The sequence below is a fragment of the Pseudomonas saudiphocaensis genome (assembly GCF_000756775.1).
Classification (GTDB): Bacteria; Pseudomonadota; Gammaproteobacteria; order Pseudomonadales; family Pseudomonadaceae; genus Stutzerimonas; species Stutzerimonas saudiphocaensis.
Genome location: NZ_CCSF01000001.1, coordinates 1 through 56382, shown reverse-complemented (window position 1 = coordinate 56382; position 56382 = coordinate 1). Strand labels below are relative to the sequence as shown.

General features: G+C 60.3%; 55 protein-coding genes and 2 tRNA genes (1 of these 57 only partly in view). 26 read left to right on the top strand and 31 right to left on the bottom strand.

The genetic code is table 11. The features are described 5' to 3' along the window. The 6 genes in view from BN1079_RS00290 to ispF are tightly spaced (at most 52 nt apart) and all read right to left on the bottom strand, a layout consistent with a single transcriptional unit that may run on beyond the window. A protein-coding gene (locus BN1079_RS00290; RefSeq protein WP_037026522.1) for a peptidoglycan DD-metalloendopeptidase family protein crosses the window boundary here: on the bottom strand, positions 1 to 335 show its 5' end (the start). Its footprint begins 472 nt before the window's first position; only the first 335 of its 807 coding nucleotides appear in the window; the start codon lies at positions 333 to 335; its stop codon lies beyond the left edge, outside the window. Between the two features lie 52 nt (positions 336 to 387). Further along, positions 388 to 1323: a polyprenyl-phosphate transporter gene (locus BN1079_RS00285; protein ID WP_037021505.1), complete on the bottom strand. Its 936-nt coding sequence runs from the start codon at positions 1321 to 1323 to the stop codon at positions 388 to 390. Positions 1324 to 1340: 17 nt separating this feature from the next. Continuing rightward, complete coding sequence (locus tag BN1079_RS00280; RefSeq protein WP_037026521.1) at positions 1341 to 1976, bottom strand: protein-L-isoaspartate(D-aspartate) O-methyltransferase; 636 nt, start codon at positions 1974 to 1976, stop codon at positions 1341 to 1343. 41 nt (positions 1977 to 2017) lie between these two features. Continuing rightward, positions 2018 to 2767 (bottom strand): 5'/3'-nucleotidase SurE, encoded by a 750-nt coding sequence (surE, locus tag BN1079_RS00275; protein ID WP_037021504.1) that lies wholly within the window; start codon positions 2765 to 2767, stop codon positions 2018 to 2020. Further along, entirely contained in the window at positions 2767 to 3807 is a 1041-nt protein-coding gene (gene truD / locus BN1079_RS00270) for a tRNA pseudouridine(13) synthase TruD (protein ID WP_037021503.1), read from the bottom strand. The genes surE and truD overlap by 1 nt, the downstream gene beginning before the upstream one ends. Next, on the bottom strand, positions 3804 to 4277 hold the full coding sequence (ispF, locus tag BN1079_RS00265; protein WP_037021501.1) for a 2-C-methyl-D-erythritol 2,4-cyclodiphosphate synthase: 474 nt from the start codon (positions 4275 to 4277) through the stop codon (positions 3804 to 3806). The genes truD and ispF overlap by 4 nt, the downstream gene beginning before the upstream one ends. A gap of 177 nt (positions 4278 to 4454) precedes the next feature. Here ispF and BN1079_RS00260 point away from each other — a divergent pair, with 177 nt between their 5' ends. Further along, positions 4455 to 4757, top strand: coding sequence for an ArsR/SmtB family transcription factor (locus tag BN1079_RS00260; RefSeq protein ID WP_037021500.1), 303 nt, complete (start codon positions 4455 to 4457; stop codon positions 4755 to 4757). Between the two features lie 35 nt (positions 4758 to 4792). Beyond that, the gene (locus BN1079_RS00255) at positions 4793 to 5842 is read left to right on the top strand and encodes an alkene reductase (RefSeq protein ID WP_037021499.1); all 1050 of its coding nucleotides are present in this window, start codon (positions 4793 to 4795) and stop codon (positions 5840 to 5842) included. 299 nt (positions 5843 to 6141) lie between these two features. Here the strand turns inward: BN1079_RS00255 and groL are convergent, their stop codons facing one another. The 4 genes from groL to BN1079_RS00235 all read right to left on the bottom strand — a co-directional run bounded on the left by groL (position 6142) and on the right by BN1079_RS00235 (position 9676). Beyond that, positions 6142 to 7788, bottom strand: coding sequence for a chaperonin GroEL (gene groL / locus BN1079_RS00250; RefSeq protein ID WP_037021498.1), 1647 nt, complete (start codon positions 7786 to 7788; stop codon positions 6142 to 6144). 46 nt (positions 7789 to 7834) lie between these two features. After that, positions 7835 to 8128 (bottom strand): co-chaperone GroES, encoded by a 294-nt coding sequence (locus tag BN1079_RS00245; protein ID WP_037021497.1) that lies wholly within the window; start codon positions 8126 to 8128, stop codon positions 7835 to 7837. A 237-nt stretch (positions 8129 to 8365) separates the two neighbouring features. Further along, positions 8366 to 8830, bottom strand: coding sequence for an FxsA family protein (locus tag BN1079_RS00240; RefSeq protein ID WP_037021496.1), 465 nt, complete (start codon positions 8828 to 8830; stop codon positions 8366 to 8368). Between the two features lie 141 nt (positions 8831 to 8971). Then, positions 8972 to 9676: a HugZ family pyridoxamine 5'-phosphate oxidase gene (locus tag BN1079_RS00235; RefSeq protein WP_037021495.1), complete on the bottom strand. Its 705-nt coding sequence runs from the start codon at positions 9674 to 9676 to the stop codon at positions 8972 to 8974. A 179-nt stretch (positions 9677 to 9855) separates the two neighbouring features. Between BN1079_RS00235 and BN1079_RS00230 the strand changes: the two genes are divergently transcribed. Next, complete coding sequence (locus tag BN1079_RS00230; protein WP_037021493.1) at positions 9856 to 10614, top strand: SDR family oxidoreductase; 759 nt, start codon at positions 9856 to 9858, stop codon at positions 10612 to 10614. Between the two features lie 61 nt (positions 10615 to 10675). Here the strand turns inward: BN1079_RS00230 and BN1079_RS00225 are convergent, their stop codons facing one another. Next, complete coding sequence (locus BN1079_RS00225; RefSeq protein WP_037021492.1) at positions 10676 to 11680, bottom strand: DUF481 domain-containing protein; 1005 nt, start codon at positions 11678 to 11680, stop codon at positions 10676 to 10678. A 124-nt stretch (positions 11681 to 11804) separates the two neighbouring features. Between BN1079_RS00225 and BN1079_RS00220 the strand changes: the two genes are divergently transcribed. Continuing rightward, the gene (locus BN1079_RS00220) at positions 11805 to 12161 is read left to right on the top strand and encodes an MGMT family protein (RefSeq protein ID WP_037021491.1); all 357 of its coding nucleotides are present in this window, start codon (positions 11805 to 11807) and stop codon (positions 12159 to 12161) included. A gap of 41 nt (positions 12162 to 12202) precedes the next feature. Then, positions 12203 to 13903, top strand: a complete 1701-nt coding sequence (locus BN1079_RS00215; protein WP_037021490.1) for an AmpG family muropeptide MFS transporter — start codon at positions 12203 to 12205, stop codon at positions 13901 to 13903. Between the two features lie 46 nt (positions 13904 to 13949). Here the strand turns inward: BN1079_RS00215 and BN1079_RS00210 are convergent, their stop codons facing one another. Both BN1079_RS00210 and BN1079_RS00205 read right to left on the bottom strand, forming a co-directional pair. After that, positions 13950 to 14774: a mechanosensitive ion channel family protein gene (locus tag BN1079_RS00210; RefSeq protein ID WP_037021489.1), complete on the bottom strand. Its 825-nt coding sequence runs from the start codon at positions 14772 to 14774 to the stop codon at positions 13950 to 13952. Between the two features lie 91 nt (positions 14775 to 14865). Further along, the gene (locus BN1079_RS00205; RefSeq protein WP_037021488.1) at positions 14866 to 15345 is read right to left on the bottom strand and encodes a YajQ family cyclic di-GMP-binding protein; all 480 of its coding nucleotides are present in this window, start codon (positions 15343 to 15345) and stop codon (positions 14866 to 14868) included. Positions 15346 to 15501: 156 nt separating this feature from the next. On the opposite strand from BN1079_RS00205, the gene BN1079_RS00200 reads away from it, so the two are divergent. Genes BN1079_RS00200 through BN1079_RS00185 form a run of 4 tightly spaced genes read left to right on the top strand, consistent with a single transcriptional unit; the run spans position 15502 to position 20035 of the window. Next, positions 15502 to 16470 carry a GGDEF domain-containing response regulator gene (locus BN1079_RS00200; RefSeq protein WP_037021487.1) on the top strand — a complete coding sequence of 323 codons (969 nt, stop codon included), beginning with the start codon at positions 15502 to 15504 and terminating at the stop codon, positions 16468 to 16470. After that, positions 16467 to 17384 (top strand): putative 2-dehydropantoate 2-reductase, encoded by a 918-nt coding sequence (locus tag BN1079_RS00195; RefSeq protein WP_037021486.1) that lies wholly within the window; start codon positions 16467 to 16469, stop codon positions 17382 to 17384. The genes BN1079_RS00200 and BN1079_RS00195 overlap by 4 nt, the downstream gene beginning before the upstream one ends. Positions 17385 to 17427: 43 nt before the next feature. Further along, on the top strand, positions 17428 to 19443 hold the full coding sequence (locus BN1079_RS00190; RefSeq protein WP_037021485.1) for a HAMP domain-containing sensor histidine kinase: 2016 nt from the start codon (positions 17428 to 17430) through the stop codon (positions 19441 to 19443). A gap of 13 nt (positions 19444 to 19456) precedes the next feature. After that, a complete protein-coding gene (locus tag BN1079_RS00185) occupies positions 19457 to 20035 on the top strand; it encodes a cob(I)yrinic acid a,c-diamide adenosyltransferase (protein ID WP_037021484.1) in 579 nt (192 codons plus the stop codon). Positions 20036 to 20041: 6 nt separating this feature from the next. Here the strand turns inward: BN1079_RS00185 and BN1079_RS00180 are convergent, their stop codons facing one another. The 7 genes from BN1079_RS00180 to secA form a co-directional block, all read right to left on the bottom strand. Next, positions 20042 to 20803: an alpha/beta hydrolase family protein gene (locus tag BN1079_RS00180; protein ID WP_037021483.1), complete on the bottom strand. Its 762-nt coding sequence runs from the start codon at positions 20801 to 20803 to the stop codon at positions 20042 to 20044. Further along, positions 20790 to 21917: a DUF3182 family protein gene (locus BN1079_RS00175; protein ID WP_037021482.1), complete on the bottom strand. Its 1128-nt coding sequence runs from the start codon at positions 21915 to 21917 to the stop codon at positions 20790 to 20792. Before BN1079_RS00175 ends, BN1079_RS00180 begins: the two co-directional genes overlap by 14 nt. 247 nt (positions 21918 to 22164) lie before the next feature. Continuing rightward, the gene (gene ahpF, locus BN1079_RS00170; protein WP_037021481.1) at positions 22165 to 23730 is read right to left on the bottom strand and encodes an alkyl hydroperoxide reductase subunit F; all 1566 of its coding nucleotides are present in this window, start codon (positions 23728 to 23730) and stop codon (positions 22165 to 22167) included. 123 nt (positions 23731 to 23853) lie between these two features. Beyond that, positions 23854 to 24417 (bottom strand): alkyl hydroperoxide reductase subunit C, encoded by a 564-nt coding sequence (ahpC, locus tag BN1079_RS00165; RefSeq protein WP_037021480.1) that lies wholly within the window; start codon positions 24415 to 24417, stop codon positions 23854 to 23856. A gap of 201 nt (positions 24418 to 24618) precedes the next feature. After that, positions 24619 to 25560, bottom strand: coding sequence for a Nudix family hydrolase (locus BN1079_RS00160; RefSeq protein ID WP_037021479.1), 942 nt, complete (start codon positions 25558 to 25560; stop codon positions 24619 to 24621). 2 nt (positions 25561 to 25562) lie between these two features. Then, positions 25563 to 26780, bottom strand: a complete 1218-nt coding sequence (gene argJ / locus BN1079_RS00155) for a bifunctional glutamate N-acetyltransferase/amino-acid acetyltransferase ArgJ (RefSeq protein ID WP_037021478.1) — start codon at positions 26778 to 26780, stop codon at positions 25563 to 25565. A 111-nt stretch (positions 26781 to 26891) separates the two neighbouring features. Next, on the bottom strand, positions 26892 to 29630 hold the full coding sequence (secA, locus tag BN1079_RS00150; RefSeq protein ID WP_037021477.1) for a preprotein translocase subunit SecA: 2739 nt from the start codon (positions 29628 to 29630) through the stop codon (positions 26892 to 26894). A 213-nt stretch (positions 29631 to 29843) separates the two neighbouring features. Here secA and BN1079_RS00145 point away from each other — a divergent pair, with 213 nt between their 5' ends. The 4 genes from BN1079_RS00145 (at position 29844) to BN1079_RS00130 (ending at position 31635) form a co-directional block, all read left to right on the top strand. Beyond that, entirely contained in the window at positions 29844 to 30308 is a 465-nt protein-coding gene (locus BN1079_RS00145) for a DUF721 domain-containing protein (protein WP_037021476.1), read from the top strand. A gap of 111 nt (positions 30309 to 30419) precedes the next feature. Beyond that, the gene (locus tag BN1079_RS00140) at positions 30420 to 30884 is read left to right on the top strand and encodes a hypothetical protein (protein ID WP_037021475.1); all 465 of its coding nucleotides are present in this window, start codon (positions 30420 to 30422) and stop codon (positions 30882 to 30884) included. A gap of 108 nt (positions 30885 to 30992) precedes the next feature. After that, entirely contained in the window at positions 30993 to 31259 is a 267-nt protein-coding gene (locus BN1079_RS00135; protein WP_037021474.1) for a YebG family protein, read from the top strand. A gap of 127 nt (positions 31260 to 31386) precedes the next feature. Further along, positions 31387 to 31635 carry a DUF3509 domain-containing protein gene (locus BN1079_RS00130; protein ID WP_037021473.1) on the top strand — a complete coding sequence of 83 codons (249 nt, stop codon included), beginning with the start codon at positions 31387 to 31389 and terminating at the stop codon, positions 31633 to 31635. Between the two features lie 15 nt (positions 31636 to 31650). Here BN1079_RS00130 and BN1079_RS00125 read toward each other — a convergent pair whose 3' ends face one another. The 4 genes from BN1079_RS00125 to BN1079_RS00105 form a co-directional block, all read right to left on the bottom strand. Then, positions 31651 to 34272 (bottom strand): LuxR C-terminal-related transcriptional regulator, encoded by a 2622-nt coding sequence (locus tag BN1079_RS00125; protein WP_037021472.1) that lies wholly within the window; start codon positions 34270 to 34272, stop codon positions 31651 to 31653. A 242-nt stretch (positions 34273 to 34514) separates the two neighbouring features. Continuing rightward, the gene (locus BN1079_RS00115; protein WP_037021470.1) at positions 34515 to 35876 is read right to left on the bottom strand and encodes a DUF1329 domain-containing protein; all 1362 of its coding nucleotides are present in this window, start codon (positions 35874 to 35876) and stop codon (positions 34515 to 34517) included. Positions 35877 to 35977: 101 nt separating this feature from the next. Then, positions 35978 to 37933 (bottom strand): DUF1302 domain-containing protein, encoded by a 1956-nt coding sequence (locus BN1079_RS00110; RefSeq protein WP_037021469.1) that lies wholly within the window; start codon positions 37931 to 37933, stop codon positions 35978 to 35980. Positions 37934 to 38488: 555 nt separating this feature from the next. Next, positions 38489 to 39046, bottom strand: coding sequence for a hypoxanthine-guanine phosphoribosyltransferase (locus BN1079_RS00105; RefSeq protein WP_037021468.1), 558 nt, complete (start codon positions 39044 to 39046; stop codon positions 38489 to 38491). A gap of 172 nt (positions 39047 to 39218) precedes the next feature. On the opposite strand from BN1079_RS00105, the gene upp reads away from it, so the two are divergent. From upp to BN1079_RS00090, 3 genes are read left to right on the top strand one after another with little or no spacing between them, the layout of a single operon-like run. Next, positions 39219 to 39857, top strand: a complete 639-nt coding sequence (gene upp, locus BN1079_RS00100) for a uracil phosphoribosyltransferase (RefSeq protein WP_037021467.1) — start codon at positions 39219 to 39221, stop codon at positions 39855 to 39857. 2 nt (positions 39858 to 39859) lie between these two features. Next, complete coding sequence (locus tag BN1079_RS00095; protein WP_037021466.1) at positions 39860 to 41122, top strand: uracil-xanthine permease family protein; 1263 nt, start codon at positions 39860 to 39862, stop codon at positions 41120 to 41122. A gap of 41 nt (positions 41123 to 41163) precedes the next feature. Then, a complete protein-coding gene (locus BN1079_RS00090) occupies positions 41164 to 41472 on the top strand; it encodes a YkgJ family cysteine cluster protein (RefSeq protein ID WP_037021465.1) in 309 nt (102 codons plus the stop codon). Between the two features lie 47 nt (positions 41473 to 41519). On the opposite strand, the gene BN1079_RS00085 is transcribed toward BN1079_RS00090, so the two are convergent. The 6 genes from BN1079_RS00085 to hemA form a co-directional block, all read right to left on the bottom strand. Then, positions 41520 to 42038 (bottom strand): acyloxyacyl hydrolase, encoded by a 519-nt coding sequence (locus BN1079_RS00085; RefSeq protein ID WP_037021464.1) that lies wholly within the window; start codon positions 42036 to 42038, stop codon positions 41520 to 41522. An 86-nt stretch (positions 42039 to 42124) separates the two neighbouring features. Next, positions 42125 to 42916, bottom strand: coding sequence for a glutamate racemase (gene murI / locus BN1079_RS00080; RefSeq protein ID WP_037026520.1), 792 nt, complete (start codon positions 42914 to 42916; stop codon positions 42125 to 42127). Next, a complete protein-coding gene (locus BN1079_RS00075) occupies positions 42909 to 43664 on the bottom strand; it encodes a molybdopterin-synthase adenylyltransferase MoeB (RefSeq protein WP_037021463.1) in 756 nt (251 codons plus the stop codon). The genes murI and BN1079_RS00075 overlap by 8 nt, the downstream gene beginning before the upstream one ends. After that, positions 43658 to 44503, bottom strand: a complete 846-nt coding sequence (prmC, locus tag BN1079_RS00070; RefSeq protein ID WP_037021461.1) for a peptide chain release factor N(5)-glutamine methyltransferase — start codon at positions 44501 to 44503, stop codon at positions 43658 to 43660. Before prmC ends, BN1079_RS00075 begins: the two co-directional genes overlap by 7 nt. 81 nt (positions 44504 to 44584) lie before the next feature. Next, positions 44585 to 45667, bottom strand: a complete 1083-nt coding sequence (prfA, locus tag BN1079_RS00065) for a peptide chain release factor 1 (RefSeq protein ID WP_037021459.1) — start codon at positions 45665 to 45667, stop codon at positions 44585 to 44587. Continuing rightward, positions 45664 to 46932, bottom strand: coding sequence for a glutamyl-tRNA reductase (gene hemA, locus BN1079_RS00060; protein WP_037021457.1), 1269 nt, complete (start codon positions 46930 to 46932; stop codon positions 45664 to 45666). Before hemA ends, prfA begins: the two co-directional genes overlap by 4 nt. 184 nt (positions 46933 to 47116) lie before the next feature. Between hemA and BN1079_RS00055 the strand changes: the two genes are divergently transcribed. The 10 genes from BN1079_RS00055 to BN1079_RS00010 all read left to right on the top strand — a co-directional run bounded on the left by BN1079_RS00055 (position 47117) and on the right by BN1079_RS00010 (position 54971). Further along, complete coding sequence (locus tag BN1079_RS00055; RefSeq protein ID WP_037026519.1) at positions 47117 to 48844, top strand: tetratricopeptide repeat protein; 1728 nt, start codon at positions 47117 to 47119, stop codon at positions 48842 to 48844. A 3-nt stretch (positions 48845 to 48847) separates the two neighbouring features. Continuing rightward, complete coding sequence (gene lolB / locus BN1079_RS00050; protein ID WP_037021455.1) at positions 48848 to 49468, top strand: lipoprotein insertase outer membrane protein LolB; 621 nt, start codon at positions 48848 to 48850, stop codon at positions 49466 to 49468. Then, on the top strand, positions 49468 to 50328 hold the full coding sequence (gene ispE / locus BN1079_RS00045; protein ID WP_037021453.1) for a 4-(cytidine 5'-diphospho)-2-C-methyl-D-erythritol kinase: 861 nt from the start codon (positions 49468 to 49470) through the stop codon (positions 50326 to 50328). Before lolB ends, ispE begins: the two co-directional genes overlap by 1 nt. Before the next feature lie 18 nt (positions 50329 to 50346). Next, a tRNA-Gln gene (locus BN1079_RS00040) sits at positions 50347 to 50421 on the top strand. A 46-nt stretch (positions 50422 to 50467) separates the two neighbouring features. Further along, positions 50468 to 50542, top strand: a tRNA-Gln gene (locus BN1079_RS00035). Positions 50543 to 50624: 82 nt separating this feature from the next. After that, the gene (locus BN1079_RS00030; protein ID WP_037021451.1) at positions 50625 to 51566 is read left to right on the top strand and encodes a ribose-phosphate pyrophosphokinase; all 942 of its coding nucleotides are present in this window, start codon (positions 50625 to 50627) and stop codon (positions 51564 to 51566) included. A gap of 122 nt (positions 51567 to 51688) precedes the next feature. After that, a complete protein-coding gene (locus tag BN1079_RS00025; RefSeq protein WP_037021449.1) occupies positions 51689 to 52309 on the top strand; it encodes a 50S ribosomal protein L25/general stress protein Ctc in 621 nt (206 codons plus the stop codon). Between the two features lie 37 nt (positions 52310 to 52346). Next, positions 52347 to 52931, top strand: coding sequence for an aminoacyl-tRNA hydrolase (pth, locus tag BN1079_RS00020; protein ID WP_037021447.1), 585 nt, complete (start codon positions 52347 to 52349; stop codon positions 52929 to 52931). A 46-nt stretch (positions 52932 to 52977) separates the two neighbouring features. Beyond that, positions 52978 to 54078, top strand: a complete 1101-nt coding sequence (gene ychF, locus BN1079_RS00015) for a redox-regulated ATPase YchF (RefSeq protein ID WP_037021445.1) — start codon at positions 52978 to 52980, stop codon at positions 54076 to 54078. A gap of 167 nt (positions 54079 to 54245) precedes the next feature. Then, entirely contained in the window at positions 54246 to 54971 is a 726-nt protein-coding gene (locus BN1079_RS00010) for a DNA-3-methyladenine glycosylase (protein ID WP_037021443.1), read from the top strand. Between the two features lie 195 nt (positions 54972 to 55166). Here BN1079_RS00010 and BN1079_RS00005 read toward each other — a convergent pair whose 3' ends face one another. Next, positions 55167 to 56177, bottom strand: a complete 1011-nt coding sequence (locus tag BN1079_RS00005; RefSeq protein ID WP_037021442.1) for a zinc-dependent alcohol dehydrogenase family protein — start codon at positions 56175 to 56177, stop codon at positions 55167 to 55169. Positions 56178 to 56382 lie beyond the last annotated feature (205 nt).

Sequence of the window (56382 nt, the reverse complement as noted above, 5' to 3'; positions counted from 1 at the left end):
GTCGCAGGGCGCGGAGCCGGCGGCGGGCTTGCAGGCCGTGTGCTGACGACCGTACGTGGCGCACTGCCGTCGAAGCGGATGCGCTGACCTGGGTAAATCACATGAGGCGGGCCGATGCCATTGCGTTGGGCAAGCTCTTTCCAGTCCCAGCCGAAGCGAAAGGCAATGGACCAGAGCGTGTCGCCACGCTGGACGATGTAGTGGCCGCTGGTCACACGATCACGATTGTTGCGATCCACGACCTGTACACCACCCGTCGGTGAGGAAGCACAGCCGGCCAGAAAAGCACTGGCCAACACCGTGATCAGGACGCTACGGATCGAAGGGTTACGAATCCACCGCACAACTGCTGTGAGCCTCAACGGGCACTCCCTGGGCCGATTCTGTTCAGAGGTTCTGTGCCATAGGCTGACGCCGTCCGGCAAACCATTCAAGCCCCAGCACCAGCACGATGCCCGCCAGGGCCATCAGCACAGCCAGCAGGAGTTGAGGGTCCTGCCCGGTGAGGCTAGCAAAACTGTCTGGCGAAATGTTGCGCTCCAGCAAAGGGATCTGCTCCCCCTGGGAGTTGGTACGCCAGGTGAGCGTTTCCTTCCATGGCCAGACCTTATTCAACGAACCCAGCATCAATCCGGTAAGAAAAGACAGGGTCAGGTCACGCCAGCGGTCGAGCATCCAGCTGAGCACCCTCGCGAAGCTCAGGAGGCCCACCAGACATCCGGCGGCAAAGACGGCCAACACACCGATGTCGAGGCTTTTCACCGCTGCCAGCACAACCGGATAAAGCCCGAGCAGGACCAGAATGAAGCTGCCGGAAATACCGGGGAGAATCATCGCGCAGATAGCGATGGCGCCAGCAAAAAACAAACTCAAACCACTGCTGCTCCACTGCACCGGAGCGGCCACGGTGATCAGGTAAGCGAAGGCGATACCAAGGATCAAGGCAACGATGCGCTGCAGATCCCAGCGCTGGATTTCCTTGCCGATCAGATGCACCGACACCAGAATCAGGCCGAAGAAGAACGACCAGATCAGGATCGGATGAGCCTCCAATAGGTAGCTGATCAGCTTCGCCAGACTGAGCACGCTGGTGAGGATGCCGCCCAGCAGAATCAGCAGGAAATTCGCATTGGCCGCCCTCCATGCATCTCGAACACGCCCGCGCAGCAACAGCAGCGCCGCGCCAGGTATCGCGCCGATAGAGCGAAGCAGCTCGTCGTAGATGCCGGTAATAAAGGCAATAGTGCCGCCGGAAACGCCCGGCACCACATCCGCGGCCCCCATGGCAGCACCCTTGATGTACAACATTAACGCGCTTTTCATGCTTGCATCCGCTGAGTTCAAACCACAGGTCCATTGAGCAGCGGCACGAAGCGCACGGTGTCCAGCAGATGCCGGGAAAAACCGTCTTCCTCACGAATGATCAGCATCAGTTGCTGAACCTCACCCACCCCGACCGGAATCACCAGACGCCCGCCGGGTGCCAGCTGATCGAGCAAGGCTTGCGGCACGTCCGCTGCAGCCGCAGTGACGATGATGCCGTTGTAAGGCGCCAATGCCGGCCAGCCTTCCCAACCATCGCCCCAGCGAAAGACCACATTGCGCAACTTCAGTTCGGCAAGACGCTCCTTGGCACGTTCCTGCAGCGCCTGGATTCGCTCGACCGAGAACACCCGCTCCACCAGCTGCGACAGTATGGCGGTCTGGTAACCGGAGCCGGTGCCGATCTCCAGCACCTTGTCCAACGGGCCCGCGGCCAGCAGCAACTCACTCATGCGCGCGACCATGAATGGCTGCGAGATGGTCTGGTTGTGGCCAATGGGCAGCGCGGTATCTTCATAGGCACGATGCGACAGCGCCTCATCGACGAACAGGTGACGCGGCGTGCGACGGATGACTTCCAGCACATGCGCGTTCGACAGCCCCTCCTCGTAGAGACGCTGAATCAAGCGATCACGGGTGCGTTGCGAGGTCATCCCGGTTCCGTGGCGCATCAGACTCTCCTGTACAAGATGGTTCACAGCACTCCCTCAACCCAGTCGCCCAGGGACTCGAACGCCTCATGGAAGCTTCGGTCGAGCTGCAGCGGGGTGATCGAGACATAGCCCTGCACCACCGCATGGAAATCGGTTCCCGGTCCGCCATCCTCGACATCACCAGCCACGGAAAGCCAATAGCCTTCCTTGCCGCGCGGGTTGGCCTGCTTCACCGGCGGTTTTGCCCGGCTGCGATGTCCAAGGCGGGTCAGCTGAATACCACGGATATGATCCAGCGGCAGGTTGGGCACATTGATGCTGAGTACGGTACGTGGCGGCAGATCGAGCCGGTCGTGCTGCTCCACCAGTTTGCGGGCGATGAACGCGGCCGTGGGCAAGTTATCCGGCAAGCGAGAAACCAGGGAAAAGGCGAACGCCGGCCTGCCGGTGAAGCGCCCCTCGATGGCCGCGGCAACGGTGCCGGAATAAAGCACGTCATCACCCAGGTTGGCACCCAGGTTGATACCCGAAACCACCATATCGGGTGTTTCTTCGAGCAAGCCGTTGATACCCAGATGCACGCAATCGGTGGGCGTCCCATTCACCCCGATAAAGCCGTTAGGCATAGTCGTCGGATGCAGCGGGCGATCCAGCGTCAGCGCACTGCTCGCACCGCTCATATCCTGGATGGGGGCGACCACTCGGCACTCGGCATAATCCGCCAGCGCGTCATAAAGCGCGGCGAGCCCTGGGGCATACACCCCGTCGTCGTTGGCGATTAGAATACGCATCAGATATCCGTCTGCCCTGCCAGGCTGACCAGTTCGCGTACCACTGCTGTGGCAAAGCATCCGGTCGGCAGGACGAATTCAAGTTGCAGAATGTCAGGCCCCGGATAATGCCACGACAAGCCGCCAATGGGGAGGCGAAGAATACGCCGTTCATGCTTCATTCCGGCTTCTGCGAGCCACTTGGCGATTGCCGGCTCGGCTGCCGCCACATCGCCCTCCAGCACTTGCGTCGCCTCGCCCGCAGGCGATGGGCCAGCACCCCACAAGGGGCCGGTAGGATGCAGGTCCAGAATCGCCAGACGGGGGTCGGCGCATTCGTTTTCGCCAGCGATAAAGAAGCTGCGGCTGTCGGTAAATGCCAGCAGATCGCCCGGCAGCGCCCGATCCCAAGTCCCGGCGGCGACCCGCTCGGCCAGCACTCGGTTGAACAGGTAGCTACGCCCCGCCGATAACAGTCGCGAACGCAGGTTGCGCTGTACGGGGAGCTCCTGACGCTCGGCATATTCCCGCGCACCGTGAACATTGCCGCCGTCGAAGCCAAAGCGCTGCAGGCCGAAATAGTTGGGCACGCCGAGTGACTTGATGCGCTCCAGGCGCTTGTCGAGTTCGCTGTGATCGGCTTCCAGCTGGGTCAGGCGCAAGGTAAAACCGTTGGCTGAATGGGCACCGCGCTGCAACTTGCGCTGGTGGCGACTGCGTTTGAGGATGCGCAGCGTTTCGTCTTCAGCCTTGCCCAGCTCAGGGTCCGCCTTGCCTGGCAGATGCAGGCTGAACCATTGGCGGGTAAGCGCCTGGCGATCCTTGAGACCGGCGTAGCTGATGGCCCTTATCGGCACGCCAGCGGCGCGGGCAATACGCCGTGCCGCTTCCTCGGTGTTGAGGTTGCGTTTCTCGATCCAGAGCCAGAGATGTTCGCCCTCCCCCGAGAGCGGAATATCCAGCACCTCATCGACCTGAAAATCGTCGGCCACAGCCTTGAGCATTGCACTGCCGCATGCTCCGCCATGGGCGCGCGGCCCGAGCAGCTGGTCTTCGGTCATGCGCGGACCAGCAGCGCGACCGCATGCACCGCGATGCCCTCTTCGCGCCCGGTAAAGCCCAGTTTTTCGCTGGTGGTGGCCTTGACATTGACCTGGTCCAGGTCGACCTGAAGATCCTCGGCGATAAGCCCGCGCATGGACTCGATGTGCGGTGCCATCTTTGGCGCCTGAGCGATGATGGTGGCGTCGACATTCCCCACCTTCCAGCCCTTGGCCTGAACCAGCTTGAGCACATGGCGCAGCAGCACCCGGCTATCGGCGCCCTTGAACTGCGGATCGGTGTCGGGAAAGTGCTTGCCGATATCGCCCAGCGCCACCGCGCCGAGCAGTGCATCGCTGAGCGCATGCAGCAGCACGTCGCCATCGGAATGCGCCAGCAAGCCGAACTTATGTGGAATCCGCACGCCGCCGAGCGTGATGAAGTCGCCCTCGCCGAAGCGATGCACGTCGTAACCGTGGCCGATACGCATAGTCAAAACACCCTGAAAAGACCAGCAGCGGATTCTACAGGACCCGTCACGGCTTGGCTCATCGGCACCATGCGACATCGACATAGGCAATAGTCACCATCGATCGAATCGATCCTGCATCGGAATGGATCGATATATAGTTCGGCTCAACACGATATGCATGACGAACGAAAGCCCATGACCGACGGCCTCGACGAGATCATCAAAGCGATCGCCCACCCGTTACGACGGGACATTCTGCGGTGGCTGAAGGAACCGCAACGGCACTTCCCAGACCAGTTTCACTCGCTGGAAAACGGCGTCTGCGCCGGGCAGATAGACCAACGGGCCGGGCTTTCGCAATCAACGGTTTCAGCCCACTTGGCCACATTGCAACGCGCCGGCCTGATTACCAGTCAGAAGGTCGGTCAATGGCATTTCTTCAAGCGCAATGAGCCGGCCATCCAGGCATTTATCCAGCGCATCAGTCAGCAACTCTGATTTTTCGCATACACCCATAGAGGAGCGGTATCGCTATGCCTACACTGTTCGACCCCATCAAGATCGGCGACCTTGAGCTGCCCAACCGCATCATCATGGCGCCTCTGACCCGCTGCCGCGCAGAGCCGGGCCGTGTGCCTGGCGAGCTGATGCTGGAGTACTACACCCAGCGCGCCGGCGCCGGTCTGATCATCAGCGAAGCGACTTCCGTGACACCAATGGGCGTCGGCTACCCTGACACTCCCGGCATCTGGTCTGCTGAGCAGGTACAGGGCTGGAAGAAAATCACCGAAGCGGTACACGCCAAAGGCGGCAAGATCGTGCTGCAGCTCTGGCACGTCGGGCGTATCTCCGACCCGCTCTACCTCGATGGCCAGCTACCGGTTGCGCCCAGCGCCATTCAGCCCGCCGGTCATGTCAGCCTGGTGCGCCCAAAGAAAAGCTACGAGATCCCGCGCGCTCTGGAGACCAGCGAAATTGCTGGCATCGTCGAGGCCTACCGCAAGGGCGCCGAGAATGCCAAGGAGGCCGGCTTCGACGGCGTGGAGATCCACGGCGCCAACGGCTACCTGCTCGATCAGTTCCTGCAGGACAGCACCAACCAGCGTACCGACCAGTACGGCGGCTCGCTGGAAAACCGCGCACGGCTGATGCTTGAAGTCACCGATGCGGTTGTTGGTGTCTGGGGTGCAGGACGGGTCGGCATGCACCTGGCACCACGCGCCGACAGCCATGACATGGGTGACTCCAACCGCGCCGAAACCTTCGGCCATATCGCCCGTGAATTGGGCAAGCGTGGCATTGCCTTCATCTGCACCCGCGAAAAAGCCGGCGAAGACAGCCTTGGCCCACAGCTGAAGCAGATTTTCGGCGGTGTCTATATCGCCAACGAAGGCTTCGACAAGGCACAGGGCAATGCCTGGCTGGCCGAAGGCAAGGCCGATGCAGTGGCCTTTGGTGTGCCTTACATTGCCAACCCGGATCTGGTCGAACGACTGCGCCAGGACGCCCCGCTTAACGAACCACGCCCGCAACTGTTCTACTCGCCGGGCCCTGAGGGTTACACCGACTATCCCTCGCTCTAAGCTCTGACGAAGAAGGCCCGACCGGGAGTTCCGGTCGGGCCTTTTATCGTTTGTATTTCCCTAGGAGCTGTCGCAGAAACCTGAGGCTTGAGCCGGCCTTCTATGGGGCCTATGAAACGCATTCGGCGCGAGGGCGCACCTCCCACAAGGCCGCGCAAGGCCTGCAACACCTCGTTGGAACCACCTTCGGCGCGAAGCTCTTGGACGGTGGCTGAGGAACAGCACTCACTTCCGTTTTATCGCCACGCATAAAAAAACCCCGAGCAAGCTCGGGGTTTTTTTTTGTAGCAAGGGGCTGCTTACATCATGCCGCCCATGCCACCCATACCGCCCATGCCACCCATATCAGGCATTGCCGGAGCCTTGTCGTCAGCGCTCTCAGCAACCATGGCTTCGGTGGTAACCATCAGACCGCCGATGGAGGCCGCAGCCTGCAGCGCGGAACGGGTCACCTTGGCCGGGTCGAGAATACCCATCTCGATCATGTCGCCATAGGTATCGGTCGCAGCGTTGAAGCCGAAGTTGCCTTCGCCCTGCTTGACCTTGTCGACCACTACGCTCGGCTCGCCGCCAGCGTTGGAGACGATCTGGCGCAGCGGAGCTTCGACGGCGCGACGCAGCAGAGCGATACCGACGTTCTGGTCTTCGTTGTCGCCCTTGAGCTCGGAGATGGCCTGCAGAGCGCGTACCAGAGCAACACCACCGCCAGGTACCACGCCTTCTTCAACGGCTGCACGAGTGGCGTGCAGGGCGTCTTCGACGCGGGCCTTCTTCTCCTTCATCTCGACTTCGGTACCAGCACCGACCTTGATCACGGCAACACCGCCGGCCAGCTTGGCCAGACGCTCTTGCAGCTTCTCTTTGTCGTAGTCGGAAGTGGTGTCTTCGACCTGCTTGCGGATCTGCGCAACGCGGGCTTCGATGTCGGCCTGCTGACCAGCACCGTCGATGATGGTAGTGTTTTCCTTGTTCAGCACAACGCGCTTGGCGTTACCCAGGTGCTCCAGGGTAGCGGTTTCCAGGCTCAGGCCGACTTCTTCGGAAATTACGGTAGCGCCGGTCAGGATAGCGATGTCCTGCAGCATGGCCTTGCGACGATCGCCGAAGCCCGGAGCCTTAACGGCAGCAACCTTGACGATGCCACGCATGTTGTTCACGACCAGAGTCGCCAGGGCTTCGCCCTCGACGTCTTCAGCGACGATCAGCAGCGGACGACCAGCCTTGGCAACGGCTTCCAGAACCGGCAGCAATTCGCGGATGTTGCTGATCTTCTTGTCAACCAGCAGCAGCAGCGGGCTGTCCAGCTCGGCCACCATGGTGTCCGGCTTGTTGATGAAGTAAGGGGACAGGTAACCACGGTCGAACTGCATGCCTTCCACGACCGACAGTTCGTTTTCCAGGCCCGAGCCTTCCTCAACGGTGATCACGCCTTCCTTGCCCACGCGCTCCATGGCTTCGGCGATGATGTCACCGATGGAGGAGTCGGAGTTGGCGGAGATGGTACCCACCTGAGCGATGGCCTTGGAGTCGGCGCACGGCTTGGCCAGGTTCTTCAGCTCGGAAACGATGGCGATGGTGGCCTTGTCGATGCCGCGCTTGAGGTCCATCGGGTTCATGCCGGCGGCAACGGCCTTCAGGCCTTCGTTGACGATGGCCTGAGCCAGAACGGTAGCGGTGGTGGTGCCGTCACCGGCTTCGTCGTTGGCCTTGGACGCTACGTCCTTGACCAGCTGGGCGCCCATGTTCTCGAACTTGTCCTTCAGCTCGATTTCCTTGGCGACGGAAACGCCGTCCTTGGTGATCAGCGGAGCACCGAAGCTCTTTTCCAGAACCACGTTGCGGCCTTTCGGGCCGAGGGTCGCTTTTACTGCGTCAGCCAGGACGTTTACGCCTGTCAGCATCTTCTTGCGTGCGGAATCGCCGAACTTGACTTCTTTAGCAGCCATTGTGATTGATCCTCAATTCTTGAATGGGTTGGAGATTTGCGCAGGATTAGGCTTCGACGATGGCGAGGATTTCGTTCTCGCTCATCACCAGCAGGTCTTCGCCGTCAACCTTGACGGTGTTGCTGCCGGAGTACGGACCGAATACAACCTTGTCACCGACCTTGACGGTGAGCGCGCGCACTTCGCCGTTGTCCAGCACTCGGCCGGTGCCCACGGCAACGATTTCGCCCTGATTCGGCTTCTCGGCGGCGGAACCCGGCAGCACGATGCCGCCTGCAGTCTTGGTTTCTTCTTCGCTGCGGCGGATTACGACGCGGTCATGCAGAGGACGAAGCTTCATTGTCGATATCTCCTAACAGATTGATTCCATGCCGATGAATGCCATCGGCGGGTTGGCAAATTCCGGCGTTGCCGGTTGCGCCCCGCAATGCGGAGCGCAGAAAAACGGACTGTCAAAATGCGACAGCGACCTTGCGGTGTCGGCTACATGTGGGCGGCGAAAATTGATTTCAAGGGCCAGCCTGCATTTTTTTGCAGCTGAAAATGCAGGGCATCTGCTCCTGAGTCGAAGAATGCGTCACTTGTCGCGACGCTCCCACTCGCCCTCGATCACATTCGGGCGCTGAGTGCCGGTGGGCTGTTCATGCTGTCGATGCAGATCATCGGCGAACGCACGGCGTCGCTGCGCCTGAGCTTCGGCACGGCGGCCGAGCACACCCAGAAACAGTTTGCGTGACGGCGGGAAAAGCAGCAGCAGGGCCACTAGGTCGCTGAGAAAGCCCGGCAGGAACAGCAGGCCGCCGGCGACCACCATCATCATGCCCTGCAGCATTTCGCGCTCCGGCAACTCACCCCGTGCCAGCCGTTCCCGAGCACGCCAGGCGGTGGCAAAACCAGCGAAGCGCATCAGCAGGATGCCACTCAAGCCGCTGAGCACCAGCAGCAGGATGGTTCCCAGCACACCGATAGAGCCACCGACCTGAATCAGCAGAGCCAGTTCGGCCAAAGGGAACAGGAGAAACAGCAGTAAAAATATTCGCATCAAGGATCCTTCGGAAGAACAGCTTCCGATTCTGTGTAGATGACGGCGCTAGGTACCGAATTCAAGTCGCGTGATGAACAGCCTGTAACTGGATTATTCGTGTCGCTACAAGCTAACGGAGGAAGCTGACGCCAGGCTGAATCAGCTGCGCGCCATGGCCACCAGGGCCTGACGAACGTCCATGGCGGTCGAGCATGCCGAGGGAAATGGCAACCAGTGAATCGCCTGACCAATTCGCAGATGGAAGCCTTCGGCATCGATTCCGACCATTCGGGCGTCGTCTGTGCCTGGCAAACCAGCCTGCTCGACGTAATGCGCGATTGCCGCAGCATGATCGTCATTCATATGTTCGAGCATAGCGCCCTCGCCGCCCTCGGCACCGGCAAACGGATTGGCCAGGGCGGCCTGCTCCAGCCAGTGAATGGCGCCGAAACCGCCAATAAAGCGCCAGCGCAGCGGATGCAAGACCCAGAAATCGAAATCATGCACCCGATGGTAGTCACGCGACTCGGGGAAATAGCGATAGTAGCGCTCAGCCGCACTCGCGACCGACTGCGGATCGGCCAGCTGTCTGGCCTCGGCCATAAGCGTAAGTCGACCGTTGAGCTGCACGTCGGCAGCGTCACGCTCGGAAACCAGCAGAGAGCAACGTGGATCGGCCTTGAGATTGCGGGTGTGCTGGGCAATGCGGCTGATAAGTATCAGCGGCCAGCCGTCCTGGTTCAGGCAATAGGGAACGACCGAGCCGAAGGGAAAGCCCGGCATCGCCAGAGAGTGGGTCGAGAGCACGCCCCGGTATTCCTTGAGCAGTAATAGTCGGGCATTCTTGACGGCTTCTGCGCTCACCTTTTGGGCTCCTGAGGGTGCTGGCTGTGAAGCTCAGCAGCATAACAGGCCATGGAAAAACTACCTGCGCTGGCATTACGAAAGGCTCGCCTTGCCGGCCTCGCCTGAATTCTCAGCAGCCTGCCATACAGCCCTCTAAGGCGTCGCATACGCATCGATTATAAAAACAGGAGATTGGCATGCAGCTCAAAGACAAGGTCATCATCATTACCGGCGGCGGCCAGGGCCTGGGACGTGCGATGGGCGAATACCTCGCAGCCAAAGGCGCCCGCCTGGCGCTGGTCGACCTCAACCAGGAACGTCTTGATGAGGCGGTCCAGGCCTGCAAACAGGCAGGCGGTGATGCGCGCGCTTACCTGTGCAATGTCGCTGACGAGGAACAGGTCAGCCACATGGTGAATCAGGTCAGCCAAGATTTCGGCGGGCTTGATGGTCTGGTCAACAATGCCGGTATCCTGCGCGACGGCCTGACGATCAAGGTCAAGGATGGCGAGCTGTCAAAGATGAGTCTGGCGCAGTGGCAGTCGGTGATCGACGTCAACCTGACCGGAGTCTTCCTCTGCACCCGCGAAGTAGCGGCCAAGATGGTCGAGCTCAAGCGCCAGGGTGCAATCATCAATATTTCTTCGATCTCCCGCGCCGGCAACATGGGCCAGGCCAACTACTCCGCTGCCAAGGCCGGCGTCGCCGCCGACACCGTGGTCTGGGCCAGAGAGCTGGCCCGCTACGGCATCCGCGTAGCAGGCGTAGCGCCCGGTTTTATCGAAACCGAAATGGTCGCAAGCATGAAGCCAGAGGCGCTGGCGAAGATGACCGCAGGCATTCCCCTGCAACGTCTGGGCAAGCCGATAGAGATCGCACACTCGGTGGCTTATATCTTCGAGAACGACTACTTCACCGGCCGCATTCTGGAGCTGGACGGCGGACTGCGCCTCTAAAGGTAGCAGCGCCAGGCTGCAGACATACCCTGCAGCCTGGAAGGCGCCGCTTCGAATGCGCTTACCAGCCCACACCGAAGCCGATGGAATAGCGTGTTTCGTCAGTTTCGCTCTCAGCGCCGCTGACGATGTCCCGCTCGGCTTTCATGTTCAGCGAGGCCCAGTCGGTCACCTTGTAGCGCAGCCCGATTTCCGCATCCAGCTCGTAATCGGCGACACCTTCCAGCGGCTTGCCGATTTCGCCAGAGCTGAACAGCTCGAAGGTCTTGCCCACCAGGTAGCGGTTGTAGTCCCACTTCACTGCCGCCAGGAAAAACTCGTCCTTGCTGCCGTCGGCGTACTCGTAGTCGCTGCGGTTGATCAGCGAAGCCAGCGAGAAGGCGCCCAGTTCGTTATCCCAGAACTGGTAACCAGGACCTGTACCTATGGTGCGCTGGCGACGTACGTCTTCGATCTGGTCCCGCTTGTAGCTCACGCGGCCCTGCCAGAACCAATTCTCATCGAGGAATCGGTCAAGGGCATATTCGGCATCCCAGTTGTCGGTAACGGTCACGCCGTCGCGGTATTCGCGGTTGTAGCTGCCCGTGCCGTTATGCCGCCACAGGCCGTGCCGCGCCTTGGTATGGAAGGACACGTCGTAGTCGTCGGTATCGGTCTCGGCGCGCTTGTAGTCCATCGCCACGTCGACATTGCCCTTCCACTCGAAATCCTGGATCAGTGGCTTGGGATGGATAATCTGCGAGATGCTCGCCAGCTGTACGGTACGCGGCGCAGCGCCATTGGCGAGGGTCACCTTGCCATCGTCGGCCGCCTGTAGCGACTGCACCACTTCGCCGCTAACCTGATCCTGCTTGACCAGCAATTTCTGATCACTTTCCAGTGTGGCGATACTGCTCCACTTCAGCGGAATCGAGCCGCCATATTCGGTTTCAAGAAGCAGCTTGCCGCCATCCATGACACTGATCTTGCCGGTCAGGCGATCACCGTTTTTCAACCAGACGGTATCGGCAAATGATGGTAGCGACAGCGCGGTAAGGGCTGCGCAAAACAGAGTTCTGGAAAACATAGAAATACTGAGTTCTGATCGAAGGGGCTCAACGAGCCATTGAAGGGCCGCATTATCCTTATGCCTATAGTCACAGCAAGCACTGACCGTCGGGTTTAAGCCGAGTTCATCAGGAAGTATTCCCATGCCCGAACAGCCCCTGCTACCACCAGATGCCAATCCCGAGGCGCGGCGTGCCGCTGTGTATCTGGTGATGGCGCAGATCCCTCCCGGCAAGGTGGTGAGCTATGGCGAGCTGGCCGCCATGGCCGGGCTTGGCCGTGCCGCACGCTGGGTCGGGCGGCTGATGTCACAACTGCCGGACGACACCCGCCTGCCCTGGCACCGGGTGATTGCCGCCGGTGGACGCCTGAGCCTGCCGGCAGGCAGTGCAGCAGGCCATGAACAACGACAGCGCTTGCGTGCCGAGGGCCTGACCATCATCAATGACCGGGTGGACATACGTCGGCATGGCTGGCATTCATTCGAGCACAGCGAGTAGAGTGCGCCTTTTGTCTTTTCCAGCCGACAGACCCTTGCCACATGTCCCGTGAAACTTGGCGCGATGCCCTCGCCGCCTATGCCAGTCCCGCTTCGCTAACGCTACTTATCCTCGGCTTCGCTGCCGGATTGCCGGCGATCCTGGTGTTCTCGACGCTGTCGGTATGGCTGCGCGAAGCCGGGGTCTCGCGGGAAACCATCGGTTTCGCCAGCTGGATCAGCCTCGCCTACGCCTTCAAGTGGGTCTGGTCGCCCATGCTCGACCAATGGCGCCTGCCTTGGATCGGTGCGCTCGGGCGGCGGCGCTCCTGGCTGGTGCTATCGCAGGCGCTGATCGCCATAGGCCTGGTGGGCATGGCGCTGTGCAACCCGCAGACGAACCTGACCATGCTTATCGCCCTGGCAGTGGTAGTGGCATTCTCTTCGGCGACCCAGGACATCGCCATCGATGCCTACCGCCTGGAGATTGCCGAAGACAAGCTGCAGGCGACCCTGGCGGCGAGCTACATGACCGGCTATCGAGTCGCGATGCTGCTGGCCAGTGCCGGCGCGCTGTTTCTGGCCGAGTGGCTGGGCTCGAGCAATCTGGAATACGACCAGGCCGCCTGGACTCTGACCTACCTTATCTTCGCCCTGCTCATCGTGCCGGGCTTCATTACCAGCCTGCTAATCCCCGAACCACCTGCCGCCGCCCCACTGCCTGACGAGCCGGCGCTTTACACCTTCAATCATCAGCTGGCGGCCGTCGGCTTGCTGCTGGTCCTGCTGATTTCCGTGCCTGCAATGATCAACGCCATCATTGCCCAGGCCTGGCCGCGGGCACTGCTCTACGCGCTGTTCATTCTCGGCAGTATTTCTCCGGTGGGTCGCTCGTTGCTGGTACCGGTGCGGCATATTCTCGGCCAGGCCGGACAGAAGCAGCGGCCGCAACGCTTCGATTTTGCGCACCAGGCGGTGTCGGTGATCGTGCTGATCATTCTCATCGTCTCGACCACCGGCATGTTTCAGTCCTACTGGGGAGGTTACTGGCCGCGCGGCACCATGTATCTGTTGATCTGCTGGGGTTGTCTGTCGGCGCCCGGCCGCATCCTTATGGGGCCGGTATTGACGCCGATTACCGATTTTATCGTCCGTTATCGCTGGCAGGCACTCCTGCTGCTGGGGCTGATCGCCACCTACCGGATGTCCGACACGGTGATGGGCGTGATGGCCAACGTGTTTTACATAGACCAGGGCTTTACCAAGGACGAGATCGCCAGTGTCAGCAAGGTATTCGGGCTGATCATGACACTCTTGGGCGCGGCGTTCGGGGGGCTGCTGATCGTGCGCTTCAGCATCCTGCCGATTCTGTTCATCGGCGGCGCGGCTTCGGCGGCGACCAATCTGATGTTCATGCTGCTGGTGGAAATGGGCGCAGACCTGCAGATGCTCATCGTCACCATTTCCTGCGACAACTTCAGCGGCGGCCTGGCCTCGACAGCCTTTGTCGCCTATCTATCGAGCCTGACCAACCTCAAATTCTCCGCCACCCAGTACGCGCTGCTCAGCTCGCTGATGTTGTTGCTGCCGCGGCTGCTGGGCGGCTATTCGGGAGTAATGGTGGAGAGCCTGGGCTACAGCAACTTTTTCCTGGTCACGGCTTTGCTCGGCATACCGACGTTGATACTGATCGTCTGGCAATGGCGCAGTAGTCGCCAATTGCCGGCCGGGAGTGAAAGAGAGGCTACTTCGGGGCGCCCCTGAAATGAAGAAGCCGGCAATGGCCGGCTTCTTCCTCACGCACTATCCATCAGCTCTGGACCAGATGCACGACCCGCTGAGGAACGGGGATACCCACCCCTGCCGCGGCCAGCTTCTCCTTGGCCTGCTCGGTGAAGGCAAAGGTCACCGGCCAGAAATCTCCGGTCGCAACCCACACACGCAAGGACAGGTTAACCGAGCTGTCGCCAAGCCCGGTGACGAACACTACCGGCTCCGGCTCACGCAGCACGCGCGGGTCCTGGGCTATCTCCAGCAGAATCTGCCGCGCCAGCTTGATATCGCTGCTGTAGTCGATACCGATATTGATGTCCGCACGGCGGCGAGGCTCGCGGGAAAAGTTGGTGATATGCCCGTTGGAAAGCGCTCCGTTCGGCACCACCACAGTCTTGTTATCGCCGGTTTTCAGCACCGTGTGAAAGATCTGGATTGAATTCACCGTACCGGCTACGCCCTGCGCTTCAATCCACTCACCGACCCGAAAGGGGCGGAACAACAGAATCAGTACCCCTCCGGCAAAGTTCGCCAGGCTACCCTGCAAGGCCAGCCCGATGGCCAGACCCGCAGCGCCGATCACCGCGATAAAAGAGGTGGTCTCCACGCCGATCATCGAGGCCACGCTGACCAGCAGCAGGATTCTGAGAATGACGGTCGTCAGGCTGCCGATGAAACCATGCAGAGTCGGGTCCACCTTGCGCCGCTGCAGCAGGTTGCCAATCCTGTGCGTAAAGCGGTTGATCAACCACCAGCCCAGAACAAAGGTGAGCAATGCCAGGGTCAGCTGGACCGCGTATTGCAACGCAACCGGCAGCCAGGCTTCGGAGAGTTCAACCAGGTAGTCGATGGTTATATCCATCAGAAAAGCTCCTACTGCAACCGGCTCTCGCAACGCGAGCAGCCGGTGATGGAGGACGAATGAAAGTTACGCGCCACAGCGCGCAGGAAGGTTAGTCGCGGAAGTTGTTGAATTGCAGCGGCATGCCGAAATCGTGGGCGCGCAACAGTGCGATGGCCTCCTGTAAGTCGTCGCGCTTTTTCCCGGTCACACGCACCTGCTCTCCCTGGATGGCGGCCTGGACTTTGAGTTTGGCGTCCTTGATATGCGCCACGATCTTCTTCGCCAGCTCTTTGTCGATGCCTTCACGCAAGGTCACTTCCTGCTTGACCGACTTGCCCGACGGATAAACGTCCTTGGTTTCCAGGCACTGAATATCGACCTTACGTTTGATCAGGCTCAACTTGAGGATCTCCAGCATCTGCTCCAATTGGAAATCCGCTTCGGCGGTCAGGTGAACGGTCAAATCCTTCAATTCAAAAGAGCCTTTACCACGCAAATCGTAACGCCGATCCAGTTCCTTGATGGCGTTGTCAACGGCATTGGTGACTTCGTGCTTATCCAGCTCGGATACAACGTCGAATGAGGGCATGGGTTAGCTCCGTTATTAGTAGTGTGAAACCGCGCAAAGGGTTGTGAACCATGACGCGCAGCTTGTCGGTTAAAATGGGCAATCATTATAGCCGCTCAAGCTTTGAACGCCCGGTCGCACGAGCCGTTGCTGCCTTCCATCCAGCCGAGCCAATGAATGCCCAATCCCCGCCTCAGCATCCTGGTTGTCGACGACGCTAAGTTTTCCAGTGTCATGATTGGCCGCGCCCTGTCCAAGGCCGGTTATGAAGACTTACGCTTCGCCAGCAGCGCCAGTGCAGCACTAGGGCTGCTTGAACAGCGCCCGGCCAATGTTCTTCTCGCCGACTGGCTGATGCCGGAGATGGACGGCCTCGAGCTGACCGCTCAAGTGCGGCAACAGGACGAAATGTCCCACCACTACACCTACGTCATTCTGCTTACCGGGCGCGACGGCGATGACGTGCTAAGCACCGCCTTCGATCGTGGCGTAGATGACTTCATCAGCAAGTCGGCGATGAATGAACAACTGGTCCCACGCGTCTATGCCGCCGACCGCTTGTGCGGCTCGTTGCAACGCCTCATCCAGGAAAACCGCCTGCTCACGGAAAACATCGCCAGCCTGGAAAAGCGCAACCAGATCGATCCTGTCACCGGCCTTGGCAATATGCGCTATTTGCGACAGAGGCTCGGCGATAGCCTGCGCCAAATCGAAAGCCGTGGGGGCACGCTCTGCTACCTGCTGATCGGTCTGCCGGAGATCAACAGTCAACGGCGCCGTTATGGCGAGCAGTTCTATCGGGAGCTGATGCGGGGTGTGGCCCGGCGCCTACAGCAGCTGGTGCGCCCCCTGGATACGCTAACCTGCCTGGACGACAATCATTTCGGCCTGCTCGCCATGGTTGAAAATCCGCAGGAGTGCTCACCCAGCAGCTTCAAACGCCTGCACGAAGGTTTGAACATCAAGGCCTTCAAGACCAGTGAAGGCTTTATCTCGCTCAAGGCCGGGATCGGCCTGGTGAGCCTCGACAGCAATAGCCTGCCGGTCGAACCTCGACTGGTCACCGAGCGCGCCGAGTCCTTGCTTGCGGACGCCTACAGCACGGGCCGCATCGTGCCACTACGCTTGAAAAAGCCCGAGCAATGAACACTCCCTGGCACATTCTCGGCGCGGGCAGCCTTGGCTGCCTGTGGGCCACACGCCTGAGTCGCGCAGGTCTGCCAGTACGCATCATCCTGCGTAATCAGCAAAGGCTTGCCGACTACCGCGATGCCGGTGGGCTTCGCCTGATTGAGGCAGAACAGGCCAGCCTCTTTCCGCTAACTGCCGAGCTGCCTGCAACAGACACCCCCATTCGGCGTCTGCTGGTCGCCTGCAAGGCCTACGATGCCGAAACCGCCGTAGCCGAAGTTTCAGCACGTCTGCAACCTGGCGCTGAAATTCTCCTGCTACAGAATGGCCTTGGCAGCCAGCAGGCCGTGGCGGCACGCTGGCCGTCCTGCCGCAGCATCTTCATTTCCAGCACCGAAGGCGCCTATCGTCGCAAGGACTTCGAAGTGCTACACGCCGGCCAGGGTCAGAACTGGCTGGGCGACCCACTCGATCACAACCCGCCGCCGTGGCTGGCCGAGCTGGCGGCAGCAGGCATCCCCTGCGACTGGACAGACAATATCGAAGCCCGGCTGTGGCGCAAGCTCGCACTCAATTGCGCGATCAACCCCCTTACCGTCCTGCACGACTGCCGCAACGGCGAATTGCTGGCGCATCGTGAACAGCTGCACCTGCTCTGTGTCGAGTTGAGCCTTATCCTCAACGCCTGCAATCAGGCCGAAGCAGCCGACGAGCTGGAAGCAGAAGTCTTGCGGGTCATCACCGCCACCGCGAGCAACTACTCCTCCATGCACCAGGATGTGCACAACGGCCGTCGCACAGAAATCAGCTTTCTGCTTGGGCACGCCTGCCGTACCGCACAGCAGTATGGGCTCAAGGTCAGTGAACTAAACGCGTTGTTCAAGCGCCTGCAGGCATTCCTCGTGCAGCACGGATTGCCGCAGGACTGACGCCCCGCTACCCTGCACGGACGCCCTTCTGTCCGTGCCCGCCATGACCCTGCGCCAGCGTCTTGAAAACCTTCCGGTCGGCCGCAAGTTGCTGATCGCCCCGCTTGTTCTGCTGGCCGCCGTGCTGCTGGTGTCCAACCTGACCTTTATCAGCGCGGCGTACTGGATTTCCCGCCAGAGCGTCGCGCCCCAGGCCATGCACACCTTGGCGGCGCTGCTCAGCACGCCCGAACTGAGTCGCCAGGCCCTTGAATCTGAAGCCTCGGCAAACGCGTTGCTGGCCAAGCTGGGCGACTATGCACCGCTGCGTGCAGCAATGATCTATGACGCCGCGGGACAGCGCCTGGCCCAGCTGCAACGGGGCGAACCACTGGCCCTGCCCGAACAGACCAGCCAGGTTGAGCAATGGCAGAAAACCGAGATGCGCGCCAATCTGCTGGTCGAATTGCCGCAAACCGCAGGCCCGCCGGGCCATTTGCTGATTGTTGCCAGCAGCGAACTGCCTGGGGCCTTTTTCACTGGCACGCTGACCGCGAGCTTGGCGATCCTTCTGGCCAGCCTGCTGCTTTGGCTACTGGTCGCGCAGCAGATTCGCCAACTGATTACCCGGCCGATCCGCGATCTTGAGGCTTTGACCCGTCAGGTCACCCGCGAGGAAAACTATTCCCTGCGCGCCACAGCCCGCAATCAGGATGAAATCGGTCACCTGGCCGACGCTTTCAATACCATGCTGTCGCGCATGCAGGCACGTGAACAGCAGCTCAAGCGCGCCCGCGATGACGCCCAGGAAGCTTTCGATCATGCCCAGGGGCTCGCCGAAGAAACCTGGCACACCAACCGTAAACTCGAACTCGAAGTACAGGTGCGTAGCAGGATTGAACGCAAACTCACCGGCTTCCAGAACTATCTCAACAGCATCATCGATTCCATGCCCTCGGTGCTTATCGCCCTGGATGAGCAGCTGCACGTTACCCAGTGGAACCAGCAGGCCAGTGCGCTTTCCGGCACTCCTCTGAATGATGCGTTAAACCAGCCGGTGTTTATCGCTTTCGAGCAGCTGCGGCCCTTCCTCAGCCAGATTCGCCGCACCTGCGAACACCACGAGGTACAGAAGATCGAACGCGTCAGCTGGAGCTTCCACGAAGAACCCAGGCACTACGCCCTGACCTTCTACCCACTGACGGGCAGCGCCGGTCGAGGCGTGGTGATCCGTATCGACGACATCACCGAACGGCTCAACATGGAAGAAATGATGGTGCAGTCGGAGAAGATGCTCTCGGTCGGCAGCCTGGCCGCGGGCATGGCCCACGAGATCAACAACCCGCTTGGCGCAATCCTGCACAATGCACAGAACATCCGGCGACGCCTTTCACCGGACCTTGAGCGCAATCGTGAAGCCGCCGCGGAAACCGGCGTTGAGCTGGAGGCAGTCAATTGCTACCTGCAGCGGCGAGAAATTCCTCAAATGCTCGATGGCATCCAGCAGGCCGGTTCTCGTGCCGCTCGGATCGTCAGTCACATGCTCAGCTTCAGCCGCCTGAGCAACCGCCAGCTGGCCGAGTGCCAATTGAGCGAGCTGATCGACCAGGCACTGGAAATTGCCGGCAATGACTTCGCGCTGACGGACAACTTCGACTTCCGCGCTATCGAAATCCAGCGCGACTTCGATCCGCAGGTGGCACGGGTGCCCTGTATCGGCAATGAACTTGAGCAGGTACTGCTCAACCTGCTGAAAAATGCAGCCCAGGCGATCCACCATGGACCGCACCGAAACCATGGAAAGATTACCCTACGCACCCGTCTGAACCCGCCATGGGCCGAGATCCAGGTGGAGGACAACGGCGGAGGTATTCCCGAACATATCCGCAAGCGCATCTTCGAGCCCTTCTTTACCACCAAGGAAGTGGGTCAGGGCACAGGGCTCGGGCTGTCCGTCTCTTATTTCATCATTACCAACAACCACAAGGGCCAGATGGAAGTGCAATGCAGGCCGGGCCAGGGCACGACCTTTACCCTGCGCCTGCCGCTGACGTCAGGCTCGGAAAGTACAACCAACTGAACAGGATTCATCCATGGGCAATCGACTTTCAAAAATCTACACACGCACCGGCGACAGCGGCGAAACCGGCCTGGCCGATGGGCGCCGAGTGCCCAAGGATCATCCGCGTGTCGAAGCGATGGGCGAGATCGACACCCTTAACAGCCAGCTGGGACTGTTGCTCGCCGAACTTGAAGAGGCCCAAGCGCAATGGCCTGGCCTGGCCGAGCTGATTGAGGTATTGCAGCCGTGCCAGCATCGTCTGTTCGATCTGGGCGGCGAATTGGCGATGCCCGAATATCAGGCGCTTAACGAGGCCGAAGTCACGCGGCTGGAGGCGGCAATCGATCGCTGGAATAAAGAGCTGGGGCCGCTAAAGGATTTCATCATGCCCGGGGGCTCCAGGCTGATCGCCCTCGCCCACCTGTGCCGCAGCCTGGCACGCACAAGCGAGCGGCGCTGTCAGCAGCTCAACGCCAGCGAGCCTCTGCGCCCTGTGGGTCTGGCTTATCTCAACCGCCTGTCAGACCTCTTCTTCGTTGCCGCACGGTTGATCGCTCGCCGTCAGGGCCGCGCAGAGATTCTCTGGCAGGCGGCACCTGTGCCAGTCTAAGAGAATTCAGGCAACGGGACTTTGCAACCTGCCAAGGCGACCGCCGACCACCATCTCGGTCGCCCAGCCAACCAGAATATCGGTATAGGTTTTCTGACAGCTTTCGCTGGTCAGCCCGTGATCAGCGCCCAGGATGATGCGGTGAGTCAATGAATGCGTCTGATGGAACGCCGCACGGTAGCTCATGATGGTGGCGTGCGGCACCAGATGATCGAATTCGGACTCGACCAGCAGCACATCACCCCGAAACTCGGCACAGGCCGCCAACGCCCGGTTCTCCTCCGGTGTCACCCGCCGCCCGCGCAGCTGGTTGAGGATATCTCGGTCCAGCTGTCGTTTGGGCACCATCCAGTCGTCATCCCGATACAGCGCCGGCACCCGCATTGCCAGCCATCTGACCGGGCGCAACGCCGTCAGCAGTGCCGCCAGATAGCCGCCGTAACTGGTTCCCACCACGGCAATCGCCGAAGGGTCGATATGCGGGTGCTGCGCCAGCAGGTCGTAGGCGGCGAGCAGGTCGTTGAGGTTCTGCTCACGGGTCACGGTCTGCTGCTGCGCCAGCGTCAGGGCGTGACCACGCAGATCGAACGACAGGCAAATGCAGCCCAGACCGGCAATGCCCCTGGCGCGCGTCAGGTCACGCTCCTGGCTGCCGCCCCAGCCATGTACGAAAAGTACGCCGGGCAACTTCGTGGGTGGCGTCAGGAAGGTACCGGCGATGTGCTCGTCATCGACGAGAATGTCCACGGGTTCGCTATGAGTTGCCATATTCCTCCAGCGTCACGTACTTGGTGACAAAGCCGACTTCCTCATCCTCACCACGAAACAGAACGGTCGCGCCCTCGGGGACGGTCTTCGCTTCGCCGTATAACTCCACGGTAGATGCCCGCACTGCACTCGCCCCGCTACCCTGGGCGAATGCCTCGAGCGCGGCGACTTCCGCCCCACTGGCGCCACCGATGCGCCAGGATTGCTCCAGCACACCAGAGCAGGCGCGGCCTCGTCCGTCCACACCCTGAGCAATGTCATAGTTGCGTCGCGAAGCACGAAAGCCGCGAAAACAAGCTGATGCGGCAGCGTCATAAACTTGCGCCTGGGTAATCGCAAGGCGCGTCTTGTCGGGCAGTTCGAGTTTTAGCAAAGCCTCGAAATCGCCTTCGACGACCACCAGATCCGAGCCGCCATAGACGGTGTGGCCGTTGTTGTCTTCGGTGAGGCGTTGCGTGCCGTAGTAACTCAGCACCCGCGCAGCCACGCGAACCTGACCGACACTGAAGGTCGTCACACGATCGAGATTGTTTTCGAGCACCAGCCCGTACTGCGCCAGCTCGGCCTCGTCGATGTGCTCCAGCGCCTGATCAAGAGCCTGAACACCATCGACTAGCTCCTGACCACGACCACCTGAGGCACGAACCGGTTTAAGCCGAAGCGGCCCTTCGTGAAGCAGCCGCCTGCCCGCCTCGCGCGCATCGCGCAGCGAAAACACGCTATAGCCGGCCAACACGCTGCCCTCCACCAGGCCTGCAAAGGTGCGAGACCAGCCAATGGGCGAATCGGCATTGGGCCGCATCAGCGGGTGGGAAATTGCCTTGGTTTCAACGAAGGCATGGGGCACAACACCGCCAAAAAGATCTTGCTCACCCTCTATGCCCAGCTCACGCGCTGAATCGATGCCTACAAGGGTGCCGGACGGGACGTAATACAGTTGTTGGGAATAGTGCTCCGAGGGGTCATATTCACCCAGGAAGTCCATCCCTTGAAGCGCGGCCAGGCGCCTGGCCAGTTGCTCGTGCACATCTTTTTCGTGTCGCGGTTCAGTGGCGCGATTCGCCAAGGTCACTACCGCCCCTCGCAACTTTTGCGACGCGTGCGCGCTCGTCATAAATGAATTCGCTCCTGGACTGCTGATACTTTGCGAAGACTGGCCGTCCGCCCTCTTCCTCGTTGTCAGCCGGGCCAAAGCGGAGCCTGTGTAGCCAGTAGACCGTCGATCTCAACCATCTATCCGTCGCACAGCGCCAAGCAAAAAGGGGAGCAGACCGAAATCTGCTCCCCTTTTCTTTACTCCATGTCCGCTACGCTAGGCCGCCGCTTCTGCGGGAGCGGCTTTCCCGCGTGCCTTACCGGTCTCAGGCGGCCGGCGAGCTGCTGCGGATCAGGTGATCGAAGGCGCTCAGCGAAGCCTTGGCGCCTTCGCCCAGGGCAATGACGATCTGCTTGTACGGCACCGTGGTCACGTCACCGGCTGCGAACACGCCAGGGATGTTGGTCTGGCCCTTGGCGTCAACGATGATCTCGCCGAAGCGGTTCAGCTCCACGCTGCCCTTGAGCCAGTCGCTGTTGGGCAGCAGGCCGATCTGCACGAAGATGCCTTCCAGCTCGACGTCGTGCAGCTCGTCGCTGTTGCGGTCCTTGTACACCAGGCCGGTGACCTTCTGGCCGTCACCTTTGACTTCGGTGGTCTGCGCCATGGTCAGGATGGTGACGTTGGGCAGGCTGCGCAGCTTGTTCTGTAGCACTGCATCAGCGCGCAGTTCTTCACCGAACTCCAGCAGGGTGACGTGGGCGACGATGCCGGCCAGGTCGATGGCCGCTTCCACGCCGGAGTTGCCGCCGCCGATCACCGCCACGCGCTTGCCCTTGAACAGCGGGCCGTCGCAGTGCGGGCAGTAGGCGACGCCACGGCCACGGTATTCCTGCTCGCCGGGTACGTTCATTTCACGCCAGCGGGCACCGGTGGAGAGGATCACGGTCTTGGACTGCAGGCGTGCGCCGTTTTCGAACTCGACGGTGTGCAGACCTTCGGCACCGGCCGGGATCAGCTTGCTGGCGCGCTGCAGGTTCATGATGTCGACGTCGTATTCACGCACGTGCTCTTCCAGGGCGCGGGCCAGCTGCGGGCCTTCGGTGGCCTTGACCGAGATGAAGTTTTCGATGGCCATGGTGTCCAACACCTGGCCGCCGAAGCGCTCGGCTGCGACACCGGTGCGGATGCCCTTGCGTGCGGAGTAGACCGCTGCAGCAGCGCCGGCCGGGCCACCGCCGATGACCAGTACGTCGAAGGCGGCCTTGGCGCTCATCTTCTCGGCATCACGCGCTGCGGCGCCGGTGTCCAGCTTGGCGAGGATTTCTTCTTCGCCCATGCGGCCCTGGCCGAACAGTTCGCCGTTGAGGTAGATGCTCGGCACCGACATGATCTGGCGGGCTTCGACTTCATCCTGGAACAGCGCTCCGTCGATGGCCACGTGGCGGATATTGGGGTTGAGCACGGCCATCAGGTTCAGCGCCTGGACCACGTCCGGGCAGTTCTGGCAGGACAGCGAGAAGTAGGTTTCGAAGTTGTACTCGCCTTCGATGTTCTTGATCTGCTCGATGACTTCTGGCGCAGCCTTGGACGGATGGCCGCCCACCTGCAGCAGCGCCAGGACCAGCGAGGTGAACTCGTGGCCCATGGGCAGGCCGGCGAAGCGCAGGCTGATGTCACCGCCGATGCGGTTGAGCGAGAACGACGGCTTGCGCGCATCCTGGCCGTCGGTCTTGAGGGTGATCTGGTCGCTGAGGCTGGCGATGTCCTGCAGCAGGCTCAGCATTTCCTGGGACTTCTCGCCGTCATCCAGGGACGCGACGATCTCGAACGGCTGGGTGACCTTTTCCAGGTAGGCTTTCAACTGGGTCTTGAGATTGCTGTCCAACATGAGCGGCGATGTCTCCCAAAAAATTCAGAAAATAAAACGCCTGGATAAACCGCATCCAGGCGTCTGGCAATCGGGGCTGGCGAACAGCCCCTCATGCATGCAAGGCAAATGGGCGAAAGATACTTAGATCTTGCCGACCAGGTCCAGGGAAGGAGCCAGGGTCTTCTCGCCTTCTTTCCACTTGGCCGGGCAAACTTCGCCTGGGTGGGCAGCGGTGTACTGGGCAGCCTTCAGCTTGCGCAGAGTCTCGGTCACGTCACGAGCGATCTCGTTGGAGTGAATTTCGACGGTCTTGATCACGCCTTCCGGGTTGATGATGAAGGTGCCGCGCAGGGCCAGGCCTTCTTCAGCAATGTGTACGCCGAAAGCGTTGGTCAGCTGATGAGTCGGGTCGCCGATCAGCGGGAACTGAGCCTTGCCAACGGCAGGGGAAGTCTCGTGCCAGACCTTGTGGGAGAAGTGAGTATCGGTAGTGACGATGTACACTTCGGTACCGGCCTTCTGGAACTCGGCGTAGCTGTTGGCAGCGTCTTCAATCTCGGTTGGGCAGTTGAAGGTGAAAGCCGCCGGCATGAAGATCAGTACCGACCACTTGCCCTTCAGGGACTCTTCGGTGACTTCGATGAACTTGCCGTTGTGGAAAGCGTTGACTTTAAACGGCTGGACTTGGGTGTTGATCAGAGACATCTGCTAACTCCTTTTGGGGTTCAGAAACTTTACGGGGCCTACGATAACGCAGACCTCCGCATATGGTTAATTGATTAAGGGAATCACCGCGATGCATTTTCGCTATCGCATGATATCCCTTTATCGCCACCGCATCGACTACGACCACTGCATCGACTGGCAATTCGTGCACTGCCTGTGCAATGAACCGTAATCAGAGCTTCAGTCGGGCCAGAACGCCCGAATGCCTGCGATACCCTGCGCACCTACCCGCAACGCCTGCGCCATGTCGCCGGCGCCAAGGCCTCCCAGGAGATACGCCGGCTGGTTGAAGCCGGACAGCCACTCAGCGGAACGTGCCCATCCAAGAGCCTGAGCTTCCGGGTGCGTCGCGGTACGCAGCACTGGCGACAACGTGACGAAATCTACCCCCATCGTCGCAGCCAGGTCCAGCTCATGTGCATCGTGGCAGGACGCCGCCAACCATTGCGCGACCGGAACCGGCCTGCCTTGCAGTGCATGCTGTCGCAACTGCTGCGCCGTCAGATGCCAACCGGCAGCCGGAAACTCGGCAGCCCACTTCAAAGGCCCCTTGAGCATCAACTGCGCACGGCCCTCGCAAAGAGCCATCGCCTCAGCCGCCAATACTAGGTAATCGGCTGGCGACAAGGACGGCGCGCGCAACTGGATCAGCCGGAAACCGGCATCCACTCCTCGCGCTATCCCGCTCAGTAGCTGCTCAGGCGAGAGGCCGTCCGGCGTTATCAGGTAGCGATCCGGCAAACGTGCTGCAGCAACGATGGGCCTGTTGGCTGCCGGAAAGCTGTACTCCGGCAAACGCGCAGGCTCCACCCAGGCCATCGGCTGGCCCTCAGCGCCGTGGGGCATGCCGTCAAAGGCAGTTACCTGCCAAACATCCAGCAGCACCTGCTTGTCCGGGTAGTCGTGACGCACCTGAATCAGCGGCCGCGCCGCCGTCACCACGATGCCCAGTTCTTCAGCCAATTCACGGCCGAGCGCCGCCTCGACTGTCTCATCAGGCTCGACCTTACCTCCCGGAAACTCCCACAGCCCTCCCTGATGCTTGTCCAGTGGTCGCTTCGCAATCAGGATACGGTCATCCGCTGCACGGATGACCGCGGCGGCGACATGGATTCGCTTCACACTCAGGTCCGATACTCGGCGTTGATCTTCACGTATTCGTGCGACAGATCGGTGGTCCAGATCGTCTCGCTACAGTTGCCACGGCCCAGTTCGATGCGAATCGTGATTTCCTCGCGCGCCATCACCGCCGCGCCCTGCTCTTCGGTGTAGCTGGGCGAACGCCCGCCCCGACTGGCAATGCAGACTTCACCAAGGAAGACATCGATCAGGCTGACATCCAGATTCGGCACGCCGGCATAACCGACGGCGGCCAGGATCCTCCCCCAGTTGGGATCGGAGGCGAACAGCGCGGTCTTGATCAGCGGCGAATGGGCAACGGCGTAGCCCACGTCCAGACATTCCTGATGAGTCATCCCGCCATTGACCACGACGGTGACAAATTTGGTCGCACCCTCACCATCGCGCACAATGGCCTGGGCGACTTCCATGAACACTTCGAACACCGCCTGCTTGAGCTTGGCAAACAGCTCGCCGCTGGCTTCGGTAATCTCTGGCAGATTCGCCTGGCCGGTGGCGATCAGCATGCAGCAGTCGTTGGTCGAGGTATCGCCGTCAATGGTGATGCGGTTGAACGACTTGTTGGCCGCATCGCGCACCAGGTCCTGCAACACGCCACGCGCCACTTTGGCGTCAGTGGCGATATAGCCGAGCATGGTCGCCATGTTCGGGCGGATCATTCCCGCGCCCTTGGAAATACCGGTGACGGTGACCGTTACGCCGTCATGCTGGAACTGCCGGCTGGCGCCCTTGGGCAGGGTGTCAGTGGTCATGATCCCCGCAGCCGCGTCGGCCCAGTTTTGCTCAGACAGATTCTCGAGCGCGGCCTGCAATGCAGACTCGATCTTCTCCACCGGCAGCGGTTCGCCGATCACGCCAGTGGAAAACGGCAGCACTGCAGTCTCGTCGACGCCGGTCAGCGCAGCCAAGGCCGCACAGGTGCGGCGAGCATTGGCCATGCCTTCGGCGCCGGTGCCTGCATTGGCGTTGCCGGTGTTGGTCAGCAGGTAACGTACCTCGCCCTGCATACGCTCACGGGTGATCAGCACCGGTGCCGCACAGAAGGCGTTGGTAGTGGTGACGCCGGCAACACGCGAGCCTTCGGCGCAACGCATCACCACTACATCCTTGCGACCGGGCCGCTTGATGCCAGCCGAGGCGATACCAAGTTCAAAGCCAGGCACCGGATGCAAGACAGGTAAAGGACCAAGACCGACAGCCATGGATACGCTCCTTTAAATTTGGCGGCCCTTTGGCCGCTACGAAAACAGGGATAAAAACGCCGCGAGCGGCAGAGCCGGTCGCGGCGAGGGAGTCAGCAAGGGTCAATAGCCTTATTGAATCTGACCGTGACAGTGCTTGTATTTCTTCCCCGAACCGCAAGGACATGGTTCGTTGCGACCGACCTTGGGCTCGGTGCGTACCGGCGTCATCACCGGCGCCGCTGCAGCCGCCTGCTCGTTGGCTTCTTCCGGCTCGTCCAGCGCAGACACCTCTTCATGCTGGAATCGCATGCGCTGCGCCAGCTGCTCGGCTTCACGGCGCAGGCGGGCCTCTTCCTCGGCCGGATCTTCACGGCGCACCTGGACATGGGAAAGCACGCGGATCGAGTCGCGTTTGATGGACTCGAGCAGGTCCTTGAACAGGGCAAAGGATTCGCGCTTGTATTCCTGTTTGGGGTTCTTCTGCGCATAGCCGCGCAGGTGAATACCGTGGCGCAGGTGATCCATGGTCGACAGGTGGTCTTTCCAAAGATCATCCAGCACACGCAAGACGATCTGCTTCTCGAAGGAACGCAACGCTTCGGCGCCGGCCATTTCTTCCTTCTCGTTGTAGGCCTCGATCAAGGTCTGCAGGATGCGCTCACGCAGGGCTTCCTCGTAGAACTTGTCGTCCTCATCGAGCCACTGCTGAACCGGAAGACGGACACCGAAATCGCTGTAAAGCACTTCTTCAAGGCCGGCGATATCCCACTGCTCGGGCAGTGACTGCGGCGGAATGTGCTGGCTGATGGCGTTGTCGAGCGCCTCACGGCGGAACTCGGCAACGGTCTCGCCAATTTCCTCGGCGGCCAGCAGGCTATTGCGCATGTGGTAGATGACCTTGCGCTGCTCGTTGGCCACGTCATCATATTCAAGCAGCTGCTTGCGCATGTCGAAGTTACGGCCTTCGACCTTACGCTGGGCTTTTTCAATGGCGTTGGTGACCATGCGATGCTCGATGGCTTCGCCCTTCTCCATACCCAGCGCCTTCATGAAATTCTTCACCCGATCAGAGGCGAAGATACGCATGAGGCTGTCTTCTAGCGACAGATAGAAGCGGCTGGAACCGGCGTCGCCCTGACGGCCTGCCCGGCCACGCAACTGGTTGTCGATACGCCGCGACTCGTGACGCTCGGAAGCGATCACATGCAGACCACCTGCTTCAAGTACGGCCTGGTGGCGTTTTTGCCATTCGGCCTTCAGCTGCGCGATCTGGTCCTCGGTCGGGTTTTCCAGCGCGGCGACTTCAACTTCCCAGTTGCCGCCCAGCAGGATGTCGGTACCACGACCGGCCATGTTGGTGGCGATGGTGACGGCCCCCGGACGACCGGCCTGAGCGATGATCTCGGCTTCCTTGTCGTGGTACTTGGCGTTGAGCACCTTGTGTTCGATGCCTTCTTTCTGCAGCAGGCGCGACACGTATTCGGAGCTTTCGATGGTCGCCGTGCCCACCAGGACCGGACGGCCATTGTTCTGGCAATCCTTGATGTCAGCGATGATCGCCGCGTACTTCTCTTCCTGGGTCAGGTAGACCAGGTCGTTGTAGTCCTTGCGCGCCAGCGGCTTGTTGGTCGGGATGACCATCACCGGCAGGTTGTAGATCTGCATGAACTCGAAGGCTTCGGTGTCGGCGGTGCCGGTCATGCCCGCGAGCTTCTTGTACAGACGGAAATAGTTCTGGAAGGTAGTCGAGGCAAGCGTCTGGCTTTCCGGCTGGATTGGCAGCCCTTCCTTGGCCTCGATGGCCTGGTGCAGGCCTTCGGACAAACGACGCCCGGGCATGGTGCGACCAGTGTGCTCGTCGATCAGTAGCACCTGGTCGTTCTGCACGATGTATTCGACGTTGCGATGGAACAGCTTGTGCGCGCGCAGGCTGGCATAAACGTGGGTCAGCAGCCCAAGGTTATGGGCCGAGTACAGGGTTTCACCCTCGGCCAGCAGCCCGGCCTGGGTCAGCATCTCCTCTACGAACTGGTGGCCTGCCTCATTCAGCTCGACCTGACGGGTCTTCTCGTCAATGCTGAAGTGGCCTTCCTGAGTGACGACACCCTCTTCCTCCTCGATGTGCTGCTTGAGGGAAGGGATCAGCTTGTTGATCTGCTGATACAGCTTGGAGCTGTCTTCGGCCTGCCCGGAAATGATCAGCGGGGTCCGCGCCTCATCGATGAGGATCGAGTCCACCTCGTCGATCACCGCAAAGTTGAGATCGCGCTGATGCTTGTCCGCGAGACTGAACGCCATATTGTCGCGTAGATAGTCGAAGCCGAACTCGTTGTTGGTGCCGTAGGTGATGTCCGCAGCGTAGGCGGCACGCTTTTCTTCCGGTGGCTGGAACGGCGTAACGATGCCGACCGACATCCCGAGGAACTCGTACAGCGGCCGCATCCAGTTGGCGTCACGACGTGCCAGGTAGTCGTTCACCGTGACCACGTGCACACCCTTGCCTTCCAGCGCGTTGAGATAGACCGCCAGGGTCGCTACCAGGGTCTTGCCCTCACCGGTGCGCATCTCGGCAATCCTGCCTTCGTGCAGCGTCATGCCGCCGATCAGCTGCACGTCAAAATGTCGCATGCCCATGACCCGCTTGCCGGCTTCGCGGCAGACGGCGAAAGCTTCCGGCAGGAGGCGGTCGAGGCTCTCGCCCTGGCCAAGGCGGGCCCTGAACTCTTCGGTCTTGTTCCGCAGCTGCTCATCGGACAGCGACAGCATCTGCTCTTCAAGCGCATTGACGGCCTGTACCGTCTTGAGCATGCGCTTGACCTCACGCTCGTTCTTGCTGCCAAAGAGCTTCTTCATTAAAGGCGCAAACATATCGACAAAAACTTCCATGCTGGGGATGGAGACACGACCGCGGGGCCACCACGGCTATGCAAAGTGGGCATTCTACTCGCAAACACCTGAATAAAAGGTGGCGAAAGCCCGACATACTGCAAAGCAACCACCTCGCCAGTCAACCCGTATTACCAGCCCGCCACCGGGCTTCTGCTAAGCTTGCGACCTGTCACAGTCCTTCGGGTCACCACCATGTCGCTGCGCCCCCCGCCAGCCCGAGCGCCCGCCGCGCTGCTGCGCGAAGCAAAGCCGTTGAAAGCTCTGTTCAGCGAAGCCAAACGGCTCGATCGCTTACAGCGTCTGCTTGAAAGCCAGTTGCAGCCCGCTGCGCGCGAATACTGCCGCGTCGCCTCCTGGCGCGAAGGCACGCTGTTGCTGATCGTCACAGACGGGCACTGGGCAACCCGCCTGCGCTATCAGGAACGCCGCCTGCAACGCCAGCTCCAGGCCATGGAGGCGTTCGCCGGACTGAATCGAATCCTGTTCAGGGTGCAGCCACCGGAAGCCCCCAGGCACAGACCGGGTCCGGCGCCGGAGTTGTCTGTCCAGGCGGCAGACAATATCCATGAAACCGCACGCGGCATCAGGGACCCTAGGTTAAAAGCGGCACTCGAACGTCTGGCCGCCCACGCCAGGCCCGCCGAAGGCGACGACTGAGGCCAGCAGGTCGCAACTGGATGGTGCCGACGGTAGGATGTCTCTGACTCCACGAACAACGAGGCCCCCAATGCTTGACTGGAAAGGCTCGCCACATTCAGGCCGCCCGGCATGGTAGTCGGCGCACTGCTTATCGTTACCTGGCTGATCCTGCTGATCCGCTATCCTCTGCGCGCGCTGCCGATTTCCCTGGGCGCACTGCTGGGTCTGGGCCTGGTCGCCCTATGGGTCATCTGGCAGGAACAGCACGAAGCTCGGCTGTTGGGCCAACTTGAGCTGAATCTGGTTTACGCACCCGATGCCTGCCCTGCTGCCCGGCCATTACAAGTCACCCTCGATAACCACAGCCCCGAGCCTTTACGCAGCCTGCGCTGGAACGTTGCAGCCCGCTCTCCCGGTTCGTCGCTGAATCTGGTTGCCTCCAATTACGATGCGCCGCAATACAGCGGGCCTGGTGACCTCCAGCCTGGGGAGCGCTGGCAGTCGTGTGTGCCATTGCCCACACTGCGAGCGGGATACCGCGCCAGCAGTCTGGAATTCCGCGCCGAACGCCTGCAGGGACACTTCGCCAACTGATGCTGGAAGCGCTCTACGCTTTGCCATGCGAGCGAGGCGCTTTCAATCTCCTGCCAAGCGCCTTATGCTGTATAAAAACCCAGTATCAACATAGACCCGAGGTAGTGGATGGCCGTTGAAGTGGTGTACCGCAGTAGCCGCGATCTGGAGCGTTTATTCATGGATAAAGCCGAAGCCGATCGTCACGACAAGATGCTCGAGCTCGCCGAAACATTGGCGGCCGTTCTGCAACAAGCGGCGCCGTCACTGAACGAGCAGCAGGCCGAAGATCTCGGCATCTACATGGCACGGCACCGAGAGCTGTTCGCCAAAGCCTTCAGGAACAATCCCGAAGCGCTGGCTGAGCTGCCCAAGCCAGATGATGCGAGCAACTGAGAGGCCGTATGGCTGCAACACCCGGCGCGAACCTGCTTCCCTTTGCCGCAGCGTGCTCTTTTCGAAGGGCGAAACTAGCCTCGGCCACTCAGGTCCATTGAAGGCAATTTTCAATGGGGCACTTCAAATGGAAAATCCCTTTAAACGAATCAGTGACGTATTCCAGCCGGACTACAACGTCAATTTCTGCATCGAGAAACCCGACGGCACTATCCTGCTGACGCTTACTGATGCAGCCGGAGTGGCGGTCAAACGCTTTATCAGCGCCAGCCAGTGGCGCGACCAGCAGCAGTTGGAGCAACTGATCACCAGCCTGCACTACTGCCTTGCCATTGAGCGGGGCCGGGAACTGCCACGCGACTCCATCGCCGTCTGAGCCGAGTCTCGCGTTTTAGAGCCAGCCCAGCGCCTTGGCCCGCGCTACCGCCTGGGTGCGGCGCGCGACCCCCAGCTTGGTGTTGATGCGCCGCGCATGGGTCTTGACCGTATGCAGAGAAATGAACAGCTGCTCGGCAATTTCCTGATTCGAGCAACCCTGGGCGATCAGCCGCAACACGGCGAGTTCGCGGTTACTCAGCATCACCTCATCGCCGACCGCCAGAAGATCATCCGGCTCACGCTCGAACTGTAGCAACCGGTCCCGCAGGCGCTCTCCTTTGCCAGCCGGCAAGATCCGAGCGAGCCAAAGGGGCTGGCGGTGCTGAAGCTCGTAGAGGGGCTTGACCAGCTGTTGCTTCACTGCCTCCCCCAGAGCCTTGCGCAATTCCAGCTCCGCCTCATCATGCTGCCCATCGAGCTGTAGCGCTTCGGCGAGCGTGAAGCGACATTCACAGGCGAGGCCCAGCCGCTGCATTCGCAAGTTCTGCTCGATCAGTTTGCGCAAGGCCTCGATGGCCGGTGCACAACGACCAGCCAGCATGTCGATGATCGCGAGATAACGCTGCACCCGCGGCAGCAGTTCGTAAAAGCCTGAAGGCGCGAGATAAGCGTGCCCTTCGTAGAGTTCCAGCACCTGGTGGAGCACGCTACGGGCCTTTCTCAACTGCCCCTGATGCAGCCAAGTGAGCCCCGTGATCAGCAGCAAAATCCCGCGGAAACGGGCTTCCGGCACGTGTCTCCACTGGGTCAGGCGCTCGGCCTCGCGCAGCCAGTGATAGGCGCTGGGAAACTCCTGATTGCGCGCGGCCAGCTCGGCCAACCCCACGTAGCCAAAAAAGGTATAGGAGTCGCCGCAGGTTTCAGTCTCGATCCGGCCTTGCTGAAAGGCTTCCCGCGCCGGTTCGTCCAGCCCCTGATAAGCCAGCAGATGCCCTTGCAGCAGCTTTAGGCGACCAATGATCGGGCTATGTCCGACACTGTCGCGCAACACCATAAGCGACTCATCGAGCACACCCACGGCCCGCTCGAATTCTCCGGTCATCTCCAGCAACTGGATACGGTCCACGCTGAGCATCATCTCGTAAAGCACGCTGCCCTTGCGCCGTGCCAGCTTCATTCCTTCGCTGTTGTACTGCTGCGCCAGCTCCAGCTGGCCTTCGGCCATTGCCTGCTGGCACAACGCCTGGTAGCACAGGACACGCTGCGCCCAAGCATGATCCGACAATACCTCCAAGGCCTGCAGACAGTAATCCCGGGCTACCGGCTCACCACGCAAGCGCGCCAGAAAGCCACGTAATGCCTGCCACTGGGCCAGCAGCTGGGCTTGCCTGCGCGCATCGGGCTGTGGGAAGAACTTCGCCAGATCGGTCAGGCACTCATCCACCTCATCGAGCCGGGCCGAAACGATCAAGGCCCAACCCTGCAGCACGATCAAGCGGGTGGTACTGGCGAACAGATCTTGCGGCAGCTCGCTGCGCCACTTCATGAAGTGCGAAACGTTGTCGCCAATAAGTAGTTGCTCCTGGCCATAGCGCTGCAGATAGCTGGCCGCCACTTCAGGCTGCCCCGCCCACAGCGCATGCTCCACCGCATCGCGCATCTCGCCACGATTGGCAAACCATTGGCAGGCTCGCAGATGGGTCTGAGTAGGCGACAGCGCCTCTGGCATGCGTTGCAGCATCAAAGCCACTGGGCGCCATAGACGAAACCATTCCCCACAGTTGTCGATCTGGCGGATAAACAACTGGAAGGTCTTCAGCACGTCGAGAATGTTGCTACCGACCCCATCGAGCACATGCTCGCAGAGCTGTGGCGAAAAGCGCGGCAGCCGCGCCAGGGCATAAAGTGCCTGACAGATCTCCTCGCTCTGCCCGTCCAGCACCTCGCGCTGGATGTAGTCTCTGAGCAACGGCGTGCCGGCTAGCAGGCGCTCGCGTACGGCCTGCTCATCGGCATTGAATAAAAGCAGACTGACGCCAGCCAGCCAGCCTTCGCTCCCGGCCAGCAATTGCTTGAACGTATCTTCGGTAAGATCCAGCCGATGCGCCTTGAGTAGCTGCCGAAGCTCAGCCGAGGTCAACGCCAGTACCTCACCCTGCAATTCGAAAAGGTCACCCTGCAGCAACAACCGAGGCAGCTTCCAGGCAGGCTGCCGCCTACTACTGACCCACCAACTGACGGATTCGGGACCTTGCTCAAGGAGCATGTCGAGACAGGCATCGAATTCCGGCGCTGCTTGTCGAGGATAGTCGTCAAGGAAGATCCACAAGGGCTGCCGGTATTCGCTCAGTAAGCGGATCAGATCCTGGCAGGGATCATCCGTCGCCATCGGTGAAGCGCCCAGACAGCGACTGAGCTGCGCATACAAGGCTTCTGCAGAAAATGCGCGCCCCCCTAGATCCAGCCAGACCAGATGCGTATCGGCAGGCACTCGCCGGGCACACTCGCTAAGCAGCACGCTTTTGCCAAACCCCGCAGGTGCGCAAATCAGCCGCAACCGGCAACGGGCCTCCAGCAGGGCTTCCACCAGACGCAGTCTGGGGATATACGCTGGCGGCAGGCGTGGAATCGTCGCGACCTGTACCTGCGCAGCGGCTTCCGTGCTGAGCGCACCGATATTGAAGCTGGCGGACATGGGAGGCTCTCTTGTTCTATCAATCCATGAGAATGCAGTGAAAACGCAGCCGCATGGAATCTTGAGGCCCTGGCGTTGCGCTTTCCGGCCCATAACGCTGCACGATTCCGGACCTTTTGTCGACTTGCTGAATGCCAGTGAGCTTATTCATCCTGAATAATGGCAAAAAACCATTATTCTTGTTGCACCAAATAAAAAAGGCGGCCATTTGGCCGCCTTCCTTCACTTCAGAGTGTTTTCGATCAACGCACCCCGGCGTTACGCAATGCGGCGGGTGTGAAGTCCCGCGCCGAAGCACGATGGCCGTAGGCCCAAGGCTTCTCTTCGTTGGCCATGCCGATGGCGATGTAGCGACCCGAAATGATGTCATACAGCGCTTCGAGTGCGTACGCCTGAGCCTTGTGCTGGTAGTACTGCAGCATATGGGCCTCGCCTACACGCCACAGTTGGCCGCGACCGTCATAGAGTTCCGACTGCACGATGGTCCAGCTGTCTTCATCAATGAAGAAGCGACGCTTGGCGTATATATTGCGCTCGCCGTTCTTGAGCGTTGCCTCGACTTCCCAAACGCGGTGCAGCTCATAACGTGCCAGGTCCTGGTTGACGTGACCCGCCTTGATGATGTCGCTGTACTTGATATCGCTGGAAGCGATCTCATAGCTATTATAGGGAATGTACATCTCCTTTTTGCCGATCAGCTTCCAGTCGTAGCGATCCGGCGCGCCGCTGAACATGTCGAAGTTGTCAGTGGTACGCATACCATCGGACGCGGTACCCGGACCGTCATAGGCAACCTGCGGGGCACGGCGGACACGGCGCTGGCCGGCGTTGTAGATCCACGCCTGACGCGGCTCCTTCACCTGATCCAGCGAGTCGTGTACCAGCAGCACGTTACCGGCCAGACGCGAGGGTGCAGTTACGCGCTGCTTGAAGAACAGCAGCGCATTCTTGGCCCGCTCGGGATCCAGGTCTGTCATTTCCGACGGGAAAGCCACCTCGTCCTCGAAATGCACCATGGTGTAGCTGCCGTTTGTTTGCGGCGTAGCCTGGGTGATATTGCGGCGCACGTTTCCGCCGCGGTAGCGGGTGATGTGGTTCCACATCACTTCCAGGCCGTCCTTCGGAATCGGGAACGCGTAGTAGCGGCTGTCGGTGAAATTGCTCACCCCGTTACCGCCCTCGACCAGCTCGGTATTAGCCGCGCTCTTCTTGGCTGCCTCGTAAATCGCATCCGGCACCGCAGTGGTGCGATGAGTCGGGAATACGCGAATCTTGTAGGTATCCGGATAACGCTGGAACATCGCCATCTGACCTGCGGTGAGCTTGTCCTTGTACTGCTCGGCGTTTTGCGCAGTGATAACGAACTTTGGTTGCTCATCCTTGAACGGGTTGGTCAGGTGGCCATTCTTGAGCGGTGCGGCATCAGTAGCCAGACCACCGTTCCAGGCAGGGATGGTGCCATCGGCGTTACCCGCCATCTCGGCGCCCAGCGGCGTAAGCGATGTCCCTAGCTTGGCCACTTCTTCCGGTGAAACGGCAGCCATCACGCTGCTTGCCAGCAGCGAGAGGGCCAGGGCGCTGAACAGTTTTCTTGTTGTTTTCATAAATTTGCAGTTCCTCTAGATCTTGTTTGGCCGCAGCCTTGCTTATACCTGCATCCGCCGATGCGCCTTCATTGGCACACCGGCAGGGATAGCAAAGGCTCTTAGAAGTTCACGCCCACGCTGAAGGCGAGGAAGTCACGGTCAACCAGCGTGTTGTAATCGCCCCCGAAGAAATCGGTGTAGGACAGGCTGGCGGTGTAGGTGTTCTGGTAGACGGCATCCAGACCAACGCTGACAGCCTTGGCACCTTCGTTGAACAGGCCGTTGGGGCCGTAGCCATCGACGTCGTGGGAGAAGGTGATATTGGGTGTCAGGTTTACACCGGCGAATACACTGTTGTAGTCAGCCAGTGCGCGCAGGCGGTAACCCCAGGAGTTGGCAGTGGTGAAGCCATGATCGCCATAGCGAGCCATTGAGGTTTCATTCGGGTCGACGGCGCTTCCCGTAATGCCATAGATCGGATCCCGACCATAGCGGTTCTTGCTCTTGCTCTCTAGACCGCCGACATGGGCAAAACCAACCTCGCCCACCAAAGTCAGGCGCGAAGCGCCGAGGACTTGATCAAAGAAGTGGGTGAAGGTGGTCTGGATCTGAGTGATTTCCTTGCGGTCATAACCGCGCTGAATGGCACCTGGAGCGGTGATCGCATTGGCCAGAGCCAAGGTCATTTGCTGTGTATTGATCTGAACCGGTGCGTTCGGGCGGTAGCTGAGTTCGCCCTGCCAGGCAGTACCAGTGGGCAGTACAGTTGAGAAGCTCAGACCATAAAGGCGGATATCCTCAGGGTAATCCATGAAATACTGACCGTTACCGACCGCCACGGCAGCACCCGCCAAGGTTTGGGCTTGCGCCCCCAACTCCTCATTGTAGCCAACGTTGCCGGGGGCACCGAAGCCCCCCGCTCCCCAGTAACCTTGAGACTGAAACCAGCCCAACGCGCCCCCCGGATGCATGCTTGCACCTATTGCGTTATAGATGCTCTGCATAGCAGGCCCAATCCCAGCCAGCGCTTCTGCATCCGCATTCTGCACGCTAAGGAAAGGCGTGCGGCTGTGGTAATTCATAAAATAGGCGCCATACTCAGTATTGTCACCCTGCCAGCGCAAGGCCAAGCCCCACTGTCCATCGTCGCGAGCGGTATTGTCCTTACCGCGACGAACCATCATCCCTTCTGGGCTATAGCTCAGGCCGACGTCAGAAGTACCTAGAGGCGCCAGAGCGGCAGCCAACTGCGATTCATTCAGCGCGTCCACCCCGCCTAGCAGGCCGAGCAATTCGCTATTGAGGATATGGTAATTGTCATTACAACCATTGGCTGCCACATCAGCCGTCGAAAAGAACGTGCCGCAGTTATCGACGATGGTTTGCTTCCAGCTCAGCTGGTAGAAGGTTTCCATACTCAGCCGATCGGTCAGACTTTGGGACAGATACACCATATTGACCGGGATCAGGCCTTCCTTGATTTCCGCACCAGGGCGGCGGAACGCGGACGCATCGACCGGGTTGATCGAGTTGATGGAGTTGCCGATAAAGGTGCTCTCACCCCAGCTCACCACCTGTTTGCCGACCCGCACGGTACCCGGCAGGTCGCTGATGGAATAGTTGTGGTAGAGGAAGGCGTCGAGGATCTCGGCACCGGAGGCTTTTGCCGCCTGCTTGCGGCCCTCGTCGCTGATGTCCTTGAACAGACGGCTCTCGTCCTTCAGTTCGAAGTCGTACCAGTACTTGCCACGAACAAAGGCGCCGCTATCGCGATAGCGCAGCTCAAGGTCATGCACACCCTTGAAAATCTTGGAGAAGGTCTCTCCCTTCTTGAAGTTCAGCCGACCATCATCGCCGGTCTGGGTATAGCCAGTACCACCGTTAGCTTCACCGACCAGGTCCATATCACGATCAGCCATGGACCAGCTGGCACCAACAGACATGGACGAGTCGAACTGCCCCTCAAGCTCCCCGATATTGAAATTGATGGCATAAGCCGGTGCAGCAGTGCCCAGCGCGACGGCAAGGGCCAATGTCTTGGGCTGGAAAAATCCTTGCCTTGTTGTTTTTGTCATGAGGCGCTCCTGGTTGGTTCAAAGTACGCTCCACCCTAACCAGACGGCGACAACCGGTTAAGCGCACTAAGGTTTGATTTGCCATGTAATCCTTTAGTGCTAATAACCCCACCAGCAAAGGGCTTCGAGGGTGTTCGACACAACAGCGCCGTCGCACTCGCCGCCAGGCTATCGAAGAGATTAGCCGCCAACAGCGGCTACGCAAGCGCCGAAATAGAGCCTTTGCAGCCCCCACATGATGAAAATCGGGGAATCGTGTCTTTATCGGCGCCCTTCGGGGGCTGCGACAGCAGGAAGTGTCTGCCAGGCAATACTTTGGCAGGAGAGGCACGCGCCCCGGAGCGTTACCGAGGTGCGAAACTTGAGACGAAAGGAAACAAAGGCCGAGCGAGGAAGACAGGCGCCAGCCTTCGTGGGAACGGGCCATGCCCGTGAAGGGATCCCACGCCACTGTGTGGCATTGTTCGCGGGCATGGCCCACTCCTACCGCGAAGCGTTAGCACCTGCACGGAAAAGCTCGCGGACAGGTCCGCACCTACAGTGTAGGAGGTCGGCTTACAGCCCTTTCACCGCAAAGATACCCGGTGCATTACGCCAATAGCCCTTGTAGTCCATGCCGTAACCGAACACATAGCGATCCGCACAGTTCAGGCCAACGTAGTCGGCCTTCAGATCCGGGCGAGCCTTGCGCTGGTGTTCCTTGTCCACCAGTACAGCGGTATGCACGGCGGCAGCGCCGGCATGACGGCAGAAGTCGATGATGGCGCCGAGGGTATGCCCCTCATCGAGAATGTCGTCGATGATCAGTACGTCGCGATCGATAAAGGAGATTTCCGGCTTGGCCTTCCAGAACAGCTCGCCACCACTGGTTTCATTGCGATAACGCGTGGCATGCAGATAGGACAGCTCCAACGGAAAGTTCAGTCTGGGCAGTAGTTTGCCGGAAAAGATCAGGCCGCCGTTCATTACACAAAACACAACGGGATTACGCTCGGCCAGGTCAGCATTGATCCGACTAGCGACTGCGTCAATGGCGGCCTCGACTTCGGCTTCAGCGTGAAGGCAGTCCGCTTCGGCCATGACTTGGCGGATATGTGCAAGATCGACGGACATGAGGATGCTCCAGAACGGTAATTGGGCGCATGCAACCGGCTGGCTGCCTGTACGAGGGGCGCGACGATACCGATGCCGGGACAGGCAGAGCAAGTGCCTTTCGACACATAAATAGCCGCCCCCACCGGGATGCATTAATCTACGCCGGTTTATTCGCCTGCCGGAGCCCGCCATGCCCATTCAAGAGATTCGCCATCCGCTTATTCGCCACAAACTTGGACTGATGCGTCGTGCCGATATCAGTACCAAGAACTTCCGCGAACTGGCCCAGGAGGTCGGATCGATTCTGACATACGAAGCGACTCGCGACATGCCGCTGGAAACCTACAGCATCGATGGCTGGTGCGGCCCGGTTCAGGTGGAAAAGATCTCCGGCAAGAAGATCACCGTGGTGCCCATTCTGCGCGCCGGCATCGGCATGCTAGATGGCGTGCTCAGCCTGATTCCTGGCGCCAAGGTCAGCGCTGTGGGTATCGCGCGCAATGAGGAAACTTTGCAGGCCCACACTTATCTGGAGCGTCTGGTGGACAACCTCGACCAGCGCCTGGCGATGATCATCGACCCCATGCTGGCGACGGGCGGCTCCATGGTCGCGACCATCGATATGCTGAAGAAGGCCGGCTGCAAGGAAATCCGCGCGCTGGTATTGGTCGCCGCCCCCGAAGGTATCAAGGTAGTGGAACAGGCCCACCCGGACGTCATCATCTATACCGCCTCGATCGACGAGCGGCTGGATGAGCACGGTTACATCGTGCCCGGCCTCGGCGATGCCGGCGACAAGCTTTTCGGTACCAAGCAGAAGGACGTCTGAACATGTCGCAAGTCATGGAAGAGCCCCTCGGCCGGCAGGTTATAGCCGGCGCGCAGATGCTATTCGTGGCGTTCGGTGCTCTGGTGCTGATGCCACTGATCACCGGCATGGATCCCAACGTGGCACTGTTCACGGCAGGTATCGGCACCCTGCTGTTTCAGCTCGTCACCAAGCGTCAGGTTCCGGTTTTCCTGGCGTCGAGCTTCGCCTTTATCGCGCCGATCATCGCTGCCAAGGCCGACTTCGGCCTGCCAGCAGTCCTCGGCGGCGTGGTGGCAGCGGGGCTGGTTTATGTGCTGATGGGCTTTGCGGTACAGCTGCGCGGCCCTGGCTTTATCGACCGCCTGCTGCCGCCAGTGGTTATCGCCCCGGTCATAATCTCCATCGGCCTGGCCCTGTCGCCGGTCGCGGTGAATATGGCGATGGGCAAGGCCGGCGATGGCAGCGCGCAGCTGATCCCCTACGAAACGGCCATGATGATCTCAATGCCGGCACTGGTGACGACTCTCCTGGTGGCAGTGATGGGTCGCGGTCTGTTTCGCCTGGTGCCGATCCTGGCAGGAGTCGCGGTGGGCTACGGCCTGTGCTTCGTCTTCGGCGTGGTCGACACCAGCGGCATCGCCGCCGCGCCTTGGCTGGCCATGCCGAATTTCGTCGCTCCGGAATTTCATTGGGGCGCGATTCTGTTCATGGTCCCCGTGGCACTGGCGCCGGCCATTGAGCATATCGGCGGCGTAGTTGCGATTGGCGGGGTTACGGGCAAGAACTTCATCAAGAAGCCCGGCCTGCACCGCACCCTGTTGGGCGATGGCCTGGCAACTTCTGCAGCAGGACTGTTTGGCGGGCCGCCCAACACCACCTATGCAGAAGTAACCGGCGCGGTGATGCTGACCAAGAACTACAACCCGAAGATCATGACCTGGGCTGCCGTGTTCGCCATCGTCCTGGCATTCATCGGCAAGTTCGGCGCGGCATTGCTGAGCATTCCGGTACCCGTGATGGGCGGCATTCTCTGCCTGCTGTTCGGCTCGATCGCAGTGGTCGGCCTGAGTACATTGATCCGCCATCAGGTGGATCTGTCGGAGGCACGCAACCTCATCATCGTCTCGGTAACACTGGTCTTCGGCATTGGCGGCATGGTGGTTGGCCATGGCGAGTTCAGCCTCTCCGGCATTTCGCTCTGTGCCATCATCGCGCTGGTGCTTAACCTGCTGCTGCCAGGCGGCGGGGGCTGGAAAGCCAAGCAGCTCGAAGAGAGCGACTGATCGGGGTTCAGAGCCAGTCTGCGAAGGCGTAGACTGGCCGCATGCCCGATCTCATCCCCCACCGGCAGCTGAGCGCCAACCGCGTCAGCTGCAGCACCTGCGCAGCATGCTGCTGCCGCCTCGAAGTCATGCTGATCAGCGATACCGGGGTACCGCAGCGCTTCATCGATGAAGATGCCTGGGGCGGTCAGGTAATGCGTCGCCTCGATGATGGCTGGTGTGCAGCACTGGATCGGGACAGCATGCGCTGCACCATCTACGAGCGGCGGCCACTGATTTGTCGGGAGTTCGAACTGGGATCGGAAGACTGCCTGGAGGAGCGCAAGGGCTCTGAGTCCGCCTATCAATAGCGCAGGGCTGGCGGCAGGCTAGCTGCCATACCGCCAGTTTGTGAATATCAGAAAGACATCCGGTAGTGCAGCGAGTAAGTCTCTATGCCGTCGTTGGGGCTTTTGATCCCGGCGTTGGAATAGTGAATCGCGCGCAGGCCCAGCTCATGCCCGCCAGCGAAGCGCAGACCGGCACCGATGCGGTCCTCGAACTGAAATGACGAGCCCAGGTCCTTATCTTCCACCTTGGTGTTCTCGAATGCGGCAACACCGATGCCCAGCTCCACGTACGGCTTGACCGACTCCCCGGCGAACTCATAGACGAACACCGGCGCCAGCGAAATGCTGTGGTTGGTCGAAGTCTTGTCACCTTCCCAGTAGGTGTAACCGACATCCCAATATCCGGTGAGCCGCCCTACACTGCTCTGAAACCAGCTGCGATTGAAATCGAACTGTGCACCGAGACGAAAAGTGGACGTCGACTCACCAGTACGACCGACAGCAGCGGTCAGATCCAACGCGTGAACGGCAGCCACCTGACCCAACGACACTGCCGCAACCACAGCAAGGGAGATCAGCTTCTTCATCAGATTTTCCTTATCAAAATTAGGCATCACTTTGTTGTTGTTCGAACGTCACACCCAATACAGAAAGCAAGCACAGCGCGGAGTTCCTACCCAGGATAGTAGGTAACCGCCGCGCCCTCCCCCCAAAGTATTGGCAGTACTTCCACCAGTCGCTGAGGTTCACCAGTGCTCCAGAACCGCGTGTTGGGTTCGCCGCCCGCCAGTTGATTGCGCGCCGCCAGCACCGCTTCGAGCTGACGCGCCACTGCTGCGCCAGTATCTACCAGAGTGACGGTCGAGGGCAGTATTTCAGCCAGCAACGGCTTGAGAAACGGGTAATGCGTGCAGCCGAGAATCAGTGTATCGCAGCCCTGTTCGAGCAGAGGCTGGACAAAAGTCTCAAGCAGTGCCCGGGTGGCCGGGGCGCTCAGCTCACCCGCCTCGATGCATTCGACCAACCCGGGACAAGGCTGGGTGATAACCCGGACATTACTTGCAAAACGATCCAATAGCGCCGCAAAACGGGCGCTTCGCAACGTTCCGGTAGTGGCCAGCACACCCACCACGCCGCTGCGGGTCGCCTGCGCGGCCGGTTTGACCGCAGGCTCCATGCCCACCAGCGGAATCTGCGGATACAGCTCGCGCAATTCGGCAATGCCAGCGGCAGTTGCGGTATTGCAGGCCAGCACCAATGCCTTGGCGCCCTGCTCCAGCAGAAAAGCAGCAATCGAGCGGCAACGCTCGCGGATGAACTCCGGGCTTTTCTCGCCGTAGGGAACATAGCCACTGTCTGCCAGGTACAACAACGACTCACGCGGCAGGCGCAGGCGAATTTCGCGCAGCACTGACAGCCCGCCGACGCCGGAATCGAAGACGCCGATGGGCGCATTCTCAGCCATGCTGCGGCCCACAGACCGCGCAGGCTGGGTCACGCTTGACCTTCAACTCGCGGAAACGACTACCCAAGGCATCTACCAGCAGCAAACGGCCCACCAGCGGCTCGCCAAAACCAGCCAGAAGCTTCAGTGCTTCAAGCGCCTGCAAGCTGCCGATCACACCCACCACCGGACCGAGCACACCTGCCTCGCTGCAGGTCAGCTCTGCTTCGCTGCCATGGCCGTATAAACAGTGATAGCAAGGGCTGCTCTCGACACGCGGATCAAAAACCGTCAGTTGCCCTTCCAGACGAATCGCGGCACCACTGACCAGCGGCTTCTTCGCCGCCACGCAGGCGGCATTCATGACCTCACGGATGGCGAAGTTGTCGGTACAGTCCAGCACCAGATCGACCTGATCGACAACTGCGCCGATACTCTCCGCATCCAGCGCAACGCGATGCGGCACCAATTTGATCAACGGGTTGAGCGCCGATAGCCGTGCAATGGCCGAATCCACCTTGGGCAGGTCAACCGAGGCTGTTTCATGCACGATCTGCCGCTGCAGATTGGTCATATCGAGGCTGTCGAAATCGGCCAGGTGCATTTCGCCAACGCCGGCGGCGGCGAGATACAACGCCACGGGCGAGCCCAGCCCTCCCAGCCCGACGATCAGAACGCGGCTCTGCTTGAGCTTCAGCTGGCCGTCGATATCGACCTGCTTCAACAAGATTTGGCGGCTGTAACGCAGCAGCTCGTCGTCACTCAACATTCATTATTTCCCCTGTTCCGTCGCCCGAGACTGATGCGTTCGTGACCGCCGTAATCGCGCCGACTTTCAACCGCCACGAAGCCGCCCTCGCTGAGCAACGTCCGCACCGCCTCGGCCTGATCATAGCCATGCTCCAGCAGCAACCATCCGGCGCTCTGCAGGTGAGCCGGTGCCTGGACGATGATGTGCCGAATGTCATCCAAACCATCTTCGCCGGCTACCAGCGCACTGCCGGGCTCGAAACGCACATCACCCTGGGATAGATGCGGGTCGCCAGCTCGTATATAGGGTGGATTACTCACGATCAGATCGTAACGCTGCCCCTGCAACGCGGAAAACCAATGGCTCTGGTGAAAGCGCACATTATGCAGGCTCAGTTGCCGGGCGTTGCGTTCCGCCAAGGCGACGGCCTCGGCGACGCGGTCCACCCCGGTTGCCTGCCAAGCCGGACGCTCTCTGGCCAGCGCCAAGGCGATCGCACCAGTGCCGGTGCCAAGATCCAGCACCTGGACGGCGGTCGCCGGGAGTAGTTGCAACGCAGTCTCAACCAGCAACTCCGTATCTGGCCGAGGGATCAAGGTGTGCGCCGCGACTTCGAGATCGAGATTCCAAAACCCCTGACGCCCGAGAATATAGGCCACAGGTTCGCCTTGGCGACGACGCTGCAGATAGCCCGCAAAACGCTGGCACTGCTCGTCGGTAGGCACGCGCTCTGGCCAGGTGCGCAAATAGCTGCGCGGCTTATCCAGGGCATGAGCAAGCAATAGCTCGACATCCAGCCGAGGGCTCGACGAGTCGGGCAGGTTGCTGTCGTTCAGCAAGGATTCGATGGTGGGCATAACGTTGGGCCTCACGCGGCAAGCCCCGGACTACAAGGCGCCTGGCATCCAGCTCCTGTGGCCTGAGATCGGTCTCTGCGGTTAATCGCCCAGGGCTGCCAGCTGGTCGGCCTGGTATTCCTGCAGCAACGGCTCGATGATTTGCTCCAGCGCACCACCGACCACTTCACCCAGGGAATACAGGGTCAGATTGATGCGGTGATCGGTCACCCGCCCCTGGGGAAAGTTGTATGTACGGATCCGCTCGGAGCGATCACCGGAGCCGACCAGCAACTTGCGGGTATCGGAGATTTCCTTGTGCGCGGCGCTGTCCTGCACGTCCTGCAGCTTGGCCGCCAGCCAGGACATGGCGCGCGCACGGTTCTTGTGCTGCGAACGTTCTTCCTGACACTCCACCACAATGCCGCTGGGCAGGTGGGTGATGCGCACCGCTGAGTCGGTCTTGTTGACGTGCTGACCACCGGCACCGGACGCGCGATAGGTGTCGATGCGCAGGTCAGCCGGATTGATCTCGATGGCAATCTGCTCATCAGGCTCGGGCAGCACCGCCACCGTACAGGCCGAGGTGTGAATACGGCCCTGCGATTCGGTTTCCGGCACGCGCTGAACCCGATGCGCGCCGGATTCGAACTTCAGCTTGGCGTATACGTTGTCGCCTTCGACTCGCGAGATCACTTCCTTGTAGCCACCGTGTTCACCGGGACTCTCGGAAAGAATCTCGACCCGCCAGCCCTGCCGTTCGGCATAACGCGAGTACATGCGAAACAGGTCGCCGGAAAAGATCGCCGCCTCGTCACCACCAGTGCCGGCACGAATCTCGAGGAAGACGTTACGGCCGTCCTTCGGATCTTTTGGCAGCAGCATGCGCTGCAGGCGTGCCTCGACTTCCCCGAGCTGAGCACGGGCCTGCTCGACTTCCTCTTCAGCCATCTCGCGCACATCCGGATCACTGTCCTTGAGCAGCGCCTGAGCGCCTTCGAGGTCGGACTGCAGCTTGAGGTATTCGCGGTAGGCATCGATGACCGGCTCGATCTCGGCGTACTCGCGCGAGTAGGCGCGGAAGCGCGTCTGATCGCTGATCACTTCGGCATCGCCGAGCAGCGCCGTCAGCTCTTCAAAGCGATCCTGCAGGATGTCGAGTTTGTTTAGCAGCGACGCTTTCATGGTTTGCCCGTATGGTCTTGCAGGGCGAAAAGCTCCTGAACGATGCCCAGTGCTTCCACGCGCCCTTCGGCAGAGAGTTTTTTCAACTGCACACTGGGAGCGTGCAGCAACTTGTTGGTCAACCCGCGCGCCAACTGGACGAGGACATCCTCGGCACTGCTGCCGTTGGCTAGCAAACGCTGGGCCTTGCTCAATTCATCGTCTCGAATCTGCTCTGCCTGTTGTCGAAAGGCTTTGAGCACATCCACCGCCGCCAGCTCACGCAGCCGCACCATGAAATCATCGGTGCCGGCGGCGACCAGCTCCTCGGCCGCCATGGCTGCGCCCTGCCGGCTCTTGAGGTTTTCGGCTACCACTTCATGCAGGTCGTCGACGGTATAAAGGTAGACGTCTTCCAGCTCCCCCACCTGCGGCTCGATATCCCGCGGCACAGCGATATCGACCATGAACATGGGCTTGTGCTTGCGCTTTTTCAGCGCCTGCTCGACAGCGCCCTTGCCCAGAATGGGCAGCTGGCTGGCGGTTGAGCTGATGACGATGTCGCAGTTGTACAGCTCTTGCGGAATATCGGCGAGCAGGATGGCGTGCGCCCCGAATTGCTCAGCCAGCGTACTGGCTCGCTCCAGGGTCCGGTTGGCAACCACGATACGCTTGACGCCCTGCTCATGCAGATGGCGCGCGACCAGCGTGATGGTTTCGCCAGCGCCAATCAGCAGGGCCTGACTGCGGTCCAGATTGGAAAAGATCTGCTTGGCCAGGCTGACGGCGGCAAAGGCAACCGAAACCGGGTTCTCGCCGATGGCAGTATCGGTACGGACGGTTTTTGCAGTGCTGAACGTGGCCTGGAACAGGCGCCCCAGCAATGGCCCAAGGCTCCCCGCCTCGCGCGCCACGGCATAGGCGGACTTCATCTGACCGAGAATCTGCGGCTCGCCAAGCACCATGGAGTCCAATCCGCAGGCGACGCGCATCATGTGTCGCACCGCCTGCTCATCAACATGAACGTAGGCGCAGGCCTTGAGTTCTTCAATGTTCAGATTGTGGTATTCGGCAAGCCAGGCCAGAACCTGCCCGGCTTCAGCTTCATCCTGCTGCAGATACAACTCGCTGCGGTTGCAGGTCGACAGGATGGCCGCCTCGCGTGTCGGAGTCACACGACACAATTGCTGCAGCGCTTCGACCATCTGCTCAGGTGTGAAGGCCACACGCTCACGCACATCCACCGATGCGGTCTTGTGATTGATGCCAAGCGCGATGAAAGCCATGCGGGGGTCGTTGATTCCAAAACAGAACGCGGGATTCTCCTACTTCGCCTGCTTCAGAACAACCGTTGACCTCAATTGTCTGTACTGCATCGTTCCAGCCAAATCGCCTTGCGAGCCCGCCCCATGTGCTTGCCTGACGGCTTGTGTCATCATGCCGCGACCGCAGATCAACCCCGTATTCCCTATGAATAAGCTTCTCGTCCTCAGCGCCGCCCTGTTTCTCAGTGGTTGCCAAAGCCTTTTGCAAAGCGCTCCCGAAAGCAGCCCGCCGGTCGAGGAGTCGATGCCCGAGCCTGCGACAATCGGTCCCGACGAATATGCGTCCTTCAGCAGAGACACCCTGTATTCCCTCTTGGTGGCCGAGCTAGCCGGGCAGCGTAATCGTTTCGATATCGCCCTGAACAACTACGTCCGCCAGGCCAATGCGACTCAGGATGCCGGCGTCGCCGAGCGCGGTTTTCGTATCGCCGAGTATCTGGGCGCCGAGCAGGCAGCACTCGATACCGCGATGATCTGGGCCAGCAACGCTCCGGGCAACCTTGAGGCACAGCGAGCCGCCGCCGTTCAGCTGGCGCGCGCCGGTCGCTATGAAGAGTCCCTGGAATTCATGGAAAAGGTCCTGCAGGGCCAGGGTGACACCCACTTTGACTTCCTCGCCCTGTCAGCTGCCCAGACCGGCCCGGAGACCCGTGCCGGCCTGCTGCAAAGCTTCGATCAACTGTTGGCCAGGCATCCCGGTAATCCGCAGCTGACATTCGGCAAAGCCGTGCTGCTGCAGCAGGACGAGCGCATCGAAGAAGCGCTGGCCCTGCTTGAAGAGCAATCCACCGACCAGCAACAGATTCCGTCGACACTTTTGCAGGCACGCTTGCTGCAGATTCTCGACCGCGGCGACGAAGCCGTCCCGCTCCTGGAAAAAAGCCTGCGGCGGCACCCCGAGGACAAGCGCCTGCGCCTGACCTTTGCACGGCTGCTGGTAGAGCAGGAGCGTCTCGACGATGCCATGGGCGAATTCGCCACGCTGGTTCAGCAATATCCCGGTGACGACGACCTGCGCTTCTCCATGGCGCTGGTCTGCCTCGAGGCTCAGGCCTGGCGCGAAGCGATCGTCTATCTGGAAGAATTGATCGAACGCGGCAGCCATGTCGATGCCGCCCAATTCAACCTGGGTCGTGCCTGGCGCGAGCTGGGCGAACCGGAGCAGGCCCTGGCCGCTTTTGCCCAGGTCAGCCCCGGCAATGAATACCTGCCCGCGCAACTTCTACAGGCCGAATTACTTTTCTCCCTGGGCCGCAACCAGGAGGCCTCGCATATGCTGACCCGCGCCCGCGAACAGCAGCCTGATTACGCGATCCAGCTGTATCTCATCGAGATCGAAGCACTTTCCGGACAACAGCGGACCGATCAGGCCTGGAAGCTGACCGAACAGGCCCTAGAGGAGTTTCCCGACGACCTCACCCTGCTCTATACCCGCGCCATGGTTGCCGAGAAGCGCGGAGATCTGAAACAGCTGGAACGGGACCTGCGCTTTATCATCGAACGCGAACCGGACAACGCCATGGCCCTTAACGCCCTGGGCTACACCCTGGCCGACCGCACGGAGCGTTACAGCGAAGCCTTGGAACTGATCGAGCAGGCCTTTGCATTGAACCCGGACGACGCAGCAATTCTCGACAGCCTCGGCTGGGTGAATTACCGCCTGGGTAATCTGGAAGAAGCCGAAGCCCAGTTGCGCCAGGCCCACCAGCGCTTTCCCGACCACGAGGTCGCGGCCCATCTAGGTGAGGTGCTCTGGGCCGCCGGCAAACGGCGCGAGGCGCGTGCGATCTGGGCACAGGCCCTGAAGGAACAACCGGACAGCCCGATCCTGCGTGAAACCCTGCAACGCCTGACTGGCTCGGAGAAACCCTGACCCATGCTCCCCATGCGAAACTTGCTGCTGCCGCTACTTGCCCTTCTGCTAGCCGGTTGCGCCGGCCTTGGCCCGCAAGAATCCGTTCAAGGCCCCGGCAACCCTGAAGACTGGAAATCCCACAAGGCGCGGATCAGCCACATCGATGGCTGGCAAATCAGTGGCAAGATCGGCATTCGCGCACCACAGGACTCCGGCAGCGGCACCCTGTTCTGGCTCCAGCGCCAAGACTATTTCGATATCCGCCTCTCCGGCCCGCTGGGTCGCGGCGCCACCCGCCTCACCGGCCGATCAGACGCTGTGACCCTGGAAGTCGCCGGACAGGGCCGTTTCGAGGCGCAATCACCGGAAGCGCTGGTTGAAAGCCAGCTTGGATGGCAACTGCCGGTTTCCAATCTGCTCTGGTGGATTCGCGGGCTACCGGCACCTGATAGCCGCAGCCGTATCAGCCTCGATCACAACGGACGGCTGGCGACACTGCAGCAGGACAACTGGGACGTTCAGTACCTCGCTTACGAGGAAGAAGACGGTCTCGCCCTGCCGTCGCGCATCAAGCTGGAGGGTCGCGATCTGCAAATCACTCTAGTCATCAAGGACTGGCAGCCACGCCAGCTCGGCCACTGATGAGCACGCTCCGCCTGCCCGCCCCGGCGAAGCTCAACCTGATGCTGCATATCACGGGTCGCCGCGCCGATGGCTACCATGAGCTGCAGACGCTGTTCCAGTTTCTCGACCATGGTGACGAGCTGACCTTCACCCTGCGCAACGACGGACAGATACGCCTGCATACCGAGCTGCCCGGCGTCGATCACGACAGCAACCTGATCGTCCGCGCCGCCCGCCTTCTGCAATCACGCAGTGGCTGCCCCTTGGGGGCCGATATCCAGCTGCTTAAACGGCTGCCAATGGGAGGCGGAATCGGCGGCGGCAGCTCCGATGCTGCGACCACCCTTCTAGGGCTAGACCATCTCTGGCAGACCAACATGGGCGAGGACTGCCTGGCTCGGATCGGACTGGAGCTTGGTGCCGATGTCCCGGTATTCGTCCGCGGCCGCGCAGCCTTTGCCGAAGGTGTTGGCGAACGTCTGCAGCCGGTGGAATTGAGCGAGCCCTGGTATCTGGTCATCGCGCCGCAAGTCTCTGTTAGTACAGCGGAAATATTTTCCGACCCAGAGTTGACACGCAATACCCCGGCCATTACAGTTCGCAGCCTTCTTGCAGGGGGTGGTCATAACGACTGCCAGCCGGTCGTAGAAAAGCGCTTTCCGGAAGTCCGTAACGCTTTGAACTTGCTGAACAAATTTGTTCCAGCAAAAATGACTGGCACTGGAGCTTGTGTGTTTGGAAGCTTTCCAAACAAGGCCGAGGCTGATAAAGTCTGCCGCCAGCTTCCAGCCGACATGCCTGGTTTTGTAGCCCAAGGACGCAATATTTCGATGTTGCACCGCAAGCTCAAAGAACTGGAGCAGGAAGTGAATGCCTAGCATTCGGTTGTACGATACAGGGGCGTCGCCAAGCGGTAAGGCACCAGGTTTTGATCCTGGCATGCGTTGGTTCGAATCCAGCCGCCCCTGCCACAACCCTCAAGGGTACGTACGATCAAGCAGCAATATGTTTTTCCACAGGGGCGTCGCCAAGCGGTAAGGCACCAGGTTTTGATCCTGGCATGCGTTGGTTCGAATCCAGCCGCCCCTGCCATACACTTGAGAGCTGTTCAAAGAGCCCGGCCTTTTGAACAGCTTTTTGTTTCATCGGACCCACCCTCAGGCAGGTACTGCGCGTGTCCAAGATGATGGTCTTCACGGGGAACGCCAACCCCGATCTGGCCCGGCGTGTCGTACGTCAGTTGCATATCCCCCTCGGTGACGCCTACGTCGGAAAGTTTTCCGACGGCGAAATCAGTGTCGAAATCAATGAAAATGTTCGCGGCAAGGACGTCTTCCTGATCCAGCCGACCTGCGCGCCGACCAATGACAACCTGATGGAACTGGTGGTAATGGCTGATGCCTTCCGCCGCTCCTCGGCTACCCGTATCACGGCTGTCATTCCCTACTTCGGTTACGCCCGCCAGGACCGTCGTCCGCGTTCGGCTCGCGTACCGATCAGTGCCAAGGTTGTGGCCGACATGCTCGATGTAGTGGGCGTCAACCGCGTCCTTACCGTCGACCTGCACGCCGATCAGATCCAGGGCTTCTTCGACATGCCCGTAGACAACATCTACGGCTCGCCGGTCCTGGTCGATGACATCCAGGCACAGCGTTTCGAGAACCTGATGATCGTCTCCCCCGACATTGGCGGCGTGGTTCGCGCCCGTGCGGTGGCCAAGGCGCTGGGCGTGGATCTGGCGATTATCGACAAGCGTCGGCCCAAGGCCAACGTGTCGGAAGTCATGCACATCATCGGTGATGTCGAGGGCCGTACCTGCATCCTGGTCGATGACATGGTCGACACCGCCGGCACCCTGTGCCACGCCGCGGCTGCACTGAAAGATCACGGTGCAGAGAAAGTTCTGGCGTATTGCACCCACCCGATTCTGTCCGGTCGCGCCATCGAGAACATCGAAGGCTCGATCCTCGACGAACTGGTGGTGACCAATACCATTCCGCTGTCGGCTGCCGCCCAGTCCTGTAACCGTATTCGCCAGTTGGACATTGCGCCAATGGTGGCTGAGGCGGTTCGCCGCATCAGCAATGCTGAATCGATCAGCGCGATGTTCCGCTAGGCCAAAAGCCCAGCGCTCGCGCAGAGCGAAAATGTGCCCCGTCTTACTGCGGGGCTTTATCCAACCGCCCGATAGTGCTGGTCGCAAGCACATCGGGCGCGTTGCTATCCTGGAGAAACACAATGACTGACTTCAAACTGGATGCCCAAGAGCGTTCCGACCTGGGGAAAGGTGCGAGCCGCCGCCTGCGTCGTAACGCCAACCTCGTACCGGCCGTGATCTACGGTGGCGAAGCTGCGCCGCAATCGATCAGCCTCCTCGCCAAAGACCTGGCCAAGATGCTGGAAAACGAAATCGCGTTCAGCAACATCATCACGCTGAACGTCGATGGCAAGAGCCAGGACGTGGTGATCAAGGCGCTGCAGCGTCATCCGGCCAAAGGCTTCGTTCTGCACGCTGACTTCCAGCGCGTTATCGCTGGCCAGAAGCTGACCGCTACCGTACCGGTACACCTGATCAACCAGGAGACCTCCATTGGCGTCAAGCAGCAGGGTGGCGAAGTCTACCTGAACCTGCCAGACGCTGAAGTGACCTGCCTGCCGCAAGACCTGCCGGACTTCATCGAAGTCGACATCGCCAACATGGAAGTCGGCCAGGTTCTGCACATGAGCGACCTGAAACTGCCGCAAGGCGTTGCCTTCGTTGCTCTGCAGCACGGTAGCGACCTCCCGGTCGTCAACATTCACGCACCACGCGTGAACAAAGATGATGACGCCGAGAAAGAAGAAGCCGCTGACGAGTAATCCACTCGCAGCTTGCTGAATAGGAAGGGCCTCTGTCGTGACTGCCGTACAACTGATCGTTGGCTTGGGTAATCCAGGTCCCGAATACGACCAGACCCGGCATAACGCAGGGGCCCTTTTCGTTGAGCGTCTGGCCGCCGCCAAAGGCGTCAACCTCAGCGCCGATCGCAAGTACTTTGGCCTGGTCGGCAAGTTTCGCCATCAGGGCGAAGATGTCCGCCTGTTGATCCCCACCACATTCATGAACCGCAGCGGTCAAGCGGTGGCGGCACTGGCTGGCTTTTACCGAATTCCTCCCGAGTCCATCCTCGTTGCCCATGATGAACTCGACATGCCCCCCGGCGTCGCCAAGCTCAAACAGGGCGGTGGGCACGGCGGGCACAATGGCCTGCGCGACATCATCGCCAGGCTCGGCAATCAAAACAATTTTCACCGTCTGCGGCTGGGCATCGGCCATCCCGGACACAGCAGCTTGGTTACCGGCTATGTGCTGGGTCGCGCTCCCCAGTCAGAACGCGAAAAGCTGGATGCCAGCATCGATTTCACCTTCGATGTACTTCCGGAAATCCTGACTGGCGACTGGACGGCCGCGATGCGTCGCCTGCACAGCCAAAAGGCTTAACAGCTCCTCACCTTTTTCGATTCATCTGCGCGAGGGTTCACCACTCATGGGATTCAATTGCGGCATCGTCGGCCTGCCCAACGTCGGCAAGTCCACCCTGTTCAACGCCCTTACCAAGTCCGGTATCGCTGCAGAAAACTTCCCCTTCTGCACCATCGAGCCGAACAGTGGCATCGTGCCGATGCCCGACGCCCGCCTGGCGGCGTTGGCGGAAATCGTCAAGCCTGAGCGCGTGCTGCCCACAACCATGGAGTTCGTCGACATCGCCGGCCTGGTGGCCGGCGCTTCCAAAGGCGAAGGCCTGGGCAACAAGTTCCTCGCCAACATCCGCGAGACCGATGCCATCGCCCACGTGGTGCGCTGCTTCCAGGATGACAACGTCATCCATGTGGCCAACTCGGTCGATCCCAAGCGCGACATCGAGATCATCGACCTGGAGCTGATCTTCGCCGACCTCGACAGCTGCGAGAAACAACTGCAAAAGGTCACCCGCAACGCCAAGGGCGGCGACAAGGAAGCCCTGGCGCAGAAAGCGCTGCTGGAAAAGCTGATTCCCCACTTCACCGAAGGCAAGCCGGCACGCACGCTGCTGCGTGACATGAGCGCCGAGGAGAAGCAGATCGTCCGCGGCTTCCACCTGCTGACCAGCAAGCCGGTCATGTACATCGCCAACGTTGCCGAAGACGGCTTCGAAGACAATCCGCTGCTGGACATCGTGCGCGCTATCGCCGATGAAGAAGGCGCCATCGTGGTCCCGGTGTGCAACAAGATCGAAGCGGAAATCGCCGAGCTGGATGACGGCGAGGAGAAGGACATGTTCCTCGAGGCCCTCGGCCTTGAAGAGCCGGGTCTGAACCGCGTGATCCGCGCCGGTTACGAGCTGCTCAACCTGCAGACCTACTTCACCGCTGGCGTGAAGGAAGTCCGCGCCTGGACCGTCAAGGTCGGTGCCACCGCTCCGCAGGCCGCCGGCGTGATTCACACCGACTTTGAAAAAGGCTTCATCCGCGCCGAAGTCATCGCCTACAACGACTTTATCCAGTACCGGGGCGAAGCCGGCGCCAAGGAAGCCGGCAAATGGCGTCTGGAAGGCAAGGAGTACATCGTCAAAGACGGCGACGTTATGCATTTCAGATTTAACGTCTGACCAAAGTTACTCGAGTCAGAAAGCCCCGCACATGCGGGGCTTTTTGCGTTCTAGCGATAGGCAAAGCCTGGCTCCACCCATCGGGCATCGTGGTAATTACCGTCGACACTGGAGATTCGTTCCGCTTATGCGGTCGTAGAGGGAGACTTGCTGACAATGGAGTAATGATGGACAGTCTTGCCGAGCCACAGCATAAACATCTGGACGATGCCTTCTTCGACCGGGACGCCCAGCTCGTCGCACGCGAGCTGTTGGGGACAGTGATTCGCCACTGTGTAGACGGCCTGTGGCTATCAGCTCGTATTATCGAAACCGAGGCCTACTATATCCACGAGAAGGCCAGTCACTCCTCACTAGGCAACAGCCCGTCACGACGAGCCATGTTCATGCCCGCCGGGCACCCCTACCTCTATTACTCGCGCGGCGGAGACTCACTGAACTTCAGTGTTCAGGGCGATGGCAACGCCGTATGCATCAAAGCCGGTTATCCCTGGGTCGATACGATTTCCTCCGAAGCATCCCTGGAACGCATGCTCGCCAACAGCCCTGCAGCCGCTGGCGGCGTGCGCGCACTTACCCGTCTTTGCTCCGGCCAGTCGCTATTGTGCAAGGCGCTGGGGCTGACCGTCGTCGAATGGAATGCGAAACCTATGGACCCGAGGCGGCTGCGTATAGATGACATCGGTGCGCGGCCCGATATCATCCAGACAACCCGCCTTGGCATTCCGCCAGGTCGCGATGAGCATCTTCCCTACCGTTTCGTCGACGCCGGCTTCGCGCCACACTGCACCCGTAACCCGCTGCGCCGTGGTCAGCGTGAAGGCGAAGATTACGTATTGCTTCAGCACAGCAAGATTTCTGGTTTGTGTGGGGCTGAGTCGACGCTGACCTGAGCTGGAATGCCAGCCGCTGGGAGCGGCGGGTTACGACGGTTTCAAAAACTTGAACCCGTCGCTCTCTGAACGGCGCTTTCTTGCAATCAAAAAAGCCCGATACGTTGTATCGGGCGTCTTGGTTACTGAGCTAATCGACAGTGAGCAAGCCCGTTTCAGGACCAGGGTTACCTAGCGATCAGGAAGCAATCCTGCTTAGATATCGAGGCAGATTTTACCGAAGTGACGATTACTTTCCTGATAGCGGAACGCCTCAACAATTTCGTCCAGCGGGAAATGGCTATCGATAACCGGACGCATGCCATTGGCATCGATAGCCCTGATCATCTCCTGCTGCTGGGTACGGTTTCCAACCAGCACACCCTGCAGGCGCAACTGCCGTGTCAGCGCAGTAACGATGCCCAGCTCCCCGGCGACGCCGGTAAGGATGCCAATCACAGAAATATGCCCACCAATACGTGCCGCAATCATCGACTGCTCCAGGGTCGCGGGCCCGCCTACCTCGATGACGTGGTCAACGCCCCGATCATTGGTTAACTCACGCACCTTCTCGCCCCAGTTGGGCGTACTGCGATAGTTGATCAGGTGGTCGGCCCCCATGGCCTTCAGCCGCTCCAGCTTCTCGTCCCTGGAAGAGGTGGCAATCACCGTCGCGCCGGCCATTTTGGCGAACTGAAGCGCGAAGATCGAAACCCCACCGGTACCTTGGATAAGAACGCTGTCCCCAGGCTTCAGCGAGTCGTCAGTCATCAACGCGCGCCAGGCGGTCAGACCGGCCGTAGTAAGCGTTGCAGCCTCAGCATGACTCCAACCCTGGGGCGCCCTGGTAAAAGACGTGGCACGCGCCGTAACGGCTTCCCGAGCATAACCATCGACACCGTCGCCCGGTACCGTTCCAAAACCTTCCTGCTGCGGCTCACCGTCGAGCCAGTCAGGAAAAAACGTACTCACGACCTGATCGCCTACGGCAAACTCGGTGACGCCCTCACCTACGGCAACCACCTCTCCGGCACCGTCTGCCATGGGAATCCGCTGCACACTCGGCCCCCACATGCCGCTGACGACGGCAAAGTCATGATAGTTGAGGGAACTGGCACGCAGCCTTACGGTAATTTCACCAGCCTCTGGCGCCGCCGCTTCGCTACTGCCGATAACGACATTGTCATAGCCGCCGCCCGGCTTGAGATAGATGGTTTTATACGACATGAATCTGACTCCTCCGGAAGGTCGATTTTTCAGGCTCGCACGAGCAACCTCAGACCTTAGCACTCCCCGGCGAGCAGAGCATCGGTACTTTCGCGGCGCACCTTAATGGCCGGAACACCGAACGAAGCAACCATCTGCACATGAGCTGGCATGGCCAGGAGTGAATTTCTTCCGCACAAAGACAAACCCCCGACCCTCTTTCGAG

Coding starts and splice junctions, on each gene's coding strand:
- BN1079_RS00285 (WP_037021505.1), bottom strand. CDS start 1,323: ATGAAAAGCGCGTTAATGTTGTACATCAAGGGTGCTGCCATGGGGGCC.
- BN1079_RS00280 (WP_037026521.1), bottom strand. CDS start 1,976: ATGACCTCGCAACGCACCCGTGATCGCTTGATTCAGCGTCTCTACGAG.
- surE (WP_037021504.1), bottom strand. CDS start 2,767: ATGCGTATTCTAATCGCCAACGACGACGGGGTGTATGCCCCAGGGCTC.
- truD (WP_037021503.1), bottom strand. CDS start 3,807: ATGACCGAAGACCAGCTGCTCGGGCCGCGCGCCCATGGCGGAGCATGC.
- ispF (WP_037021501.1), bottom strand. CDS start 4,277: ATGCGTATCGGCCACGGTTACGACGTGCATCGCTTCGGCGAGGGCGAC.
- BN1079_RS00260 (WP_037021500.1), top strand. CDS start 4,455: ATGACCGACGGCCTCGACGAGATCATCAAAGCGATCGCCCACCCGTTA.
- BN1079_RS00255 (WP_037021499.1), top strand. CDS start 4,793: ATGCCTACACTGTTCGACCCCATCAAGATCGGCGACCTTGAGCTGCCC.
- groL (WP_037021498.1), bottom strand. CDS start 7,788: ATGGCTGCTAAAGAAGTCAAGTTCGGCGATTCCGCACGCAAGAAGATG.
- BN1079_RS00245 (WP_037021497.1), bottom strand. CDS start 8,128: ATGAAGCTTCGTCCTCTGCATGACCGCGTCGTAATCCGCCGCAGCGAA.
- BN1079_RS00240 (WP_037021496.1), bottom strand. CDS start 8,830: ATGCGAATATTTTTACTGCTGTTTCTCCTGTTCCCTTTGGCCGAACTG.
- BN1079_RS00230 (WP_037021493.1), top strand. CDS start 9,856: ATGCAGCTCAAAGACAAGGTCATCATCATTACCGGCGGCGGCCAGGGC.
- BN1079_RS00225 (WP_037021492.1), bottom strand. CDS start 11,680: ATGTTTTCCAGAACTCTGTTTTGCGCAGCCCTTACCGCGCTGTCGCTA.
- BN1079_RS00220 (WP_037021491.1), top strand. CDS start 11,805: ATGCCCGAACAGCCCCTGCTACCACCAGATGCCAATCCCGAGGCGCGG.
- BN1079_RS00215 (WP_037021490.1), top strand. CDS start 12,203: ATGTCCCGTGAAACTTGGCGCGATGCCCTCGCCGCCTATGCCAGTCCC.
- BN1079_RS00210 (WP_037021489.1), bottom strand. CDS start 14,774: ATGGATATAACCATCGACTACCTGGTTGAACTCTCCGAAGCCTGGCTG.
- BN1079_RS00205 (WP_037021488.1), bottom strand. CDS start 15,345: ATGCCCTCATTCGACGTTGTATCCGAGCTGGATAAGCACGAAGTCACC.
- BN1079_RS00200 (WP_037021487.1), top strand. CDS start 15,502: ATGCCCAATCCCCGCCTCAGCATCCTGGTTGTCGACGACGCTAAGTTT.
- BN1079_RS00195 (WP_037021486.1), top strand. CDS start 16,467: ATGAACACTCCCTGGCACATTCTCGGCGCGGGCAGCCTTGGCTGCCTG.
- BN1079_RS00190 (WP_037021485.1), top strand. CDS start 17,428: ATGACCCTGCGCCAGCGTCTTGAAAACCTTCCGGTCGGCCGCAAGTTG.
- BN1079_RS00185 (WP_037021484.1), top strand. CDS start 19,457: ATGGGCAATCGACTTTCAAAAATCTACACACGCACCGGCGACAGCGGC.
- BN1079_RS00180 (WP_037021483.1), bottom strand. CDS start 20,803: ATGGCAACTCATAGCGAACCCGTGGACATTCTCGTCGATGACGAGCAC.
- BN1079_RS00175 (WP_037021482.1), bottom strand. CDS start 21,917: ATGACGAGCGCGCACGCGTCGCAAAAGTTGCGAGGGGCGGTAGTGACC.
- ahpF (WP_037021481.1), bottom strand. CDS start 23,730: ATGTTGGACAGCAATCTCAAGACCCAGTTGAAAGCCTACCTGGAAAAG.
- ahpC (WP_037021480.1), bottom strand. CDS start 24,417: ATGTCTCTGATCAACACCCAAGTCCAGCCGTTTAAAGTCAACGCTTTC.
- argJ (WP_037021478.1), bottom strand. CDS start 26,780: ATGGCTGTCGGTCTTGGTCCTTTACCTGTCTTGCATCCGGTGCCTGGC.
- secA (WP_037021477.1), bottom strand. CDS start 29,630: ATGTTTGCGCCTTTAATGAAGAAGCTCTTTGGCAGCAAGAACGAGCGT.
- BN1079_RS00145 (WP_037021476.1), top strand. CDS start 29,844: ATGTCGCTGCGCCCCCCGCCAGCCCGAGCGCCCGCCGCGCTGCTGCGC.
- BN1079_RS00140 (WP_037021475.1), top strand. CDS start 30,420: ATGGTAGTCGGCGCACTGCTTATCGTTACCTGGCTGATCCTGCTGATC.
- BN1079_RS00135 (WP_037021474.1), top strand. CDS start 30,993: ATGGCCGTTGAAGTGGTGTACCGCAGTAGCCGCGATCTGGAGCGTTTA.
- BN1079_RS00130 (WP_037021473.1), top strand. CDS start 31,387: ATGGAAAATCCCTTTAAACGAATCAGTGACGTATTCCAGCCGGACTAC.
- BN1079_RS00125 (WP_037021472.1), bottom strand. CDS start 34,272: ATGTCCGCCAGCTTCAATATCGGTGCGCTCAGCACGGAAGCCGCTGCG.
- BN1079_RS00115 (WP_037021470.1), bottom strand. CDS start 35,876: ATGAAAACAACAAGAAAACTGTTCAGCGCCCTGGCCCTCTCGCTGCTG.
- BN1079_RS00110 (WP_037021469.1), bottom strand. CDS start 37,933: ATGACAAAAACAACAAGGCAAGGATTTTTCCAGCCCAAGACATTGGCC.
- BN1079_RS00105 (WP_037021468.1), bottom strand. CDS start 39,046: ATGTCCGTCGATCTTGCACATATCCGCCAAGTCATGGCCGAAGCGGAC.
- upp (WP_037021467.1), top strand. CDS start 39,219: ATGCCCATTCAAGAGATTCGCCATCCGCTTATTCGCCACAAACTTGGA.
- BN1079_RS00095 (WP_037021466.1), top strand. CDS start 39,860: ATGTCGCAAGTCATGGAAGAGCCCCTCGGCCGGCAGGTTATAGCCGGC.
- BN1079_RS00090 (WP_037021465.1), top strand. CDS start 41,164: ATGCCCGATCTCATCCCCCACCGGCAGCTGAGCGCCAACCGCGTCAGC.
- BN1079_RS00085 (WP_037021464.1), bottom strand. CDS start 42,038: ATGAAGAAGCTGATCTCCCTTGCTGTGGTTGCGGCAGTGTCGTTGGGT.
- murI (WP_037026520.1), bottom strand. CDS start 42,916: ATGGCTGAGAATGCGCCCATCGGCGTCTTCGATTCCGGCGTCGGCGGG.
- BN1079_RS00075 (WP_037021463.1), bottom strand. CDS start 43,664: ATGTTGAGTGACGACGAGCTGCTGCGTTACAGCCGCCAAATCTTGTTG.
- prmC (WP_037021461.1), bottom strand. CDS start 44,503: ATGCCCACCATCGAATCCTTGCTGAACGACAGCAACCTGCCCGACTCG.
- prfA (WP_037021459.1), bottom strand. CDS start 45,667: ATGAAAGCGTCGCTGCTAAACAAACTCGACATCCTGCAGGATCGCTTT.
- hemA (WP_037021457.1), bottom strand. CDS start 46,932: ATGGCTTTCATCGCGCTTGGCATCAATCACAAGACCGCATCGGTGGAT.
- BN1079_RS00055 (WP_037026519.1), top strand. CDS start 47,117: ATGAATAAGCTTCTCGTCCTCAGCGCCGCCCTGTTTCTCAGTGGTTGC.
- lolB (WP_037021455.1), top strand. CDS start 48,848: ATGCTCCCCATGCGAAACTTGCTGCTGCCGCTACTTGCCCTTCTGCTA.
- ispE (WP_037021453.1), top strand. CDS start 49,468: ATGAGCACGCTCCGCCTGCCCGCCCCGGCGAAGCTCAACCTGATGCTG.
- BN1079_RS00025 (WP_037021449.1), top strand. CDS start 51,689: ATGACTGACTTCAAACTGGATGCCCAAGAGCGTTCCGACCTGGGGAAA.
- ychF (WP_037021445.1), top strand. CDS start 52,978: ATGGGATTCAATTGCGGCATCGTCGGCCTGCCCAACGTCGGCAAGTCC.
- BN1079_RS00010 (WP_037021443.1), top strand. CDS start 54,246: ATGGACAGTCTTGCCGAGCCACAGCATAAACATCTGGACGATGCCTTC.
- BN1079_RS00005 (WP_037021442.1), bottom strand. CDS start 56,177: ATGTCGTATAAAACCATCTATCTCAAGCCGGGCGGCGGCTATGACAAT.